The organism is Mycolicibacterium lacusdiani, assembly GCF_021916785.1.
Classification (GTDB): Bacteria; Actinomycetota; Actinomycetes; order Mycobacteriales; family Mycobacteriaceae; genus Mycobacterium; species Mycobacterium lacusdiani.
This window is the reverse complement of the sequence record NZ_JAKCFC010000003.1, coordinates 1-56396: the sequence shown is the minus strand read 5'-3', so window position 1 is coordinate 56396 and position 56396 is coordinate 1. Positions and strand designations below refer to the sequence as shown.

The following is a 56396-nucleotide window of genomic DNA, read 5'->3' as shown; positions in this document are numbered from 1 at the left end:
CACTGCACCTGCTGGGCGACGGCGAGAAGCAGGTCGCCGACCTGCTGGACATCCCGTTCGACAAGTACTCCCAGGGCGGGCTGTTCCCCGTCGCATACACCAAGGGCACCGACTTCAAGAAGGCCAAGCGTCTGCCCGCCGAGCAGCTGACGCACTGGGATACCTGGTAAGCCGCTCCATCTCCGCGGCGGCCGCCAACACGACGTCGTCGGCACCGTCCGGGGCGGACACCAACATGCCCGTCGACCCAAGCGTCGGCACCGTCACCCCGCACGCACCGAGGTAACTCAGCACCATCGTGGTGCGCAGGGTGCTCGCATTGCAGGCGTCGTAGACCTCGTCGGAACCGAGGAGGTCGTCGATGCGTGGTGGTTCGTGGCGCACGGTCGGGCACAGCAGCACGGCGCCCGCCAACTCGGCGGCGAACCGATCCCGCAACGGGCCCATCGCGCTGCGCACCGGTCGAACCGACTGTGGCGCATCGGCATTGCGGGCGAGCCGCCGCGCGGTCGTGGGCTCGACGTCCGCCGACGTCGACAGCAGCGCGCCGTAGGTGTCGTACGCGTCGGCGCCGACGATCGTGCCGTGGACGTCGAAGAGGTCCTGCGCGATCGCCATCGATTCGACGTGCTCGACGGTGACGTCCACGCCGCCCTCGCGCAGGGCCTCGACGGCCGACTCGAACGACGACCGGACCGCGGGCGTGCAGGCATCGAGCCATTCACCGGATGGGACGACGACGCGACGCACCGCGGGCGCTCGGCCGTCGCGTCCGATCAGCAGCCGGTCCAGCAGGCGGACGTCCTCCACCGAGCGCGCCAGCAGGCCGACGCTGTCGAGCGTGGGGGAGAGCGGCCGAAAGTCGTGTTCGCCGTATCGATGTCGGCTCGCACGGTAGCCGACACAGCCGCTGAACGCGGCGGGCACGCGCACCGAGCCGGAGGTGTCCGTCCCGATCGCGAAGGGCGCGATCCCGAGCGCGACGGCGACCGCCGACCCCGACGACGAGCCGCCCGGCACCAGTGCCGGATCTACCGGGTTGACCGGTGTGCCGAAGCGCCGGTTGACGCCGAGACCGGAGAACGCGAACTCGCTGAGGTTCGTCTTGCCGACGGTCACCATGCCGAGCGAGGCGCACCGTCGCACCAACGCACTGTCGGCGCGGGCTGGTGGATCGTCGGCGAGCGACGCCGCGCCACACGTGGTGACGGTGCCCGCGACGTCGAACAGGTCCTTCCACACCACCGGGATCCCGTCTAGCGGCCCGAGCAGGGCATCGTCGCGCCGTCGGTCGTCACTGCGGTCGGCTTCCCGGCGGGCGCGCTCATCGGTGACGGTGATCATCGTCGAGCGAGCCTCCGCGTCCGCGGTGCGAGTCAGAGCGCGCTCGGCCGCATCCCGGGCTGCGCCGTTGGGGGACTTCATCGCACCGAGGCTAGCCAGCCCCCAGACCACCGGCCATGGAGGAACGTACATCGAAGCGCACAGGCACTGAACGAAACGACATGAGCGCTCCACGCGAAGGCGACGTTGACTGTGGGCATGGAGTTGACGCACGACACCGCGACCATGGTGATCCCCGCCGGCCAGGGGCTGGCGTTCCGCATCCGCGCGGGTGACCGCTTCAGCCTCGTCGACCCCGAGGGCGGCCAGGTCGGCGACCTGTTCGCGTTCGCGGCCACCGACCCCGACGAATACCTGTCCGCCGCGCACACCCGAACGTCGGTCAGCAGGCTGTTCCCGCGCATCGGGGAGCACTTCCTGACCAACCGCCGACGGCCGATCCTCACGCTGACGGCCGACACGTCACCGGGCGCGCACGACATGCTCATCGCCGCCTGTGACCCCGCCCGCTACGACGCGCTCGGGGTAGCCGGGCACGCCTCGTGCGCGGACAACCTCCGAATCGCCCTGTCGCAGTTGAAAATGGCCGCGCCCGTCGTGCCGCAACCGGTCAACGTCTTCATGAACATCCCGGTCGGCGCCGATGGTGACCTGAGTTGGCTACCCGCGCCGAGCCGGCCCGGCGATGCCGTGACCTTCGAGGCGGACATGAATTGCGTGATCGTGGTCTCGGCCTGCCCGATGGACCTCAATCCCATCAACGGCGACCGACCCACCTCGCTTGCCATCGAATTCGTCGCACCCCGAACCTAGCCACCCGGCCCCATCAGGAGGACACCATGCAGTACGCACACCCCGCTCTGAGTCCCCATCGCATCGGCGCCCTGGCGCTGCGCAACCGGCTCGCCGTCGCCCCGATGACCCGCGTCTCGGCCATGCCGGACGGCACGGCCACCACCGAGATGGCCGACTACTACGCCGAATTCGCGCGCGGCGGCTTCGGGTTGATCGTCACCGAGGGCATCTACACCGACACCGCGCACAGTCAGGGATACCTGAACCAGCCCGGTCTGGCGACCGACGCGCACGTCGAGGCATGGCGTGGCGCCACCGAGGCCGTCCACGCCCACGGCGCCCCGTTCGTCGCCCAGTTGATGCACGCAGGCGCGCTGTCCCAGGGCAACTCCTTCGGTGCCGGGACCATCGCACCATCGGCCGTCGCCCCGATCGGACAGCCGCTCGGGGAGTACGGCGGGCACGACCACTGGCTGACGCCCCGGGCCGCGACCGGTGAAGACATCCGCAGCGTCATAGCCAGTTACGCCGATGCCGCCGTGCGGGCCGTGGCCGCGGGCTTCGACGGCGTGGAAGTCCATGCCGCCAACGGCTACCTGCTGGATCAGTTCCTCACCGTCTACACCAACCAGCGCGACGACGACTACGGCGGCGACATGGCCAACCGCATCCGGCTGACGGCCGAGGTCGTCGCGGCGATCCGCGACCGCGTCGGTGCCGACGTCCCGATCGGGGTGCGGTTGTCGCAGACCAAGGTCAACGACTTCACCTACCGCTGGCCGGGTGGTGCTGCCGACGCCGAGGTCATATTCGCTGCGCTGGCTCGAGCCGGTGTCGACTATCTGCACGTCGCCAGTGAGGGTCGAGACTTCATCGACACCGCCCGGCTCTCGGATGGCCGCACCATCACGGCGCTGGCCCGTGAGGTCAGTGGCGTACCGGTGATGGCCAACGGTGGAATGCACGATCCCCGACAGGCGGCCGACGTCCTCGCGGGAGAGCACGCCGACCTCTTGTCGGTCGCACGCGGCGCACTGGCCAACCCGGATCTGCCCGAGCGGCTCGCCGTAGGCGACGAGCTGAATCCGTTCGACCACGCGATGATTCAGCCAATGGCGACCATCGCCAACACGCGGGAGTGGGCAGCTGCGCGCAGCGTCCGATGAGACCCGCGGTGATCCTCAGCCCAGCGCGTCGGCCTCGATCGCGAGGAACAGGTCGACGCGGTCCTCGAGGCGGCTGACGTCCCGTCCGGTCAGTTCGCCGATCTTGGCGATGCGGTTGCGCAGCGTGTTCACGTGGACGTAGAGGGCGCCGGCGGTGGTCGACCACTGTCCGTCGTTGCTCAGGAACGTCCGCAGCGTGCGCTCGAGTTCGGTCCCGTGCTGCCCGTCGTGGTTGCGCAGCGGATCCAGAAGGTCATCGGCGAAGCGCCGCAACACCGTTCGGTCGTGCAAGCCGAGCAGCATACGGTGCGTCCCGATGTCGGCGAAGGTCCCCACCCGCGAGCCGGTACCGCGTCTGCGCAGCACTTGGCACACCTCCCGCGAACCGATCAGGGGTTCGCGTAGTGCTGCGGAATCGGTTGCCACCGAACCTATCCCGATGACGGTTCGGTCCTCGGGGAAGCGGGTGCCCATGGCGGTCACCAGTTCCTCGGCCAGTGTGACGATCGCCGCGGCGCCATCGTGCCACGGGAAGACGACGACGGTGTCCTGGCTGCCTGCGACGACCACCGCCGGAACGCCCCGCCGGGCGAAGAAGTCCTCGACCTCGTCGGTCGACCCAGCCGGTCGTCGTGGGCCGTCGCCGACGACGAGGGTGATGACGGCTAGCCGACCGGCGGGGTCGATGCCGAACGCCCGCAGCCTGTCCCGGACCTCGCCGGCCCGCGCAGCACCCGAGAGGATCATCTCGAGGAGTTCGCTGGAGAACCGCGACTCGATCGCCTGCAGGGCCTGCTGCTTGGTGACCTCCAGGCTCAGGAACCGTGCCGCCTGATCGACGGCTCCCTGCTCCTCGGGGGTGAGGTTGGACATGGGGCGCAGGCAGAACACGCCGGCGTCCACCTCGCCCATCGCGCCCTCGACCAGGAACACCGACGCGCGGCCGCCGTCGGGCAGGTCGACCTCCAGCGGCGGGGGCCTGCGTACGAGCGCGTGCGCCGCGGACTGATCGAAGTCGGGATGTACACCGGCGCCGGCGAGTCGTCGACCCATCCTGTCGACCACGACCAGCGGCAGATCGTGGTCGCGGCGCAGCACGTCGAGCACGCCCTGGGCGCCTCCACCACGCGAGATGGCCGTCGCCAGCGCGTTGCCACGCCGCACCAGCCCTGCAAGTGCCTCCTGGCGGGCTGCGCCCTGGATGCGAGCGGCCGCCTCCGTGATCGCCGTGAACGGCACGGCGATCGACACCGAAGCGAGCGGAAGACCAGCGTCGGTGCACGCGTCGAGCAGGTCGTGCGGCACCGTCGGCGTCGTCTCGGTGAGCCCGAAGATCAAGCCGGAGGCGCGAGCACGCCGGAGTGCATCCACGAAGGCGGCAGCACCGGCGACGTCGCGCCACAACCCGTTGGTGAGCACGAGTTCGGTGGCGCGGACGTACGGCGAGGGGTCGGGCAGCTCGGTGTTGTGCAGCCACAACACTTCCCGGTCGGTGTCACCCGGTTCGCCCGGCACCAGGAGGTCGAGTTCGAGCGCGGCGTCGTCGAGCAGGGCACGAAACGTGAGCACGTGTCTCATCATCCAGTCAACGAGGGCGACGGTGGACGTTTATCCACTCACTCGCCGTCTCCGCCGGTGTTTCGATGATCGTGCCAGCAACGACAGGAGTCCGCGATGTCGACCAGTCCGCTCGACGCACCGACCACGACCGACCCCACGGCAGATGCCGCGGTGCCCTTCGACGCCCACGGGATCGACCCGATCCCCGACGACAGTCGCGACTGTTCGCCGTGGGAGTTGTTCTGGATCTGGTCTGGCGCCAACATCGCGCCCATCAACTGGGTGCTGGGTGCACTCGGCATCACGCTGGGCCTCAGCCTGGTGGAGACGCTGCTGGTGGTGGTGCTCGGCAACGTCGTCGGGTGCGCCGTGTTCGGCGTGTTCAACGTCATCGGTCATCGCACGGCCGTCAACCAAATGGTGCTGGGCCGGGCGCCGTTCGGCACGAAGGGCGCGATCGTCCCGGGGCTCGCGCAGTTCGCGCTGACGATGGGCTGGGTCGGCGTCAACACCTGGGTGGTGCTCGACCTGGCTCTGGCGATGCTTGCCGAACTCGGCGTCACCGGCGGGGTGTGGCTCGAGGTCGCCGTAGCCGCCGGCATCATGGTCGTCCAGCTGGGCCTGGCCCTCTACGGGTTCTATGCCATCCGAAGCTTCGAGAAGTACACCGTGCCCGCCACCGTCGCGGTGATGGCGATCATGACCGTGATGGCCATGGCGACCACTGACGTGAACTGGAATCTGACCGGAACCCCGATGGACGGCGGCGACAAGGTCACCGCGGTGACGCAGCTGCTGACGGCCATCGGCATCGGCTGGGGTCTGACGTGGATCCCGTATGCGTCGGACTACAGCAGGTTCGTCCGGGTCACGGCCTCCACCCGCGCGGTGTTCTGGTCGTCCTCGCTCGGCATGTACCTGCCCACCGTCTGGCTCGCCGCGCTGGGGGCATGTCTGGCCAGCGCGGGCCATGGCAGCGACCCGTCCACCCTGGTGGTCAGCACCTTCGGCGTCATGGCCATCCCGGTGCTGCTGCTCCTCGTGCACGGGCCGATCGCGACGAACATCCTCAACCTGTACTCGTGCTCACTGGCTGCGCTGTCGATCGGCGTTCGGGCGGCACGCTGGAAGGTCACCCTGGTCGCGGGTCTGGTCGCCTCGGGTGTGCTGGCGGTGTTCGTCAACGCCGACAGCTTCGCCCATGCCTTCGATCAGTGGATGGTGTCGATCCTGGTGTGGATCAGCCCGTGGGCGGCGATCGTGCTCGTCGACTACTTCGTGGTCCGGCGCGGGTCACTGGACGTCGCGTCGCTCTACCCGGGTGACCGAGCACTGCCCGGCCGCGCGTTCAACGTCAGCGGACTGGTCAGCCTCGCGGCCGGCCTGATCGCAGGCTGGTCGTGGCAGTACGGATTGGTTCCGTTCATGCAGGGCCCGTTGGCCAAGGCGCTCGGCAACACCGACTTCTCCTGGCTGTCCGGCAGTCTCGTCGCCGGCGGCCTGTACTTCCTGCTGACGCGGCGGGAGGCGCGCTCGTGACCGACGACACCTCGCTGCCCACGGTGCTCAGCGCCACCACGCTGTCGAATGGCTTCCTGGGCAAGCTGATCGAGATCTGCTTCGTCACCACCGATCATCGTCGGACGATGGAGGGCCTGGTGCGGCTCGGCATCGGGCCGTGGCGGGTGTACACCTTCGACTCGGCCACGGTCACGGGCCGCACGTACCGCGGCGCCGACGCCGACTACGCGATCAAGGTCTGCTTCGCCGACGTCGGCGATCTGGCCGTCGAGATCATGGAGCCCCTGTACGGTCCGTCGATCTTCCAGGAGTTCCTCGACGCCCACGGCGAAGGCATCCAGCACGTCGCCTTCGATTGCGAGGAGAGGCCCTGGGAACAGCGCGCGGCCGAGTTCGAGCATCGGGGGTTCCCAGAAATCCAGTCGGGCCGGTTCATGGACGCCAACGCGTTCGCGTTCTTCGACACCGAGGCGGCCACCGGCACGACCTTCGAGACGTACTCGATCCCGCCGGGCTTCGTCTGGCCGGAGCCGCAGGAGTGGTACCCGGCTCCGCCGCCGGCCGGTCAGGCGCCCCCGGTGCGGGAACAGCGGCACTGATTCTCGTGCCGCGAAGTCACGTCGCGCCGGCGAAGCCGTTCTGTCGCCAGGCCTCGTACACCGCGACCGCGGCGGCATTCGACAGGTTGAGCGACCGCCGTCCCGCCAGCATGGGGATGCGCACGGTCGTGGTGACGTTCGGGTCGGCGAGTGTCTCGGCGTCCAACCCGGTCGGTTCGGGTCCGAAGAGCAGGACGTCCCCGGGGCGGTAGTCGACGGCGGCGAACGACGTCTCCGAGTGGGCGGTGAACGCGAAGACCCGCGCCGGCAGGACCGCTGCCCAGGCCGCGTCGAGGTCGGCGTGCACGGTCACCGACGCCAGGTCGTGGTAGTCGAGACCGGCGCGACGCAACTTGGGCTCCGACAGGTCGAAGCCCAACGGTTCGACGAGGTGCAGTTCGCATCCCGTGCCCGCGACCATGCGAATCGCATTGCCCGTGTTGGGCGCGATGCGCGGCGAGTAGAACATCACCTTGAACAATTGCCGCGCCTTCCCGATCATCAGTCCTGCCGACGCTACGTGTCTCCTCGTCGTTCGACGCCGCGAGAACGGCAATGGTCTCAGGCGTGCAACGACATTTGCTCGTATGGCACACGAAGTGGCAACGCCCTGGTCACGAACTCCGTTCGATCAGCAACAGTCATGGAAACCCCCGCTCATCGCTGTCATACTCGATCAATTGCCGGGCGATGACGCCTGCCCATCGATGGGCGAAGAGCTGCAGGAAGTCACATGAACGACGCGCGATCACGGAGATGCGGCCCACCGGCCCGAAAAGCGGCGCAGTCGCGATGACGGTCGCTGCGCAGCCACCATACGCGGGCACGGCAACCGAATTCGGCGACCATTCGACGCCGCCGGTGAAGCGGCCTTCGCGATGGTCGGTGAGCAATTGGCCCGTCGGCTGGAAAGTGTTCGCCATCGTATTGGTGCCGCTGTTGCTGGCAGGCGCATTCGGCGGGCTGCGCGTCTACTCCGGGTGGAATGAGGCAGCCGATTTGCGGGTGGCTGCCGATCGCGCGGAAATGGTGCCCGCCATCGAGCGCTACACGGCGGCCCTCGAGTCGGCCCTGTTGGCCAATTCGACCGGCGGTGACACCGCATCGGCGATCGCCGACTACGACGCAGCCAAGCAGGAACTGCAGCGCCGACTCGCCGCCACCGACGTCGTGCCCGACGTGGCCGCCGGCGTCGACTCGTTGCTCGACGACGGGCAGTCGCTGCTCGATCAGGTGACCGCCAACAGCATCGCCCTGCGCGACCGGATCACCGGGTACGCGCCGATCCTGCTCACCGCGGAGGACGCCGTGAACGGGTCGGTCCGCGTCGACGACGAACGCATCCGGGCCGACGCGCTGGGGCTGTCCAGGGCGATGGGCGCGCGCGGCCAGATGGTGATGCAGCAGCTGCTGGTCAACCTTGGCGCGCAGGTGCCCGAACCCGAACTGCGGACGTCGATGATCACGCTGGCGGGCACCGAGCCGTCCACGCTGTTCGGCATGGTGCAGGTGCTCGGAGTCGGTTCCCCCGACGCCGAGAAGCTGCAGGCCGAGATGGTGCGGCGGATGGCGCTGATGTCCGATCCAGCCGTGCCGCTGGTCAACAACCCCGAGATCTCCGAGTCGATCCGGACCACCGGTGACATCGCCCGCCAGGTCATCGACCGCACCACCGCGGACCTCTCCTCCGGCGTGGAGGATCAGGCAGCGGCCACGCGCAGCGAGGCCATTCGCGACTCGGTGATCGTCGGGATCGCACTGCTACTCGCGCTGCTACTGGTGGCGATCGTCTCGACCACGCTGATCCGGCCGTTGCGCAGGCTGCGCGACGGTGCGTTGCGGGTGGCGCACGAAGACTTGGCGCGCGAACTCGACCGGGTGCGCTCCGGCGGCGAGGTGCACCAGATCCAGCCGCTGCCGGTGTACACCACCGAGGAGATCGGGCAGGTCGCCCACGCGGTCGACGAACTGCACGAACAGGCCGTCCTGCTCGCCGGGGAACAGTCGCGGCTGCAGGTACAGCTCGGCGACATGTTCGAGACGCTGTCGCGCCGGAGCCGCTCGCTGGTGGACCAGCAGCTGTCGCTGATCGACCACCTCGAGCGCGACGAAGACGACCCCGAGCGGCTGCGGAGTCTGTTCCGCCTGGACCACCTGGCGGCCCGCATGCGACGCAACGGCGCCAACCTGCTGGTGCTCGCGGGATCGAAGGTGCCCCGCGAACACGCCGACCCGGTTCCGGTCGCGGCGCTGATCGACGCGGCGGCGTCCGAGGTGGAGGACTACACGCGGGTCGTCACGGCGACGGTCCCCGACAGCGAGGTGCTCGGCGTGGTCGCGGGCGACCTCGTGCACCTGCTGGCCGAGCTGCTCGACAACGCACTGCGCTATTCGCCGCCGGTCTCGCAGGTGCGGGTGTCCGCCGTGCACACCGGCAATGGCGGCCTCGTCGTGGAGATCAGTGACGTGGGCCTCGGCATGACCGACGCCGACCTCCGGGTCGCCAACGCCCGGCTGCAGTCCGGTGGCGAGGTCAACCCGTACACGGCGCGACACATGGGCCTGTTCGTCGTCGGACGCCTGGCCGCCCAGCACGGATTGGTAGTCCGGTTGCGCAACACCACTGCGGGCGAACGCAATTCGGGCACCACGGCGGGTGTCTACGTGCCCGCAGAGCTGCTGCTGCGAAACGGTGCGCCGATCCCTGCCGACGCGCAGGCGCCTGCCGAACCCTCCCTCGCCTTCGCGGCCGAGCCCGAACCCGCCCCCGCGGAATCCGCGGAGATGGAGTACGACGAATTCGCCGAGTACACCGAGGACGCCCCGGACACCGACGAGTTCGTCATTCAGGAACCCACAGAGGAGCCGGCAGCGGAGCCGGCAGCGGAACCGGCAGCCCGGAACGGCCGCGTCGAGGTGCCGGTGTCCTTCCTCCCGCAACGCAAGCCGGGTGCCAGCGGCATCGCCGACATCCCGCCGGGGCCACCGGAATTCACCGAGCTGACGCCGAGCGATGTTCAGGCGCCGACCGACACCTCCGCGTTCTTCGCATCACGCGCGCACGCGGCAGCCGAGGCGCAACCCGAGCCCGAACCCCTGCCGCCGAGCGCCCCGGCTGCCGAAGCCCGCACAGAGGGCAGCGGCGACGGCAGCATCTTCGACAAGATGCTGTCCGAGTGGCTCATCGACGACCCGCACGAACTCGCCCAGAGCACCGACCTCGACTGGCAGACGGTGTGGGACAAGGGTTGGTCGGCGGCCGCGGCGGCCGAAGACGCCCCCGTCGCAGAACACACCGACGACGGCCTACCCGTCCGGCAGCCCGGCGCACGGCTGGTTCCCGGCGCCGCCGATGACGACCACGACGACCGCAACGGCGTCGGAGCCCACGGCCGCAACGGTGCCCAGAACGGCACCGCCGACGAGTCACGTCCGATGCCTGCGCGCGACCCCGAAGCCGTGCGCGCCAGCATGAGCAGTCACTTCGGCGGCGTGCACGCCGGCCGCAACCACGTCCGCGAGAGCAGGGAGACCGACCGCGAATGACCCGTTCCGCCCAGCGCGACTCCCTTGACTGGCTGGTCGCAAGGTTCGCCGACGAGGTCGCCGGGGTGTCGCACGCCATCCTGGTGTCCGCCGACGGGCTGCTGATGGCGGCCAGTGCGCACATGCCGGTCGAACGGGCAGATCAGCTGGCGGCCGTGGCCTCGGGTTTGGCGAGTCTCTCCAGTGGTGCGGCCCAGCTGTTCGAGGGTGGTTACGTGCTGCAGTCGGTCGTCGAGATGGAGAACGGCTACCTGCTGTTGATGCGCGTCGGCGACGGGTCGCACCTCGCCACCCTGGCGACCAGGTCCTGCGACATTGGACAGATCGGCTACGAGATGGCGATCCTGGTCGAGCGGGTGGGCGCCGTGGTGCAATCCGGCCGCCGCTCCGCGCACCGGGGGTGAGCTGACGTGGATCAGGTGCGCGACGGCTGGCGCAACGGCGGTTCGCCCGCTGAGCCCAACCTGGTACGGCCCTACATCCTGACGGCTGGTCGCACCGCGCCGCGCATGGATCTGCCGGTCGAGGCGACGATCGCGACGGCCGAACCGAGCCCACCGGCACGCTGGCCGGGCAGTGACGTGCGGGCCAGAATCGTGGACCTTGGCGGTGGCAGCACGTCCGTCGCGGAGGTCGCGTCGCGGCTCGACTTGCCGCTCGGCGTTGCGCGCGTGCTGATCGGTGATCTCGTGGCGCAGGGGTATCTTCGGGTGAACGCCACGTTGTCGGAATCGGCGACGATAGAGGAACGGCGGGAACTCATAGGGAGGACGCTGCGTGGGCTACGGGCACTCTGAGCGCAAGCGCTCATCCGGCTCAGAGTCTTCGCGCAAGCGCTCATCCGCCTCCACGAAGATCGTCGTCTCCGGTGGTTTCGGAGCGGGCAAGACCACGTTCGTCGGTGCCGTCTCCGAGATCGTGCCGCTGCGCACCGAGGCCATCGTCACCAATGCCTCGTCGGGCCTCGACGGGCTCGACGCCACCCCGGACAAGAACACCACCACCGTCGCAATGGACTTCGGCCGCATCACCCTGGCCGACGACCTGATCCTGTACCTGTTCGGCACGCCCGGGCAGCGGCGCTTCTGGTTCATGTGGGACGACCTGGTGCGCGGGGCGATCGGCGCGATCATCCTGGTCGACGTGCGGCGCCTGCAGGACAGCTTCGCGGCCGTGGACTTCTTCGAGGCCCGCAAGATGCCATTCCTGATCGCGGTCAACGAGTTCGACGGCACGCGACGGTATTCGGCCGAGGCGGTGCGTACGGCGCTCGCTCTGCCCGACCACGTTCCGGTGGTGCTCGTCGACGCGCGCGACCGGCACTCGGCGCGTGCCTCGCTGATCGCTCTGACCGAGTACGCACTGATGAACGTCAGCTCGATGACCGGCTGACGTGGTCGATTCCGACGTTACCTGGATCGACCGGGAGTACGAGGGGCACGACTTTCGCGACCAGGACCTCAGCCGGCTGCGCACCGAGCGGGTGGTGTTCACCGAATGCAACTTCAGCGGTGTCGACATGACCGAGTCCGAGCATCTGGGCTCGGCGTTCCGCAACTGCGACTTCCGTCGGACGGCGCTGGCGCACAGCACGTTCCGCCAGTGCAGTTTGCTGGGGTCGGTGTTCACCGAGTGCCGCCTGCGCCCGATCACACTCCATGAGGTGGACCTGACGCTCACCGTGCTCGCCGGCTGCGACCTGCAGAAGGTGGACCTGTCGGACTGCCGCCTCCGTGAGGCGAGCCTGGTGGGCGCCAACCTACGCGAGGCGGTGCTGCGTCGTGCCGACCTCTCCGGCGCCCGCACCCAGAACGCGAAGTTCGGCAAGGCCGATCTGCGCGGCGCCCGCGTCGACGCGACGTTCTGGACCACCGTCGAGATGCGCGGCGCGAGGGTCGACGTCGACCAGGCAGTCGCCTACGCGGTGGCCCACGGCCTGGTGCTCGCCGACTGAGTCAGCGTCAGCCGGGTTGAATGGGCTGACTCCTCACGGGGCTCGTGCCTCGCCCCGAGTCGTCGTCAGCCGGGTTGAATGGGCTGACTCCTCACGGGGGCTCGTGCCTCGCCCCGAGTCGTCGTCAGCCGGCCTTGAGCCGAATCTTGAAGCGCACGAAGCACACGTAGAAGATCGACAGCACGCCCAGCATGGCCATGTCGAACAGCCACGCGTCCGACGTGTGCTTCCAGTGCGAATCGTCCGGCATGATCGGCGGCTTCACCATGTCGGTCACGCCCACCGTCGATGCCGTGGCGCCGAAGCCCCAGCGGGCAGGCGTGATCCACGACAGCTGATCGAGCCCGAGGCGGCCAGTGACCGGAATCAGACCGCCGGAGAACACCAGCTGCGACATGATCGCGACGACAAGTAGCGGCATGATCTGCTCGCTGGTCTTGGCCAACGCCGACAGCGCGAGGCCCACCGTCGCCGCGCATACGGTCGTGGCGGCCATGCCGATGAACAACTCGATCGAGGCGGCCACCTCACCGTCGCCCAGTACCACCGCGCCGTTCTGGGGCGCGCCGACGCCGATCAGCGTGATCCCGGTGACGATGGCGGACTGCACTATCGCGAACACCGAGTAGATGCAGACCTTCGCCAGCAGATAGGCCGACGTCGACAGACCCACCGCCTGTTCGCGAAGAAAAATCGCGCGTTCGCCGATCAGGTCGCGAACCGTCAGCGCGGTGCCCATGAAGATGGCGCCCACGTTCAGCAGCACCAGTACCTGGCCCGGCTGATTCGGCGCGTCACCGACGGGGGAGGGCTGACCAAAGCCGGTGGAGCCGGGCACGGACAGCGACAGCACACCCATGATGAACGGGAGGATCGCCAGGAAGATGAAGTAGCCGCGGTCGGAGACGATGAGCCGCATCTGGCGCCGGGCGATCGTCGAGAACTGGTGCATCACACTGGTGCTCGCCGGGCTACCGAGGTCTGCGGGTTGCTCCGCAGGCGGTGCCGGTGGGGGCGGACCGTTGAGGTCGAGGTAGCGCCTGCTGGCCGCGTCGGGATCGCCCGCGACCGTGCTGAAGATGTCGGCCCAGTTGGTGGTGCCCAGCTGCGTCCCGATCTGGTCGGGCGGCCCGCAGAACGCGGTCTTGCCGCCCGGGGCCAGTAGCAGCACCTGGTCGCACACGTCGAGGTAGGTCAGCGAGTGGGTCACGACCAACACCACGCGGCCCGCGTCGGCGAGTTGGCGCAGCATCGTCATGACCTGGCGGTCGAGTGCGGGGTCCAGGCCGGAGGTGGGCTCGTCGAGGATCAGCAGCGAGGGGCCGGTCAGCAGTTCGAGCGCCACCGATGCGCGCTTGCGCTGACCACCGGAGAGCTTGTCGACGCGGGTCTCGAGATGCTTGGTCATCTCGAGTTCTTCGAGGACCTGCATGACGACGTGCTCGCGGTCTTCCTTCGTCGTGTCGGGCGGCAGCCGGAGTTCCGCGGCGTACATAAGCGCCTGCTTCACGGTGAGCTGGCCGTGCACCACGTCGTCCTGGGGGACCATTCCGATACGCGATCGGAGCGAGGCGTACTCCGAGTGGATGTCGTGACCTTCGAAGGTCACGGTGCCGCTGGTGGGGTGGGTGTAGCCGGCGACGAGCTTGGCGAACGTCGACTTGCCTGCACCGGACGGGCCGATGATCGCGGTCAGCGTGCCGGTGCGCGCGGCCAGCGAGATGTTGTTCAGCAGCGTCTTGTTGTTCTCGATGGTCCACGTGACGCCGTTGACCTCGAGGCCGCCGGTGCGGGTGGCCGTCGCCTCGGTCTGAGTGCGCCGGGCGAGGCTGCCGCCGGCGAAGACGAGGTCGACGTTGCCGATGGTGACCACGTCGCCGTCGCGCAGCAGTGCGGCCTCGACGCGGGTGCCGTTGACGAACGTGCCGTTGATGCTGCGGTTGTCGACGATCTCGGTGCCGGCCGGAGTCATCACCAGGCTGGCGTGGTGGCGCCCGGCCAGCACGTCCGGGATGACGATGTCATTGTCGGTGGCGCGGCCGATCTTCACCGCGCCCACCGGGGTCTCCGGTGCCCCCCGCCCCGGGCGGAGGATCTTCATCATGCTGGTGGCGAGGTTGCCCTCGCTCTGTCGTGGCGCAGCGGTCGGTCCCAGCGTCGTGACGGGTTCGGCGGACGGCTGCGAAATCGGCTGGGCGTACCGCTGCTGCGGCGAACTGGGGTAGCTCGGCGCACTCGGGTAGCCGGTCTGCGGCCCCTGCGGGTAGGCCTGCCTGCTGCTTTGCGGCGCGGGCGCGGGACCGGACGGGTAGCGCGGCGGCTGACCCGGCGGGTAGGCCTGACGCGGCGGCGGCATCGTCTGCGGTGACATGGCGTGCGGCGCCTGCGTCGACCAGGAGGTGCTTGGGCGACCAGCGACCGGTACGGCGGCGGTGGGTGGGGGCGACCCCGCCGAACCCTGATGCCGGCCCACCTCGAACGTCAGCCGCGGCCCGTCGGGGTTGCCGATGTTGACGCCGAGGCCGTCGGTGATGTCGACGACGGGAACGCGCTGCCCGTTGACGTACACGCCGTTGAGCGAGCCGTTGTCGATGGCGAGCCAGCGACCCTGGTCGTACCGCAGGAGCAGGTGGGCGCGCGAGGTCAGGGGGTGGGCGATGCGGATGTCGGCGCGCAGATCGCGGCCGACGACGACGTCGCTGCCGGGTGCGAAGGTGCGCGACGATCCGTCGTGTCGGACGGTCAGCGCAGGCGGAGTCGGTCGCGTCATCGGCTACGACTCTAACGGCATGGGTGCGCCGCGAGGCCGGCCCACGAGGCGGTGTCGGCGGCGGGTTGCGGCCTCGGTGGGGCTCGTCGCACGACACGGTCGGCTGCCAACTGATTGCAAAGCAAACGATTCTCGGATCCTTGGCGTCGATCGTCACCGGTGGTGGGCGCGCGTTGGTTGCGACCGCGTGACGATTGGGTCTTGGTACGGCGCATAACCACCCATGTGCAGGTACGACGTGGTCTCGTTGATGCATGGCGAACCTCGCGGCCGCGACGCGTGCGGCGATTGTGGCGGTGCTCCTCGGAGCTGCCGGCTTCGGCTCCGTGGCTACGGGTGTGTCTTTGCCTGCTGCTCTGGGTGCGCCGGGTGACCGGCCGACCGACGCCAGGGGCTTCGTCGGCACCACGGCGCGCTGCGACGGACCGATGAAGACCGCCGTGCTGGGGCGCACGCCGCTGTCTCTGATCGTGATCTGCTCGCACCCGCGCGGCGGGTTCGAGTACCGGGGGATGCGGATCCGCGACCGCGCGCCGCTGCGACTGCCGGCCACCGAGCTGGCCAACGGGTGCTTCGGCGTGCGCGGTGACGGCGTGGACTACACCGTCTCGCCGAACAAGTTGCTGCTCACCGCGGGCATGCGGATCGTCCGCGACGAGACGATGCTGCAGTTCGAGGACCGTCGCTTGCCGGAATCGGCGCCGATCTCCAAGACGTCCGGCGGCGGTTAGCCCGGTGCTCCGGTGACGACGCAGTGGGTGCGGCTGTAGATCGTCGCCATGCACTTGTTGCAGTGCGTGCACGCCGACTTCACGGTGTGGGCGTCGCCGTCGGCCTCGATGCGGTTGATGAGGTCGGGCTCGGCGAGCAGAGCCCTGCCCATTGCGACGAAGTCGAAGCCCTCGGCCATCGCGAGATCCATCGTCTCGCGATTCGTGATGCCGCCCAGCAGGATCAGCGGCAGCTTCAGCTCGGCGCGGAACTGCTTGGCGTCGCGAAGCAGGAACGCCTCCCGGTAGGGGTATTCGCGCAGGAACTTCTTGCCCGTCATCCGGATGCCCCAGCGCAGCGGCGGCTTGAATGCGCCCGCGAACTCCTTGATCGGCGCGTCGCCCCGGAACAGGTACATCGGGTTGACCAGTGAGCTGCCAGCGGTCAGTTCGAGGGCGTCGAGGCCGCCGTCGTCCTCGAGCCACTTGGCGGTTTGGAGCGATTCCTCCAGCGGGATGCCGCCCCGCACGCCATCGGTCATGGTGAGTTTGGCGGTGATCGCGATCTGTCCGCCGACCGCGTCGCGTACCGCCCGCACCACGCCGCGCGCCACCTTGGCGCGGTTCTCGAGTGAGCCGCCGAACTCGTCGTCGCGGCGGTTGATCAGCGGGCTCAGGAACGAACTCGCGAAGTAGTTGTGTCCGAGGTGGACCTCGACGGCGTCGAAACCGGCGTCGACGGCGTACCGGGCGGCGTGCGCGTGCGCGGCGATGACGTCGGAGATGTCCTGCCGGCCGGCTGCCTTGGCGAAGCGCATCCCGATCGGGTTGAAGAAGCGCACCGGCGCGAGCGCCCTGGCCTTGTTCGACTTGGCGTTGGCGACGGGACCCGCGTGGCCGATCTGTGCGCTGATGGCCGCGCCCTCGGCGTGGATGGCGTCGGTGAGCCCTCGTAACCCAGCGATGGCCTCGGGGCGCCAGTAGATCTGCGCGCCATCGGTGCGGCCGCCGGGAGAAACGGCGAGGTAGGCGACGGTCGTCATGCCGATTCCGCCTGCGGCGGGCAGGCGGTGGTAGGTGATGAGGTCGTCGGTGACCAGCGCGTTGGGAGTGGCCGCCTCGAACGTCGCGGCCTTGATGATCCGGTTGCGCAGAGTGATCGGCCCCAGTCGGGCGGGGCTGAAGACGTCGGTGGACACATTGGGCTGACTGTCCATTCTCGGGAGCCTGCCACAATGAACACCGTGGGAGCGATCACTTTGGACGGCAAGGCCACGCGCGACGAGATCTTCACCGACCTGTTGGAGCGGGTGGCGGCTCTGAGCGCCGCCGGACGCACCCCGGGTCTGGGAACGGTACTGGTCGGCGACGACCCCGGCTCGCATGCCTACGTCCGGGGCAAGCATGCGGACTGCGCGAAGGTCGGCATCACGTCCATCCGTCGCGACCTGCCCGCCGACATCAGCCAGGCGACGCTCGAAGAGACCATCGACGAATTGAACGCCAACCCCGAGTGCACCGGCTACATCGTGCAGTTGCCGCTGCCGAAGCATCTCGACGAGAACGCCGCGCTGGAGCGCATCGATCCCGCCAAGGACGCCGATGGGCTGCACCCGACCAACCTCGGCCGCCTGGTGCTCAACGAGCCCGCCGCGCTGCCGTGCACGCCGCGGGGCATCGTGCACCTGCTGCGGCGCTACGAGGTCGAGATCGCCGGTGCGCACGTGGTCGTGATTGGGCGCGGCGTGACGGTGGGCAGGCCGATGGGTCTGTTGCTCACGCGTCGGTCGGAGAACGCGACGGTGACGTTGTGTCACACCGCAACTCGTCACCTTCCGCAGCTCACGCGGGAGGCCGACATCATCATTGCGGCCGCTGGGGTTCCGCACATGGTCACCGCCGAGATGGTCAAGCGCGGAGCCGCCGTCGTCGACGTCGGGGTCAGTCGCGACGATGCGGGCAAGCTCGTCGGTGACGTGGCGCCCGACGTGTGGGACGTCGCGGGCCACGTGTCGCCGAACCCAGGTGGCGTCGGACCGCTGACGCGGGCGTTCCTGCTGACGAACGTCGTTGAAGCCGACGAGGCGAAAGTGCGTTGACGCCCAGGGAGTTCGCCCGCAAGGTGTTCGCCGGCCAGTGGCCCATCCTGGTCGTCGGACTGTTCTTCGTCGCGGCGTTCGGTCTCGTCGTCGCAGGCTACTGGCGACGTGGAGCTCTCGTGATGGCGATCGGCGTCGGGGTGGCCGCGGTGATGCGCCTGGCGCTGTCGGAGGACCGGGCGGGGCTGCTGGTGGTGCGGTCGCGGATGATCGACTTCGCCACCACCGCGTCGGTCAGTGCGGCGATGCTCTACATCGCCTGGACCATCGACCCGTTGGGCACCAGCTAGTCTCAGGCGAGCGTCGCGCGCAGGCCCACCGTCACGTAGGGCAGCGCGAGACCGGTCGTGTTCACCAGCGCGGGATGGGTCGCCAGCAGTTCGCGGACGCGTCCCAGCGTGCGCGTGCGGACTTCGTCCGGCGAGGTGATGCAGTAGCTGCGCGAGGCCACCAGATCGATGAGTGCCTGCGGCGTCAGGTAACTCGTCCACTCGAAGTGGCGACGCTCCAGCCCGGTGAACAGTGGCGGCAGCGTCACGTCGTCCTTGGACGGGTCGTCGTGACCGATGATGCGGCCGAGGTCCTTGACCCATCCCAGTCGTTCGTCGCGGGTGTTCCACACCAGGCCCAGGGTCCCGCCGGGCCGCAGCACGCGGGCGATCTCGGCGCTGGCCCGGTCCCGGTCGAACCAGTGCCACGCTTGGGCCACCAGCACGGCGTCGACGCTGTCGTCGGGCAGTGGAATCTCCTCGGCCGTGCCCAGCAGCGCCGGCGTGTCCGGCAGCGACGAGCTGAGCACCTCGAGCATCTCCGGGATCGGGTCGACGGCCGTGACGTCGAGTCCACGCTCGACGAGTCGCACGGTCAGCTTGCCGGTGCCTGCGCCGAGGTCGAGTACGTGTCGCGCGGTGGACGGCAGCAGCCAGTCGATGGCCTCCGGTGGGTATGACGGCCTGCCCCGCTCGTATGCAGCGGCCGCCGACCCGAAGGACAGCGACCGTTCCTGGGACTCGGTCACTTCTGAGTCGTCCCGGATGCCAGCTCCAGCGTCCGCCGGATGAGCTTGCCTACCTGCTCGGTCTCGACCAGGAAGCCGTCGTGCCCGAACTCCGACTCGACGACGTTGAGTTCGACGCACCCAGGTAGCAGGTCGGCCAGTTCCCGTTGCAGGCGAATGGGATACAGCCGGTCGGTGGTGATGCCGCCGACGACGACGGGCACCTCGCACGTGGCGAGTGCAGCCTCGACCCCGCCTCGGCCGCGCCCGACGTCGTGACTGCTCAACGCATCCGACAGCGCGACGTAGGTGCCCGGGTCGAAGCGTGCGGCGAGCTTGCCGCCCTGGTACTCGAGGTAACTCTGCACGGCGTAACGCCCGCCCTCGGTGGGATTCTCGCCGACCTGCCCGTCGTTGCGGAACCGCTCGTCGAGTTCTTCCTCGCCGCGGTAGGTGAGATGCGCGAAGCGCCGGGCGATGTCCATGCCGGTGTAGGGCGCCCGGCCCGTGCCGTGATAGTCGCCGCCCTGCCAGTCGGGATCGGCCTTGATGGCCGAGACCTGGCTGCTCTGGGTGCCGATCTGGTCGGCGGTCGCACGTGCCCCGACGGCGAGGATCAGTGCGGCGCCCACGCTTTCAGTGCGACCGACGATCCATTCGAGGGCGCGGGCACCGCCCATCGACCCTCCTACCACCGCGGCCACGCGGGTGATGCCCAGCGCTGCCAACGCGGCGATGTCGGCCTGCACCTGGTCGCGCACGGTGATCGCGGGGAACCTCGACCCCCATGGCTTGCCGTCGGGGGCAATGGAACTCGGCCCGGTCGAGCCGCGGCAGCCGCCCAGCACGTTGGTCGAGACGGCGCACCACCGGTCGGTGTCGATCGGTGCGCCCGGCCCGGCGACGCCGTCCCACCAGCCCGGGGTGGGATGGTCCGGCCCCGCGGGCCCCGTCACGTGCGAGTCGCCGGTGAGCGCGTGCAGCACCATGACGACGTTGTCGCGTTCGGGCGACAACTCGCCCCACCGCTGCACGGCGATGGACACGTCGTCGAGGACGACGCCGCTCTCCAGGGTCAGCGCACCGATGTGGACCACGCCGATCTCGTCCTCTGCGGGCAGGTCGCCGGTCACGAGCGCCCGGCTGTCGTCGAGAACGGTCACACCGATGCCACCGTGCTCGACGTGCCCCCGAACACCTTGGCGGCGGCGAAGCCCTGCTCGAGGTCGGCGAGGATGTCGTCGATGCCCTCGATGCCGACGGCGAGCCGCACCAACCCGGGCGTCACGCCGGTCGCAATCTGCTCCTCGGGGGAGAGCTGCGCATGCGTGGTCGACGCGGGATGGATGACCAGCGAGCGCACGTCGCCGATGTTGGCGACGTGGCTGTGCAGGCTCAGTGCGTTGACGAACGCCTTGCCCGCCTCGACGCCGCCGCCCAGCTCGAAGGCGAGCACCGCACCGGTGCCGTTGGGTGCGATCTTGCGGCCCAGTTCGTACCACGGTGACGAGGGCAGCCCGGCGTAGTTCACCGACACGACGTCGTCGCGTTCGGCGAGGAACTCGGCGACCCGTTGCGCGTTGGCGACGTGCCGCTCCATCCGCAGGCTCAGCGTCTCGAGGCCCTGGGCGATCAGGAACGCGTTGAACGGCGCCGCCGACGAGCCGAAGTCGCGCAGCAGTTGCACGCGGGCCTTGAGCGCGTAGGCGGGCGGGCCGAGTTCGGCGAACACCACGCCGTGGTAGCTGGGGTCCGGCGTCGTGAAGCCGGGATGCCTGCCCTGGGTCCAGTCGAACGTGCCGCCGTCGACGATCACGCCTGCGATCGCCGAACCGTGGCCGCCGAGGTACTTGGTCGCCGAGTGCACGACGATGTCGGCGCCGAGCGCGAGCGGCTGGATGAGATACGGCGTGGCGATGGTGTTGTCGACGATCAGCGGTACGCCGCTGTCGTGCGCCACGCCTGCCACACCCGGGATGTCGAGCACGTCGATCTGCGGGTTCGAGATGGTCTCGGCGAAGAACGCCTTGGTGTTCGGCCGCACCGCGGCACGCCATGACTCGAGGTCGTCGGGATCCTCGACGAAGCTGACCTCGATGCCGAGCTTGGGCAGCGAGTAGTGGAACAGGTTGTACGTGCCGCCGTAGAGCCGCGGGCTGGACACGATGTGGTCGCCGGTGGCTGCGAGGTTCAGGATGGCGAAGGTCTCGGCGGCCTGGCCGGACGACAGGAACAGCGCTGCGACACCGCCTTCGAGTGCGGCGATGCGCTGCTCGACGACGTCGGTGGTCGGGTTGCCGATGCGGGTGTAGATGTTGCCGGGGACCTCGAGGCCGAACAGCGCCGCGGCGTGCGCGGTGTCGTCGAACGTGTACGACGTCGTCTGGTAGATCGGCAGGGCGCGGGCGTTGGTCGCGATGTCCGGGGTCTGGCCGGCGTGCACCTGCTTGGTCTCGAACGACCAGCTCGCAGTGGGGTCTTCTTCGGGTGTGGACATGTCGGTCTGCTCCTACGTGAGGGGAGTCGAATCAAGAGTCAGCGCAGCACGAAGCGCGCACGAGGGGTCTACGAATGACGACACATGATGGGCCTCCAGGTGTCCCTGTCTTCGGGGCCCGTGGATGCGGACCCGCGCTTGCCGTGTGGCCGACTGTCATGCTCTTCGCAGACGGCTACCCAACCTGGTCAATCACCCGGGGCACCCCACCGCGGTTGGAGGGTTGCCGGCCAGCGAGCCGGGGCTTGACGCTGGCACTCATGACCGCTGATAAGCGTAGCTCACGACCTCGCGGTGGTGCCAGCGGGTTCTCGGCCACCGGGGGAGCCTCTGACCCATCCGTGACGAACGCGTAGGTTCGTATTCGACGCGATTCCGAGGGTCGCGGACTGCACGAGACCACCGACTGGACGCCGGGAGAATGACCATGGGTGACAAGCAGCCGAGCATCATCTACACGCTCACCGACGAGGCGCCGTTGCTCGCGACGTATGCCTTCCTTCCGGTGATCCGAACCTTCGCCGAGGCCGCAGGCATCGACGTGAAGACCAGCGACATCTCGGTCGCCGCGCGCATACTCGCCGAATTCAGCGATCGCCTCCCCGAGGACCAGCGGGTGCCCAACAACCTGGCCGAACTCGGCGACCTGACGCAGGACTCCGAGACCAACATCATCAAGCTGCCGAACATCAGCGCCTCGGTGCCGCAGCTGCTCGCCGCCATCAAGGAACTCAAGGCCAAGGGTTACGACCTGCCGGACTACCCCGGCGAGCCGAAGACCGACGAAGAGAAGGCCATCAAGGAGCGCTACGCCTCCTGTCTCGGCAGCGCGGTGAATCCGGTGCTTCGCGAAGGCAACTCGGACCGTCGCGCTCCGAAGGCCGTCAAGGAGTTCGCCCGCAAGCACCCGCACAGCATGAGCGAGTGGTCGCAGGCTTCCCGCACCCACGTGGCGACCATGAAGCACGGCGACTTCTACCACGGCGAGAAGTCGATGACCATCGATAAGGACCGCAAGGTCAAGATGGTGCTCGAGACCAAGAGCGGCGAGACCGTGGTGCTCAAGCCCGAGGTGGCGCTGGGCGCCGGTGACGTCATCGACAGCATGTTCATGAGCAAGAAGGCCCTCTGCGACTTCTACGAGGAGCAGATGGAGGATGCCTACAAGACCGGCGTCATGTTCTCGCTGCACGTGAAGGCGACGATGATGAAGGTGTCGCATCCGATCGTCTTCGGGCACGCGGTGAAGGTGTTCTACAAGGACGCATTCGCCAAGCACCAGAAGCTGTTCGACGAGTTGGGCGTCAACGTCAACAACGGTCTGTCGGATCTCTACAGCAAGATCGAGACGCTGCCCGCGTCGCAACACGAGGAGATCATCCGCGATCTGCACGCCTGCCACGAGCACCGACCGGAGCTGGCGATGGTCGACTCGGCGAAGGGCATCTCGAACTTCCACTCGCCCAGCGACGTCATCGTCGACGCCTCGATGCCCGCGATGATCCGACTCGGCGGCAAGATGTACGGGGCCGACGGCCGCACCAAGGACACCAAGGCCGTCAACCCCGAGTCCACGTTCTCCCGCATCTACCAGGAGATCATCAACTTCTGCAAGACCCACGGTCAGTTCGACCCGACCACGATGGGCACCGTCCCCAACGTCGGGTTGATGGCGCAGAAGGCCGAGGAGTACGGCAGCCACGACAAGACGTTCGAGATCGCCGAGGACGGCGTGGCCAACATCGTCGACGTCGACACCGGTGAGGTGCTGCTGACCCAGAACGTCGAGGCAGGCGACATCTGGCGCATGCCGATCGTCAAGGACGCGCCGATCCAGGACTGGGTCAAGCTCGCCGTCACCCGTGCCCGCGAGTCCGGCATGCCCGTGGTGTTCTGGCTCGACACCGAGCGGCCGCACGAGGCGGAGCTGCGCACGAAGGTGAAGACGTACCTGAAGGACCACGACACCGAGGGTCTGACGATCCAGATCATGCCGCAGGTCTGGGCCATGCGGTACACGATCGAGCGCGTGATCCGCGGTCAGGACACCATCGCCGCGACCGGCAACATCCTGCGTGATTACCTCACCGACCTCTTCCCGATCCTGGAGCTGGGCACCAGCGCCAAGATGCTCTCGATCGTGCCGCTGATGGCGGGCGGCGGGCTGTACGAGACGGGTGCCGGCGGCTCGGCGCCCAAGCACGTGCACCAGCTGGTCGAGGAGAATCACCTGCGTTGGGATTCGCTTGGCGAGTTCCTCGCCCTCGCGGTCAGCCTCGAGGACCTGGGCAACAAGCACGACAACGAGCGGGCGCGGATTCTGGCCAAGACGCTGGACGCCGCAACCGGACGGCTGCTCGAGGAGAACAAGAGCCCGTCGCGCAAGACCGGCGAACTCGACAACCGGGGCAGCCAGTTCTACCTCGCGATGTACTGGGCCGAGGCGATCGCCGGGCAGTCCGACGACAAGGAACTGGCCGAGCACTTCTCCGCGCTCGCCAAGACCCTCGCCGAGAACGAGGAGGCGATCGTCGCCGAACTGAACGAGGTCCAGGGCGAGGCCGTCGACATCGGCGGCTACTACTACCCGGACCCCGAGAAGACGACGTCGGTGATGCGTCCCAGCAAGACGTTCAACGAGGCGCTGGCTGCCGCGCAGGGCTAACCCGCGGGCGGCACCGCCCGCTTGCGCTCGGTGTGCTCGTCGACGAACTCGCTGATCAGCTCGGTGATCTGACCGGGCGCCTCGAGCATCGGGATGTGCCCGAGGCCGGAAAGCTGGGTGACCCGGTGGTCGCCGGGCAGGTTTTCGAGGAAGTAGCGGTGACCGCGCGGGTGGGGGAACACCCTGTCCTTCTCGCACAGTACGAGGTGGGTCGGCGTCGCGACGTTGGCCAGTTCGAGCAGGCCGGGCAGCCGCAGCGTCTTGACCAGCAGCTGGACGTAGGCCGAGCAGTGGGTGGCGTCGTCGACGAGTGCCACCAGGTCGGAGTGGCTGGGGCCCTCGGCGGGACCGCTGACGGGCAGCGTCGCGATCCTGCGAACCCCGGGGTACTCGAGGATGCGTGGGCCGATCAACCGGGCCGCGACGAGCGCTGGGCCGCCGAGCAGGAACTTGAGCACCGTCTCGTACTTGGTGATGGCGTGCTTGCCCCAACCGCCCGCGGGCGCGATGCCGGTCAGCGTGCGGACGCGTCCGCGGCGCTCGAGTTCGAACGCCACCCAGCCGCCCAGTGAGTTGCCGACGACGTGCGCGGTGTCCCAGCCGAGCTGGTCCATTCGGCGTTCGACGTCGTCGACGAGGGCGGAGGTCTCCAAGAACCAGGTGCCCGAGCGCGCGCCGCCGTTGTGGCCGGGCATCGTCGGGGCGAAGACCTCGAAACGGCCGGTGTCGGCGAGCTGGTCGGCGACGGTCCGCCACACGTTCTGCGAGCAGAGGAAGGGGTGCAGCAGGACGATCGGCTCACCGGTTCCGACGTGGATGGGGTCGCGTTCAGGCATGCGGCGACACTAAAGGTGATACCGCCGGTACCGCAAGACGGCGGTGTCGGTGTGGGTCGGCATGCTCGCGGGATGCGGGTCATACGACCTGTCCCGCGCCAGGCACTGCACCGCCGCTATGGCGCTCTCGGTTAGTGTCTCGCGCTGATGTCTTCGATGATCGTGAGCACCGTCAACGTCAACGGCATTCGTGCCGCCGTCAAGGAGCGGTCGGCCGACAACCTCGGCATGCTGCCGTGGCTCGCCGCGACGCGCGCCGACGTCGTCTGCCTGCAGGAGACGCGTGCCGACGACGAGCAACTCGCCGAGGCGCTGGCTCCCGCCCTGAACGACGGCTGGCACCTGGCCTCGGCCGATCCGCACCTCAAGGGACGCAACGGCGTCGCGGTGCTGAGTCGGCAGCCGATCGCACGCACGAAGATCGGCCCCGGCGGTGACGTCGACGAATTCGCCTCGCACGGGCGCTATCTCGAGACCGACATCGCCACCCCGGAAGGTGACCTCACCGTCGTCAGCGTCTACTTCCCGACCGGGGAGGTGGAGACCGACCGGCAGCTCGAGAAGGAGCGCTTCATGGCGGCCGTCGCCACCCGGATGGCCCACCTATTGGAATCCGGTCGCGACGCCGTGGTGTGCGGCGACTGGAACATCGGCCACACCGAACTCGACATCAAGGCGTGGAAGGCCAACCGCAAGAAGGCGGGCTTCCTACCGGCCGAGCGGCAATGGATGACCGACCTGCTGACCACCGGTTGGGTCGACGTGGTGCGCGTGCTGCACCCAGAGGTGCCCGGGCCGTACAGCTGGTGGTCGTGGCGCGGCAAGGCGTTCGACAACGACGCGGGTTGGCGCATCGACTACCAGGTCGCCACGCCGGCGCTGGCCGGTCGCGCGACCGTGGCCCGCGTCGAACGAGCCGACGCCTACGCGCTGCGCTGGTCGGATCACGCCCCGGTGACCGTCGAATACGGCAAGGCCTGACCCGGGGTCCTCAGCCTGGCGGTGCGAAGAACTCGAGGGCGATGCCGTCCGGATCCCGGAAGCTCAGCCCGGAACCGTACGCGGCGTCGACGATCCCGCCATGCGCTACGCCCAGATCGTCGAGCCGAGCGGCCCATCGCTCCAGCGACGTCCTGTCCGGGCAACCGAAACCGACGTGGTCCAGCCCGACGCCGTACTCGCTGAACCGCCCGTCGGGCGCAGCCGTTCGGTGCTGGTGCAGACCCAGCAGCATGCCGTCTCCGATCGGGTACACCACATGGCGGAACCCGCCGTCGGTGTCCTCATCGAGTGCTGGCTCCGCGCCGATCAGCGCCTGGTACCAAGGCACGCTGACGGACAGGTCGCGGACGGTGAGCGCAACGTGGGCCAGCGGCGCGAAGCCGGGTGCTCCCTCGGTCGTTTCGGACATGATCGCTTCTCCTCGGTGCCCGGACGACGACGGCCGGACCGGCGCCTGGTACGCCACGAATCTCTGCATAGCCCCTTGAGTGGCGCGCGGCAGCGCTTTGCACGAGACGCTCTCGCCAGTGGTGATTCAGCGGCTCGCGTACGTCGTAGCCGTCCAGTCGGGTCGGCGGCCGAGATGCGTTAGCACGCGGGCGAAGTCGTCGTCATCCGCCGACTGCAGTGCGCGCGCGAACGGTGACCCCTCGGCGTCGCGGAAGTCGCCGTCCGGTACCGCCATGGCGACCGGCACCAACGCTGCGATCACGTCGTCGGGCAGGGCTAGCGGCGCCCCGATCGTGACCGCGACGTCCCATGCGTGCACCGCGTAGTCGACGAAGTGGAATCCGATCGCCTGCTCGCCGGGGATGACGACGTCGGGGCCGAATTCCGGCATGGCGAAGGGCTTCTCGTCAATGCCGTCAGCGTCGAAGGCGGCGAGGACGTCGTGCGCCGCCGCGGCGTAGGTGCCCGCGGGGTCGTCGGCGACGGCTCGTGCGAAGGGTTCGGTCCGCCAGGCGTCGGTGTCCGCGCCGTGGCCCCGCGCGGCTGCGGCGAAACCGTGGTGCTGCGCGGTCATGTGGGTGAGCAGGTCGGCGAGATTCCAGCCGGCGCATGGCGTGGGAAGCGTCAGCTGCTGTGGCGCGACGGCGTCGACGACCGCGACGGAGGCGAGGACGGCGGTGCGATGCTGCGATCTAAAAGTAGGCATTTGCATATCGTAAGCATATGCATACGATATGGCAACACTTACGCTCGCGCGGTGGCTGCAACACCTAGGCGTGCGGACCTCGCCGCGATGCTCGGTCCGCTGATCCGCGAACTGATGGCCGCGGAGGCTCCGGTGCTCAAGGCGCACGGCCTGACGATGTGGGGATACGTCGTCCTGCTCGCGCTGGACCGGGGGACCGTGCGCACCCAGGCGGCGCTCGCCGAGGCGATCGGCGCGGACAAGACCCGCATCATCGCCACCCTCGACGGACTGCAGGACGACGGCTACATCGAGCGGTATCCCGACCCCGACGACCGCCGTGTGCGAGTGCTGGCCATCACCGATGCCGGTCGCGCGGTCAAGGACGCGGCCCAGGCCGAGATCCAGCGTGCCGAGGAGCAATGGCTCGGCGTGCTGGACGCCGAGGAACGCCGAGTGTTCCTGCGCGCGTTGCAGCGAATGGCCCCTGGCTGACCGGGATGCCGACAGTGAGAGGATCGAGGTCATCATGAGTACTCAGCCCGTCGTCTTCTCCGGCGTCCAACCCACCTCCGATTCCCTACATCTGGGCAACGCCCTTGGCGCGATCAAGCAGTGGGTTGGCCTGCAGGACGACTACGACGCGTACTTCTGCGTCGTCGACCTCCACGCGATCACCATTCCCCAGGATCCGGCGACGCTGCGCCACCGCACGCTGGTGACCGCAGCGCAGTACCTGGCACTCGGCATCGACCCCGCCCGCGCCACGATCTTCGTCCAGAGCCAGGTGGCCGCACACACCCAATTGGCCTGGGCGCTCGGCTGTTTCACGGGGTTCGGCCAGGCTTCGCGGATGACGCAGTTCAAGGACAAGTCGCAGAAGGAGGGCGCGGACGCCACCACGGTCGGTCTGTTCACCTATCCGGTGCTGATGGCCGCCGACGTGCTGCTCTACGACACGAACCTCGTTCCGGTCGGCGAAGACCAGCGTCAGCACCTCGAACTCGCCCGCGACGTCGCCCAGCGGTTCAACGCCCGCTTCTGCGACGCGCTAGTCGTGCCCGAGGCGATGATCCCGAAGGCGACGGCCAAGATCTACGACCTGCAGGACCCCACGGCCAAGATGAGTAAGTCCGCGGCCACCGACGCCGGCCTGATCAGCCTGCTCGACGACCCGAAGAAGACCGCGAAGAAGATCCGCTCGGCCGTCACCGACAGCGAGCGCGAGGTCCGCTTCGACCGCGAGTCCAAGCCCGGCGTCTCCAACCTGCTGACCATCCAGTCGGCAGTCACGGACGTCGACATCGACACGCTGGTCCGTGGCTACGAGGGCCGCGGGTACGGGGATCTCAAGTCCGACACCGCCGACGCCGTCGTCGAGTTCGTTACGCCGATCAAGGCGCGGGTCGACGAGATGCTCGCCGACCCGGCCGATCTCGAGGCCGTGCTGGCCGCCGGCGCGCAGCGCGCCGGCGAGGTGTCCGCCAAGACTCTCGCGCGGGTCTACGACCGGTTAGGGTTCCTGCAGCACTCGCGCTAGGACACCCCGCCCGTAGCTTCGCTCGCCCCGATCAAGGAGGCCGGATGACGGAACCGGCCGAACCCGGTCTGCTCGACCGGCTCCGGTCCAGGTTCCGGTGGCTCGACCGCACGATGCGGGCGCAGGAGCGTTACCAGAGCCGCAAGGGTGACTTCTTCGCGGCGGGCATCACCTACTTCACGGTGTTCGCCATCTTCCCGCTGGCGATGGTGTCCTTCGCGGCCGCCGGTTTCGTGCTGGCCAACGACTCCGGACTGCTGCTGCAGGTCGAGAACCAGATCAGGTCCGCCGTGTCGGGCGACGTCGGCGAACAGCTCGTCGAGCTGATGAACTCCGCGATCGACTCCCGCACGTCGGTGGGTCTCATCGGGCTCGCGACCGCGGCGTGGGCCGGCCTCGGCTGGATGGCCAACCTGCGCGAGGCGCTGTCCGAGATGTGGGAGCAGCGCCGCGAACCCGCCAACCTGATCAAGACGAAGCTGTCCGACCTGCTGGCGCTGATCTCGACGTTCGGCGCGCTGGCCGTCACGATCGCGCTTACCGCGCTGGGCAACTCGCGCTTGCTGGAGACGATCCTCGAATGGCTCGGCCTGCAGGACGTGCCGGGCGCCGGGGTCGCCGTGTACCTGGCGTCGCTGGTGCTGTCCCTGCTGGTGTCATGGCTGCTGTTCGCGTGGATCATCGCGCGTCTCCCTAGGGAGAGGGTGTCGTTCCGCAGCTCGGTGCGGGCGGGACTGCTCGCCGCGGTCGCGTTCGAGATCTTCAAGCAGTTGGCGTCGGTGTATCTGAAGTCGGTCGTCACCGGTCCGGCAGGAGCGACGTTCGGTCCGGTGCTGGGCCTGATGGTGTTCGCGTACGTCACCGCGCGACTGATCCTGTTCGCGACCGCGTGGGCCGCGACGTCGGAGGAGAACCTCGCCGCGGCACCCGTCGACCCGCCCGGCCCGGCTCTGATCACCACGCGGGTGCAGGTGCGCAACGGGTCCGGTGTGGGCACCGTCGCGGCGGCGATGGTGGGCGCTATCGGAGCAATTGGCTTGTCGCGGTTGACCCGTCGACGGCGCTAGAGCGTGCGGCGCCGGTTGAGCGACCGCGCGGCCATGATGAGCGCGAACACGATCAGCGACCCGACGACTCCGACGCCGACGCGCACCGGGGTGGCGTCCTCTGGTGGGAGCAGTGCGGCGAGGTCCTGCGCGGCGTCGAGGGTCGAGAGGTCCTCGGCTTCCTTGGGGTTCAGCGACGGGTCGGGCTCGATCAGCGTGCCGACCTTGGTGCCGGGTTCGGTCGCGAAGCCGTAGTCGAGGAGACGTGCGGCCTGCTCCCATGGCGCGATTGGCTGTCGAGTGCCGCGCAGCAGGACGGCCACCAGCCTGCGGCCGTCGCGTTCGGCCGCCCCGACGAAGGTCTGGCCTGCGTCGTCGGTGTAGCCGGTCTTGCCGCCCATCGCTCCCGGGTAGTTGTCGAGCAGCTTGTTGTCGTTCTCGAGTTCGTACTCGGGCAGCTGGTAGGTCCGCGTGGCGACGATGTCGGTGAACACGTCGTTCTGCCAGGCGTACCGGTAGAACAGGCCCATGTCGTAGGCCGATGTGCTCATGCCCGGCCCGTCGAGACCCGATGGCGTGGCGGCCCTGGTGTCGCGGCCGCCGAGCTTGGACGCGAGGTCGTTGATCTTGCGCAGGGCGGCGTCCATGCCGCCGAGCTGTCCGGCGAGCGCGTGCGCGGCGTCGTTGCCGGAGTGCATCAGCAGGCCGTGCAGCAGGTCGTTGACGGTGTAGACGCTGCCGTCCTTGACGCCGATCTGGGTGCCTTCGGCCGCCGCGTCGTCGGCGGTGCCGACGACCTGCTTGTTCAGCGGCAGGTCCTTGATGGACTGCATCGCGACGAGCACCTTGACGATGCTGGCGGGCCGGTGCCTGCCGTGCGGGTCGCGCGCGGCGATGACGTCACCGGAGTCGAGATCGGCGACCAGCCAGGCCTCGGCCGAGACGTCGCCGGGCACCGGTGGCGTGCCCGGTGCGGTGACGATGCCACAGCCGGACAGGGCATCGCCGCCCAGTGGCGTGGCGGGCACCGGCAGCGGCGCGGGCGGCGGACCCGCCTTGGGCACCTCCGAGTCGTCGACCGCAGGCGGTGTGACCACCTTGTACGGGCACGGGTCGGGTTCCGCAGCGGCGGTCGGGACGCCGGCGAACACGGGGACCACGGCGAAGGTGAGCGCCGCCGCGAGGCACGCGATGCGGCGCGTGAGGGGTCCGGAGGTAGCCATGGTCCTTGCAGGCTAAGAGACCGGGGACGGATATCGGCGGAGGCACGCTGTGACTGGTGTGACTAGTGCGGCCACTGTTGCTGACCATCTCCCGCCGAGCAGACGCAAATGCCCCTGTTTCGGCTTAGATGAGGGGCTTTCGCGTCTGCTCGCCGAGGACGGCCTACAGCTCCACGTACCCCAGGGCGGCGAACTCGATCGTCGACATCCACAGCCTGCCGTCGTGTTCGACGACGCCCGTGACGCCGCCGAAACCGGGCTGGTCGGTCCGGACGCCGTCCACCGCGGTGCCCGCGTCGGCGTCGAAGCCGACGACCCACACCTCCGGCTGCACCTTTGGCTGCAACCGCGATGGCAGCCGCCAGATGATCTTGCGTAGCAACGGCATTCGCGGCATCAAGCCCTCCGCCGCGGGGTTGACCGGCGTGACGAGCGCGACCCAGATCCGGCCGTCGGAACCGGTCGAGATGTTGTCCGGCATGCCCGGCAGGTGCACCACCAGGGGCGTCACGGTGCCCGCCCGAGGTCCGCTCAGCCAGTACTTCGACAGCCGCCGGCCCATGGTCTCGGCGAACACCAGCGCCGAACCGTCCGCGGTCACCGTGACGCCGTTCGGGAAGTACAGCCCGCCGACGAGCGTGGTGACCGTTCCGTCGACGTCGAGCCGGAACAGGCTGCCGGTGCCGCGCGCCTCGAGGATCGCGCCGAGGAAGTGCTCGAAGTGGAAGTCGCTGGTGGACTCGGTGAAGTAGATCGTGCCGTCGGCCGTCTCGGTGACGTTGGAGCAGAACCGAAGCGGGCGCCCCTGTATGCGCTCGACGAGGACGTCGAGTTCCCCGGACGCCGGGTCCAGTGCGAGCAGGCCGCGGTGGCTGTCGCAGATCAGGACCCGACCGTCACGGGCGACGTGCATTCCGAGCGGCCTGCCGCCGGTGTTCGCGACCACGGACTGTTCGCCGCCCGGGGCGATGCGCACGATGCGCCCGTCGACCAGACCGGTCCACAGGTTCCCGTTGGCGTCGACGACGACGTCCTCGGGACCGTGGCCCGGCACCGGCACCACCGTCACCGGCCGTGCCGACTGCGCGGGCAGCGGCTCGACCGGTGGCGGCTGCCAGCGGACGGGGTGAATCGGCGGCTTGCGAGTGCGTGCCATCCGCCGACGATAACGCGGTGGGCTACATCATCTGGCTGGCTCGACCCAGGACATCGCTGAGGATGTCGTAGATCGCGTCGAACTCGGCCTGCCCGGAGATCAGCGGCGGCGCGAGCTGCACCACTGGGTCGCCACGGTCGTCGGCGCGGCAGTACAGCCCCGCCTCGAACAGCGCGGGCGTCAGGAAGCCGCGCAGCAGCCGCTCGCATTCGTCGTCGTCGAAGGTCTCCTTGGTGGCCTTGTCCTTGACGAGTTCGATCCCGTAGAAGTAGCCCTCGCCGCGGACGTCGCCGACGATCGGCAGGTCGAGCAGCTTCTCCAGCGTCGCGCGGAACGCCGGGGCGTTCTCCTTGACGCGGTCGTTGAGGCCCTCGCGCTCGAAGATGTCGAGGTTGGCCAGTGCCACGGCCGACGACACCGGGTGCCCGCCGAACGTGTAGCCGTGCCCGAACACCGTCTGCCCGTCGTTGAACGGCTCGAACAGCCGGTCGCTGGCGATCATCGCGCCGATCGGGGAGTACCCCGACGTCAGACCCTTGGCGCAGGTGATGATGTCGGGCGTGTAGCCGAAGTCGTTGCACGCGAACATCGATCCGATGCGGCCGTATGCGCAGATGACCTCGTCGGAGACGAGCAGCACGTCGTACTCGTCGCAGATCTCGCGGACCCGCTCGAAGTATCCGGGCGGCGGCGGGAAGCAGCCGCCTGCGTTCTGCACGGGCTCGAGGAACACCGCGGCGACGGTGTCGGGACCCTCGAACTCGATGGCCTCGGCGATCCGGTCGGCGCAGTACCGGCCGAACGCCTTCGGGTCCGAGCTGAACATCTCGGGGGCCCGGTAGAAGTTGGTGTTGGGCACGCGGAAACCCCCGGGGGTCGGCGGGTCGAACGGCGCCTTGAACGTCGGGATGCCGGTGATGGCCAGCGCTCCCTGCGGCGTGCCGTGGTACGCGATGGACCGCGACATCACCTTGTACTTGCCGGGCTTGCCGGTCAGCTTGAAGTACTGCTTGGCCAGCTTCCAGGCGCTCTCCACGGCCTCGCCGCCACCGGTCGTGAAGAACACCCGCTTCAGGTCACCCGGGGTGTATCCGGCGAGACGCTCGGCGAGTTCGATCGCAGGCGGCGTGGCGAAGGACCACAGCGGGAAGAAGGCGAGCGACTCGGCCTGCTTGGCTGCGGCTTCGGCCAGCTCGGCGCGGCCGTGGCCGGCCTGCACCACGAACAGCCCGGACAGGCCGTCGATGTACTTGTTGCCCTTGCTGTCCCAGATGTGGACACCCTCACCCCGGGTGATGACCGTCGGGGTGATGCCCTCGCCGTGGCGGGCGAAGTGGCCCCACAGGTGGCGGTTGGCCTTGGCGTCGAGGTCGGTGGTGGATGTTTCGGCGGTTTCAGAGATGATTGTCATCGTGTGCCCCAATTATATTGCTGTTTAACGAGTTTGAGGTAAACCAAGGTTTCGGTGGATATCACTCCCGGTACGGCGCGGATCTTGGTGTTGAGTAGGTCGAGGAGGTCGCCGTCGTCTTCGCAGACCACTTCGACGATGGCGTCGAACGAGCCCGCGGTGAGGACCACGTAGTCGACCGATTCGATGGCCGCCAGCTTCTCGGCGACCTTGGTGGTATCGCCGGTGCAGCGGATGCCGATCATCGCTTGACGGGCGAAGCCGAGTTGCATGGGATCGGTGACGGCGACGATCTGCATCACGCCCGCGTCGACCATGCGCTGCACCCGTTGCCGAACCGCCGCCTCGGACAACCCGACGGCCTTGCCGATGCCGGCGTAGGAGCGTCGACCGTCCTGCTGCAGCTTCTCGATGATGGCCTTGGACAGCTCGTCGAGCTGATACGCGGCACCTGGGCGGATTCGCAAGGAGACAGCGGGCAACCCGGTGTGGGCGTCGGGCGTGACCATGCTCACGATTGTGCACGGAATCCGTCACCGCAAGCAACCAGGCCGACGGAATCGCTCGTTTCCGATGCCCACAGCGTGGGAATGCGTCGTCAACTCGGTCGCGGTGTCCCGGTCGAACGCGATAGCGTGACGTCCATGTCTCACACGGTGGCAAGCAGCTATGTCGACGGTGCCGAGGTCAAGACGGGTGGCGATCAGTTCTCCATCGTCAGCCCCGCGGACGGGAGCGTGGTGGCCGAGTACGCCCTCGCCACGACGGCCGACGTCGACGCCGCGGTGTCCTCGGCGCGTGCCGCGCTTCGCGGGTGGTCGACGGCCACTCCGGTGGACCGCTCGACCGTGCTGGCCAAGCTGGCGAGGCTCGCCGACGAGGCGGCGGACGACCTGGTGGCCGAGGAGGTCAGCCAGACCGGCAAGCCCGTGCGCCTGGCCCGCGAGTTCGACGTCCCGGGCAGCATCGACAACATCGACTTCTTCGCCGGGGCCGCACGGCACCTGGAGGGCAAGGCGAGCGCCGAGTACTCGGGCGACCACACCTCCAGCATCCGCCGCGACGCGATCGGCGTCGTCGCCACCATCACGCCGTGGAACTACCCGTTGCAGATGGCGGTGTGGAAGGTGTTGCCCGCGTTGGCCGCCGGTTGCTCCGTGGTGATCAAGCCCGCCGAGATCACGCCGCTGACCACGCTGACGCTGGCGCGGCTCGCGACCGAGGCGGGCCTGCCAGACGGCGTGCTCAACGTCGTCACCGGTGCCGGACACGACGTCGGCACGGCGCTCGCCGGCCACGCCGACGTCGACCTGGTGACGTTCACCGGGTCGACCCCGGTCGGGCGCAAGGTGATGGCGGCCGCCGCGGCGCACGGCCATCGCACCCAGCTGGAACTCGGCGGAAAGGCGCCGTTCGTGGTGTTCGACGATGCCGACCTCGACGCCGCCATCCACGGCGCGGTCGCGGCGTCGCTGATCAATACCGGTCAGGACTGCACCGCGGCCACCCGCGCGATCGTCGCGCAACCCCTCTACGACGACTTCGTGGCGGGCGTCGCCGAACTCATGGGCAAGGTCGTCGTCGGCGACCCGCACGACCCGGACACCGACCTCGGCCCGCTGATCACGATGGCGCACCGCGACAAGGTGGCGGGCATCGTCTCGCGCGCACCCGGCGAGGGCGGCCGCGTCGTCACCGGCGGCAGCGCGCCCGACCTGCCCGGGTCGTTCTACCGCCCGACGCTGATCGCCGACGTCGACGAGCGCTCGGAGGCCTACCGCAACGAGATCTTCGGACCGGTGCTCGTCGCGCGGCCCTTCACCGACGACGACGACGCCATCCGGCAGGCCAACGACACCGAGTACGGACTGGCCGCTTCGGCGTGGACGCGCGACGTCTACCGCGCGCAGCGGGCGTCGCGCGAGATCCATGCGGGCTGCGTGTGGATCAACGACCACATCCCGATCATCAGCGAGATGCCGCACGGCGGTGTCGGCGCCTCGGGCTTCGGCAAGGACATGAGCGATTACTCCTTCGAGGAGTACCTGACGATCAAGCACGTGATGAGCGACATCACCGCGGTGGCCGAAAAGGATTGGCACCGGATCATATTCACGAAGCGCTAGCGGAGCTGAATCATGTGCGCGGTCACGAAGCGATGACCACCCTCGCCCCACGAGACATCACCGAGGCCCAGTGGCGCGACGTCCCGCTGCTGACGGCGACCAGCTTCGGCTCGACCTGGCATCCGGAGACCTTCACGGCGTGGCGGACGGCCATGCCGCCGCGCAGCTCCGTCGTCGTCGCCGACGGCGACGACCTGGTCGGGCAGGCGCATTACCTGGACTTCGAGCTGACGGTGCCCGGGGGAGCGGTGCTGCCGACAGCGGGCATCACGTGGGTCGGGGTGGCGCCGACGCACCGTCGCCGCGGTCTGCTGCGCGCGATGTACACCGAGCTGCACGACCGCTTCGCCGAGAACGGATACCCACTGGCGGCACTGACCGCGACCGAGGGCGGCATCTACGGCCGGTTCGGCTACGGCCCAGCCACGGTCGACACCGAGTTCAGTCTCGACCGCCGGTTCGCCCGGTTTCACCATGACGCGCCCGATCCCGGCGGTGTCCGGATCGTGCGGCCCGTCGAGCACCGCGACGACCTCGCCGCCATCTACGACCGGTACCGGCGCATCACGCCAGGCGGCCTGGCCCGGCCGACACCGCTGTGGGACGACCTGCTCGCCGACTGGGAGGACTCGCGAGGCGGTGGCACGGCCTGGTTCTGCCTCCTCCACGATGACGGCTACCTGCTCTACCGGATGTTCCGCGGATCGGCGAGAACCGTTCGGGTGGAGGAGTTCACGGCCGTCACGCCCGAGGCGCACGTCGCACTCTGGCGGGCGCTCATCGGCCTCGACCTCGTCGAGACCATCACGGTCGTCAGTCATCCCGGCGATCCGCTGCCCTACCTGCTCGACGATCCGCGGCTGGTGCGCACCACCGGGTCTGAGGACGGCCTGTGGCTGCGGCTGATGGACGTGCCCACCGCGCTGGCGGCGAGGACGTACGCGGCCGACCTCGACACGGTCCTGGATGTCGGTGACGGATTCCGTTCGGACGGAGGACGGTTCACGCTGTCCATCCGGGACGGTCGGGCGGAGTGTGCCCCGACCGATGCGCCCGCGGAGTTCACCCTCGACCTCGACGTGCTGGGCAGCCTGTACCTGGGCGGACACTCGGCCGCTCTGCTCGCGGCGGCCAATCGCATCCGCTGCAGCGACCGCGCGCAACTCGCGCGCCTCGATGCGGCCTTCCGCAGCGACGTGCCCGCGCGGTTGGGCTTCCACTTCTAGGTGCCGGCGTACGGCGCCGTCGACGATGGCGGCCGTGTGTCACAGTGGTCGGGTGAAGTACGGGCAGGGCTGGGAACCGAGGACCGTCGACTGGTCGTCCACGCGTGGCCGCATCCTGCTGTCGGCCTCGGTGCTGTTCGCTCAGCGCGGCTACTTCGGCACCTCGACGCGTGACATCGCCGAGGCCGTCGCAATCCGGCAGCCCTCGCTGTTCCACCACTTTCAGGCCAAGCACGAGATCTTCCGGACTCTCGTCGAACTCGACCTCGGGCCCTCGATCGACCGGATGAACCAACGGCTCGCCGAGGACTCCCCCTGGGCCGAGAAGTTGCACCTGGCGATCGCCTGCGACGTCCGGGAGATCCTCGTCCAGCCCTTCGACGCCCGCGGCCTCTACCAGGACGCAGTGCTCGCACTCGACGAGTTCGCGGCCGAGCGCGAGGGCATCGCGCTCTTCCACGACCAGATCGAGCGCGTGATCGACGGGGGTTGCCAGGCAGGCGAATTCGTGTCGTTCGAGTCGAGTTTCGTGCAGCGTGCCATGAACGGGGTGCTGTTCGAGACGTTGCGAGAACAGGGTGGCCCTTCGGGTTCGGTACGGCAGGAGCGGCCACTGCAGGCGGCGGACTTCGTCGTGCGCTCCCTGCTCGTCGACCAGGCCAGGTTGATGGACATCCGTGAGGTGACGCGTGCGCGTCTCGGCGACCTCGAGATGGCCACCGTCAACTAACGAGTTCAGCACCGTCACCTGCCCCATCGCCTGCAGTCGGTCGTGTGACGACTGCGTAAACCGTGTTACGAGTTCCGTCAAACCGTTCCTCCGCGGCCGACGGTGCCCTATCGTTCGATAGGTAACTCGCCATGACCTGCACGGCGTGCGACCGGACCGCTCTATCTTTCGGAGGAAAAGTTGAAGAAATCGTTGATCGCCGGCCTCGCCGGCGTTGCACTCTTCGGCCTCGTGGGTTGTTCGTCGTCGTCCGACGAGGCAGCGCCGAGCCCGGCCGGTCCCGCGAAGGTCTCACCGCCGGCGATCCTGGAGGCCGACACGCTGACGATCTGCGCGCCGAACGACGGCACTCCGCCGAACGTCTACCACGACGAGTCGGGCAAGCTGGTCGGCAGCGAGGTGGAACTGGGCGAGGCGCTCGCCGCCCAGATGGGTCTCAAGGCAAAGTTTCACGAATCCTCCTTCGCCACGGTCATTCCCACGTTGCAGGCCAAGCAGTGCGACGTGATCATGGCGCAGCTGTACATCAAGCCGGAGCGCGAGGCGGTCGTCGACTTCGTGCCGTACGTGTTGTCCGGCACCGGCATCGCAGTGTCCGAGGACGAGCCCGCCGACATCACCGGCATGGACGACAGCCTGTGCGGCAAGAAGGTCGTGCTGGCGGTCGCCACGACGGCCGAGTCGCTGGCGCAGGAGCAGTCGGAGAAGTGCACGGCCGCAGGGAAGGCGCCGGTCGACATCACCCGCAGCAACCAGGCCGACGTGTCGATTCAGCAGGTGCAGAACGGTCAGGCCGACGCATTCATGGACACCGCCGAGACGCTGGGCTACTACGCCACCAAGACCGGCGCGAAGATCACGCCGGTGGGTGACCCGTTCGGCACCATCGAGATCGGCGCCGCCACGCTGAAGGGCAACACCGCCCTGCACGACGCCATCGCTCAGGCGCTCGGTGAACTCGAGTCGAACGGGACGTACGAGAAGATCCTCGACGAGTGGGGCATGGGCGACCTCGCCATCTCCAGCTGATCGAAAGGCGAGATAGTGCAGTTCGATTGGGCCTTCTTCTGGAAGTCGCTGTTCGCACCGAGTGAGCCGTTCGTCGACGGGCTGATCCTCACGATCGTCGTCTCCGCGGTCGCCATGGTCCTTGCCACGCTCGTCGGCCTGGGAATCGCGCTGATGCGGCGCTCACGATTCGCCCTGGTGCGCTGGTGCGCCGGGTTCTACATCTGGGTGATACGCGGGACGCCGCTGCTCGTGCAGTTGGTCATCATCTACACGGGACTCGCGGCCATCGGGCTCTACCAGTTCCACGACGCGTCGATCCTCGGGCTGTCGGTCAAGGCCGCCGTCCAAGCCGCCATCATCGGGCTGATGATCAACGAGAGCGCCTACATCGCCGAGATCATCAGGGCCGGGCTGGATTCCGTACCCAAGGGCCAGTTCGAGGCCGCGGCGTCACTCGGCATGACACCCACCCGGCTGATGCGCTGGATCATCGTGCCGCAGTCGCTGCGCGTCATGGTGCCGCCGATGGGCAACTCGTTCAACGGGATGATGAAGACGACGTCGGTGCTGTCGGTGATCGGCGTGAGCGAGATGTTCCTCGTCACCCAGCAGATCAGTTCGGCGACGTTCCACACGTTCGAGATCTTCATCGTCGCCGCCATCTACTACCTGGCGCTGACCACGGTGTGGACGTTCATCCAGGCGGGCATCGAGAACCGGCTCACCCGCCAGCTCGGCATCGAGGTGCGCGTACCCATCACCGCGCGGCTGTTGGGCGCGCGTCGTGCGGGTCCGACCGCGACGGCCAACGCAACCCTGCAACCACACGGATGAGCACCGCACCCGAGGGAGATGCCATGAGCGCGAACGACGTACGCGAGACGACCGACGTACCCATCGTGTCGGTGCGCAACGCCTGCTGCACGCTTGGCGGACGCCGCGTCCTCAACGACGTGAACCTCGACGTGGAACGTGGGCAGGTGGTCGTACTCATCGGTCCCTCCGGGGCGGGCAAGACCACGCTCCTGCGGTCGGTGAACCACCTCGAGTCGTTGGACAGCGGCGAGGTGTTGGTGGGGGGCGTGTCGATCGCGCACCGCGAGGTGGGTTCCGAACGCAAGGTCGGCGTCGCCGAGTTGGCCCGCCGCCGGCGTGAGATCGGCTTCGTCTTCCAGCACTTCAACCTCTTCCCGCACATGACGGCGCTCGAGAACGTCTGGAACGGCCCGGTCCGGGTGCTCGGCCAACCAAAGGCCAAGGCACGCGAAGATGCCCGGGCCCTGCTGGAGCGGGTGGGGTTGGGCGACAAGGGCGAATCCCGTCCGAGTCAGCTGTCCGGCGGCCAGCAACAGCGGGTCGCGATCGCTCGCGCGCTGGCGATGCGGCCGAAGGTCATGCTGTTCGACGAACCGACCAGCGCCCTCGACGTCGAGATGGTCGGTGAAGTGCTCGAAGTGATGCGGGAACTGGCGCGCGAGGAGATGACGATGCTCGTGGTGACCCACGAGATGCGATTCGCCAGGGACGTCGCCGACCGCATCATCGTCATGGACGCAGGCCGCATCATCGAGGACTCGCCGCCCGGTGAGCTTTTCGCCAGCCCGAAGAGCGAGCGGACCAAGGCGTTCCTGTCGACGATCCACTGACCCGCCGCATCCACCCGTCGTCGATACGACCCCACGAGGGAGCAGTCCAACCGTGCCCACACCGCGCCACGGTGCCTTCACCGGCGCCATCGCCACACCGCATGCCGCCGCGACGGACGCCGCCGTCGCGGCCTACCGGGATGGCGGAACCGCCATCGACGCAGCCATCGCCGCCGCCGCCGTCCTCACCGTCGTCTATCCACACAACGTGGCACTGGGTGGTGATCTGATCGCGGTGGTGCGCACCCCCGATGGCACCGTGCGCCACGTCAACGCCTCGGGGTGGGCGGGTGCGGCCACCGACGTCGCCGCGATGCAGGCCGAGCACGGCGCCGCGCTCCCGGACCGTGGCGCGGACACCGTCACCGTCCCCGGTGGCGTCCGCGGCTGGGAAGCGCTGCGCGGCTTTGGAAGTCGACTACCGTGGGAGCGCCTGCTGCGGCCCGCCGAGAAGGCCGCGAGGGACGGAGTGCCGGTGCCGGCATCCCTGCACGCGCACCTCGTCGATCCGGAGAATGCGGATCTGCACGGATCCGCGGACTTCGAACGGGTGTTCCGTCCGGGTGGGCGGGAGCTGCGACTCGGCGATCGCCTTCGGCAGCCGGCGCTGGCAGAGACCTTCGCCGCGCTGGCCAAGGGCGGGCCCGACGAGTTCTACACCGGTGGCCTCGCCGCACGCACCGTCGAGTATCTGCGCTCGCGCGGATCAGTGCTCGACGCCGCGGACTTCGCCGAATTCCACCCGGAGGTCGGGGATCCCGTGTCGGTCGACTTCCGCGGTCTGACGGTATCCACCAGCCCGCCGAACACGCAGGGCTTCGTGATGCTGCGGGCGTTGCGGGCCATCGACGAACTCGGCATCGACGCTCCGCTCGCCGATGGACTGGGCACGCTGATGCGAATGTTCCACCACGGCAACCGGTTGAGGTCCGACCACCTCGCCGACCCGCGGTACGCCACGGTGGACGTCGCGGCACTGGTGAACGACGATCTGCGCGCGGCCACCTCGCTGGTGGACGCGGCCACCGCGCTTTCGGTACCGCGCGGCGACACCGTGGGAATCGCCGCTGCCGATGGCGACGGCATGGCGGTCTCGTTGATCCAGAGCGTGTTCCACGCGTTCGGCTCGGGACTCGTCGACCCGCGCACCGGCATCCTGTTCCACGATCGCGGCACCAGCTTCTCGCTTCGGCCCGGCTCGCCGAACCTGTTGGCGCCGAGGAAGCGACCGGTGCATACGCTGATGCCGATGATCGTGACTGAGCGTGGCGAGCTGCGGCAGGTGCTGGCAACGATGGGCGGGCAGGGGCAGCCACAGATCCTGACCCAGGTGTTCCTGCGCATGCTGGCCGGGGCTAGCGCCGCCGACGCCGTCGCCGCGCCTCGCGCCATCGTGGGGCGGCAGATGCTGGGCGGGACGGAGGACACCGTCGTCGTCGAGTCGGATGCCGACGGCGAAGCGCTGGCGGCGCTGCGCGCGTCGGGCCTCTCGGTCGACGAGGTACCGCCGCACACCGAGGGACTCGGCCAGGCCAACGCGGTCACCGCGGACTCGAGCGGGCAGCTCACCGCAGCGGCCGACCCACGTGCCGACGGATCGGCGATCGTCGCGCACTACGCCCGCCACCAGCGACCCCCGTTGGTCGGGCAGTGAGCCGCCATCTCCACCTGTGGCTGATGATGACGCTGACCGTGGTGACCGGGGCGCTCGACGCCGTCGGCTATCTCGGTCTGGATCGGGTGTTCACCGGCAACATGACCGGGAACGTGGTCATCCTCGGCATGGGCATCGCCGCCGACGAGGGACTCCCGGTGGCCGGGCCACTCATCGCGCTGCTCGGGTACGTGGTGGGAGCGGCGCTCGTCGGCGGCCTGATCCGTGGTCGCAAGCGCGCGTGGACCGCCGTGGTGACCGCCACCGTCGTCGCCAACTCCGTGGTGCTCGCCGCCGTGGCGACGGCACTGCTGTTCGTACCCGAACCGGGGGGTTCACCGGCCGGAATTGCCTGCGCTGCAACGATCGCCATCGTCATGGGAGCCCAGGCGTCCGTTGCGCGGTTCCTCGCGGTGACCGACATGACCACCGTGGTGGTGACGTCGACCATCACGTCATACGCGAGCGAGACGCTGTTCAAGGGCGGGTTGACGTGGTTCACTCACCGCCGGCTGTGGGCCGTCGTGGCCATCTTCGCCGGAGCGCTGGCTGGCGGCTTGATGATCAAGCTTCACATCAGTGTGCCGGTGTACGCCGCGGCCGCCGCGACGCTCGTCTGCGGAGTGCTCGGGCACGTCCTCTGGGAGCGCACGGCGGCCACGGTCACGTAACCGGTCCTCAGACGATGCGGATCAGCTTCTTGTTGACGAACTCGTCGATGCCGAACCGGCCGAGCTCACGCCCGAAGCCCGACCGCTTGACGCCGCCGAACGGTAGCTCGGCACCCTCGGCGCCCACGGCGTTGACGAACACCATGCCGGCGTCGATGCGATCGGCGACCCGCCGGGCCTGCTCGTCATCGGTGGTGAACACGTAGGAACCCAGTCCGAACGGGGTGTCGTTGGCGAGTTCGACGGCCTCGTCCTCGTTGGCGACCTTGTACACCGTGGCGACCGGCCCGAACAGCTCCTCGCGGTACGTCGCCGAATCGGGTGAGACCCCCGTCAGCACGCCCGGCGGGAAGAACGCACCCTTGCGCTCACCGTCGGTGATCAGGTTCGCACCGTCGTCGACGGCGCGCTTGACCTGATCGTCGAGCCGCTCGGCCGCGGCGACCGAGGACAGCGGGGCCAGACCGTCCGCCTTCTCGAGCACCTTCTTGGTGAACTTGTCGACGAACTCGTCGTAGACGTCCTCGGCCACGATGATCCGCTTGGCCGCGTTGCACGCCTGGCCGGTGTTCTCGAACCGACCGTCGATCGCCGCCTCGACGGTCGAGTCGAGGTCGTCGGTGCTCAGCAGGATGAACGGGTCGGAGCCGCCGAGTTCCAGCACGACCTTCTTGAGGTTGCGGCCGGCGATCTCGGCGACCGCTGCTCCCGCGCGCTCGGAGCCGGTGAGCGAAACGCCCTGCACGCGTGGGTCGGCGATCGCCTCGGCGATCTGCTCGTTGGTGGCGTAGACGTTGACGTAGGCACCCTCGGGGTAGCCGGCGTCGAGGAAGATCTGCTGCAGCGCGGCAGCCGATTCCGGGCACTGCGGGGCGTGCTTGAGCACGATCGTGTTGCCCAGCACCAGGTTCGGGCCTGCGAAGCGGGCCACCTGGTAGTACGGGTAGTTCCACGGCATGATGCCCAGCAGCACGCCGACCGAGCTGCGGCGGATCAGGGCCGAACCGTCGCCCTCGAGCAGCTCGATGGGCTCGTCGGCGAGGAACTTCTCGGCGTTGTCGGCGTAGTAGGTGTAGATCGCCGCGCTGAACTCGACCTCGCCGACCGACTGGTCGAGCGGCTTGCCCATCTCGCGCTGGATGATCTTGGCGAGGTCGTCCTTGCGTTCCTCGTGCAGCTCGGCGACCCGGCGGATCAGCGCTGCGCGGTCGGCGACGCTGGAGGTGCGCGACCACTCGCGGTGGGCCTTCGCCGCGGCGGAGATTGCCTGCTCGATCTGCTCGTCGGTGGCAGTCGGGTATTCCTTGACCAGCTCGCCCGTCGATGGATCGACGACGGCGTACAGGGACGTGCTCATGTGATGGTGCTCCTTCTGGGAAGCGGCATGTTCTCTTCGATCCTTCACGAATTCAGTCGCGGTCCGCAACGTTCGCGACGAAATCAGTATGCGGGGCGGTGTCCCCGCGGCGGGCTCACTCGGCGCGGGGCACGACCACCACGGGCACGTCCACCCCGGCCAGGATGCGTGCGGCGGTGGAGCCGAGGAAGATGCGCCGCGGCGCGGCGAAGCGGCTCGACCCCACGATCAGCAGTGCGCCGTCGGCCCAGTTGAGCTTCTTGAGGGCGGACTCCAGGGTCAGGCCGTCGGCCACCAGTGACTCGATCTCGGGGGAGTCCGGCAGGGTGCGGGCCGCGACGGCGAGGTTCTCCTCCGCCGCCTCGACCTGGATCTGGCGGACCTCCTTGACGCTGGCGGCCTCGGCGAGGTTCTCCGCCGAGACCAGCGACAGCATGCGGATGGGCAGTGTGCCTGCGCTGGCTAGCGTCAGCGCAAACGGCAGGGGGTTGTCGTCCCCGGGCCGGGTGGGGATGGCCGCGGTGATGGCCACGATGGCGTCGTCGGGGTCCTCGGCATAGCCGCGGGGTGCCAGCGCGACAGGGAGCGGTGAAGAATGCAGTAGGGCTTGGGTGACCGGTCCAATGGTGTGGCCGCCGAAGAATCCGTCGCGGGCGCCGCCGACCACGATGAGGTCGGAGTGCTTCTCGACGGCGAACCCGACCAGCGATTCGGCGAACGACTCACCGACCAGCACCGTCGACTCCGCGCGGACGCCATCTGCGCTCAGCGCCGATAGCGCCCGGCCGACCCACTGCTCGCCCTTGTTAACCAACAGCTGCTGGTACTCGGCGCGGCCGGGGTGCCCGTCGGGGAACTCCTCCCGGACCACCAACACGACGTCGACGGTCGCGTCGAACGTCCTGGCAAGCACGCTGGCCAGCGCGACGCCGTCGTCGCCCGTCGGAGTGGCCAGGTAGCCGACCGTCAAGTGCATGTTCTCTCCTTTGGGCGGCGTGCCCGTTCTCTCGAAGGATCAGAAGGTGTCAGGGACCTTGGCCTCGGTGGAGGCGTTGAGCGTCTCGCCACGGAAGAAGCGCTTGGTCCCGAACGCCCAGCACGCCAACATCAACGGGACGCCCAGCGCCAACATGCCGACGCCGAGCACGAAGACGCCGCCGATGGGGCCGAACGCCGTGTAGCCGTAGTCGGGCTGGATCATGTCGATCGCGCTCTTGACGAAGGCCAACGTGAGTGCGATGGCGCCCAGCAGTGGAAAGAGGCCGCGCATGAAGAAGTTGCGGGCGCTCTGGAACAGGGTCCTGCGGAAGTACCAGACACATGCGTACGCGGTGATGCCGTAGTAGAACGCGACCGCGAGGCCGAGCGAGGCAATCGAATCGGCCAGGGCGTTCTGGCTGACGAGCGTCAGCACCAGGTAGAAGGTGAGGGCCGAGATCCCCATGACGATGGTGCCGAACGCGGGTGTCATGTACTTGGGGTGCACGTTCGAGAAGCGCTTCGGGATGGCCTCGTAGACGGCCATTGACAGACTGCCGCGGGCGGTGGGAAGGATGGTCGTCTGCGTCGAGGACAGCGCGGAGATGGACACCGTCAGCAGTAGCAGCGAGGCGACGATGCTGCCGGCCACCGGTTCGCCGAGGATCGTGAGGGTGTCGCTGACGTTCTCTTCGTTGGTCAGTCCGATGCCGGTGTCGCCGAAGCCCGCGAACGACTGCACGGCATAGGCCACCAGCACGTAGGTGAACACCAGGATCAGCGTCGTGATGACGGCCGCTCGACCCGGTGTCTTCTCGGGATCCTTGGTCTCCTCGCCGACGGCCAGGCAGGAGTCCCAGCCCCAGTAGATGAAGATGCACAGGATGACGGCGGCGGCGATCGAGGACATGTCCAGTCCGCCCGGCCACAGCCAGCTCCACTCGGGCATGATCGCCTGGTCACCGGCCGTGCCGCTGAAGACTCGAATCAACGCGATGACGCTCACGGAGATGAGCACGCCGAACTGCACGGCGATCATGACGTATTGGATGCGTTCGGACACCACGATGCCGCGCGCACTGACCAGCGTCATCGCGATGATGAAGAACGACCCCAACAGGACCTTCGCGGTGAGCGACTCGGCCAACCCGTCCAAGCCGAGGAACCGGTAGAGGTAGATGGCAGCGACCTCGGCGACGTTCGCGAGGACGATGATCGCCGATACGGCGAGGCCCCAACCGCCGATCCAGCCGATCCAGGGCCCGAATGCCTTTGTGCCCCAGGTGAACGTGGTCCCGCAGTCCGGCGTGTCCTGCGACAGTTCCTTGTACGCGAACGCCACGAGGAGCATGGGGATGAACGCAAGAACGAACATCGACGGAGCCTTCTCGCCGACTGCGAGCACCACGAAGCCCAAGGTGGCGGCGAGGCTGTAGGCCGGAGCGACCGACGCGAGTCCGATGGTGACGTTGCCCAGCAGGCCGAGTGCGCCGGCTTGAAGGCCCTTGTCCACGACAGCGGGCGCGGTCCCCGGCTGTTCAGCGATTGCCATGGTGGCTGAATATACGGTTCCGCTGATTACGACGGGTCGATACCACGAATCGGTTCCGTTACGGGTGGGGCCACGACTGATTCCGTCGGACTGCGGGGTCCGAATCCCGCCAGCGCCTGGCGGTACTCGGTGCTGGACTGCTCCTGAGAACGACGGATCGGAGCATGCAGTGCCATTCACATTGAACCCGTTGCGGGCCCGCCGAGCAGATGCGGTGGTCGATCGATGGCCAGGGGTGGTCGCGGCGATGGCGGGCATCTTCGCGATCGTGACGAGCGAGATCCTGCCCATCGGTCTTCTCTTGCCGATCGCAGCGGAGTTCAGGCTGACCGCGGGGGTCTCGGGCGTGATGATGACCGTGCCCGGTCTCGTGGCGGCGGTGACCGCCCCGTTGGCCACCGCGTTCACTCGATCGACCGACCGCCGCACGATGTCGTTGGTGTGGATGGGATTGCTGGCGGCGTCGAACCTGATCTGCGCGCTCGCCACCGACTTCTGGATGATCCTCGGCGCGCGGATCCTGGTGGGGATCGTCATCGGCGGGTTCTGGTCCATCGGCCCCGGTCTCGCGGGCCGTCTGGTCCAGCGCAGCCGCGTAGGCCGGGCGACGTCGACGATCTTCCTGGCCGTTCCGCTGGGCTCGGTGCTCGGTGTCCCGCTCGGCACGTTCATCGCCGACGTCGCCGGTTGGCGGGCGGCGTTCGTCGGCTTGACCGTCGTCTCGCTGGCGGTGCTGGTCGCGCTGGCGTGCACTCTGCCGTCGCTTCCGGCCGGTGGTGGCACGCGGTTGTCCGCGATCGCTGGGTCACTGCGCCTGCGCGGCATCCGTACCGGTCTGCTGGTGACGTTCCTGGTCGTAATGGCGCACTTCGCCACCTATACGTACGTCTCGGCGTTCCTCGAGGGTGTCACCGCACTGGACCTCGGAGCCATCAGCGCAGTCCTCCTGGCGTACGGCGTCGCCGGACTGGCCGGCAATCTGTTGGCCGGAGCGACGATCGAGCGACACCTGCGTGCGACGTTCGCGGTCGCCGCCGCTTCGATCGCCTCGGGGACTCTGCTGCTGCCGGTCTTCGGCGCGCACCCGGCCGGTGCGCTGATCCTGTTGATGCTGTGGGGTTTTGGATACGGCGCCGTGCCCGTGTGCAGTCAGACGTGGCTGGCTCGAGCCTCGGGTGGCACCGGCGAGGTGGGTTCGGTGCTGTTCACCAGCTCGTTCCAGGCCACCATCTCGGTCGGCGCGCTGGTAGGTGGCGCCGTGCTCGACGGCGCGTCGACGGTGGCGCTGATGTTGATCGGCGGAACGGTTGCCGTCGTGGCGGCCACGTTGATCGTCCTGTCCCGGACCGGCGCGCGTCGATAGGCTCGTGGGGTGACCACACGGGTCGACGAGTTCGAGCGGCTGCGACCGCATCTGCTCGCCGTCGCCTACCGATTGACCGGCACGTTCGCCGACGCCGAGGATGCGGTGCAGGACGCCTGGCTGCGGTGGAACGGCCTGGGTGCCAAGCGTGACGGCATTGCCGATCCCAGGGCGTGGCTGACCACCGTGGTGAGCCGTATCGGCCTCGACCGGTTGCGGTCCGCGGCGCACCGCCGGGAGACGTACGTGGGGGAGTGGCTGCCCGAGCCGGTCGTCACGTCGTTGCAGGGCGCCGATCCGCTGGCCGCGGTCGTGGCGGGCGAGGACGCCCGGTTCGCCGCGATGGTCGTCCTCGAGCGGCTGACACCCGACCAGCGGGTGGCGTTCGTGCTGCACGACGGCTTCACGGTGCCGTTCGCGGAGATCGCCGACGTACTGGGCGTCAGCGAGGCATCGGCGCGTCAGTTGGCGTCGCGGGCCCGCCGCACCGTGGCAGGCGCGGCCCCGCCCCCACGCGACCCGAACCACGACGAGGTGGTCGGCAAGCTGATGGCCGCGATGGCCAGCGGTGACCTATCCGCCGTCGTCGCCCTGCTGCACCCCGAGGTCACGTTCACGGGCGACTCGAATCGCAGGGCGCCGACGGCCCCTCGCGTCATCCACGGCCCGGAGAAGGTGGCGCGGTTCTTCTTCGGTCTGGCCGCCAGGTATGGGCCGAACATGTTCTCCGGCGGGAGCTTTGCGCTCGTCAACGGCGAGTTGGGTTTCTATAGCGAGCGCACCCAGACCGGCGGCGACTGGCCGGAGCTGGCGCCGCGCATCCAGGCGCTCACGGTGCGCGACGGCCTGGTGTACGCCATCTGGGACGTCGCCAACCCGGACAAGTTCACCGCGTCGCCACTGGCCGGAGCCGAGTCCCCGAACTAGGTCGCCCAGGGCACCCGGCACGCGTCGCCGGAGCTGAAGCCCTGCTCGGTGATGCCCAGCGCGGTGTTCATCCTGGCCCGCATGTTCTCGACGCCGATCTGGTAGGTCAGCTCCATGACGCCCTTGTCGCCGAACCGGTTTCGCAGATCGGCGACCTGTTCGTCGGTGACGGCGTGGGGGTCGGTGGTGATCGCGTCGGCGTAGGCGATCGCGGCGCGTTCGTCGTCGGAGAAGTGCGGCGAGGTGGCGTATGCGTCGATCTGCTGGAGCCGGTCGAGGTCGAGGCCGTCCATCCGCATCAGCATCGAACCGAAGTCGACGCACCAAGAGCAGCCGACGGTGCGCGCGGTCCAGTAGACGGCGAGCTGGCGGACGCTGGCGGGCAGGGCTCCCGACGCCCGGTCCAGCATGCCCTCGTGCACGGCGCCGGCGAGCATCAGCCCGGGATGGTGGGCGTACACCGCGAAGGGTTTGGGGACCTCGCCGAAGCGACGCCGCGTGTAGCGCCACATCAGCCGGGTCATCAGCGATGCCTTGGTGGGGGACAGGGGTTCGAGTCGCGTGGTCATACGCGTCAGACGACGCAGCCCCGGGATGTGTGACAGGGGGCCTTTCTTCGGAAGGCACCTTCTCCCGGGGTCCCCTTCCCCGGCGAGCGTGCGTGTCTGCGGGCGACACGCCGCTCTAAAACCGGAGTTCGCGCACGCTCGATTGCATGCGACCGCCGTGAGCGTGCGTGAACTCGGGTCGAAACTCGGCGTGTCTTCCGCAGACACGCACGCTCGCGGAAGGGGGTAACCACCCCGGAGAGACAGGCAGGCGGGGGTCTAGCGCGCGAACATCAGTGCGCGCTTGACTTCCTGGATCGCCTTGGTGACCTCGATGCCGCGGGGGCAGGACTCCGTGCAGTTGAACGTGGTGCGGCAGCGCCACACGCCGTCCTTCTCGTTCAGGATGTCGAGACGCTCGGCGGCGGCCTCGTCACGGCTGTCGAAGATGAAGCGATGGGCGTTGACGATCGCGGCCGGGCCGAAGTAGGAGCCCTCGGTCCAGTACACCGGGCAACTGGTGGTGCAGCAGGCGCAGAGGATGCACTTGGTGGTGTCGTCGTAGCGCGCCCGGTCGGTCTGGCTCTGGATGCGTTCGCGCGTCGGCTCGTTGCCGCTGGTGATCAGGAACGGCTTCACTGCGCGGTACGCGTCGAAGAAGGGCTCCATGTCGACGATCAGGTCCTTCTCGACCGGTAGTCCGCGAATCGGCTCGATGGTGATCGTGAGCTGCTTGCCAGGCTTCTTCGGCAGCAGGTCCCGCATCAGCACCTTGCAGGCGAGACGGTTTACGCCGTTGATGCGCATCGCGTCGGAGCCGCACACACCGTGCGCGCAGGACCGGCGGAAGCTCAGCGTGCCGTCGAGGTACCACTTCGCGTAGTGCAGCAGATTCAGCAGCCGGTCGGTGGGCAGGCATGGCACGCGGAAGCTCTGGAAGCCTGCGCCGTCGGGATCGTCGGGGTTGAATCGCGCGATCTTCAACGTCACCATCACCGCGCCCTCGGGCACGGGCGGCTCCTGGGTATCGACCTTGTCGATGGCGGGTGCGCTCATCGTCAGTACTTCCGTTCCATCGGCTCGTAGCGCGTCTGGACCACGGGCTTGTAGTCCAGGCGGATGTCGGACAGCAGGTCGGTGGCCTTGGCCGAGCCCCCGGTCGCGTCGCTCTTGTCGTCGATCACCTTGTACGCCATGGTGTGGCGCATGTAGTTGGTGTCGTCGCGGTTCGGGTAGTCCTCGCGGGCGTGGCCGCCGCGGGACTCCTTGCGGTTCAGTGCGCCTGCGACGGTGACCTCGGCCAGTTCCAGCAGGAAGCCCAGCTCGATGGCCTCGAGCAGGTCGCTGTTGTAGCGCTTGCCCTTGTCCTGCACGGTAATTCGCGCGTACCGCTCCTTGAGGGAGTGGATGTCGGTCATCGCCTGCTTGAGCGTCTCCTCGGTGCGGAACACCGCGGCGTTGTTGTCCATCGACTGCTGCAGGGCGCCACGGATGTCGGCGACGCGCTCGTTGCCGTGCTCGGACAGGATGTCGCCCACCCAGCTCGTCACCATCCCCGCGGGCTGCTCGGGCATGTCGACGAAGTCGTGGTTCATCGCGTAGTCCGCGGCGGCGAGCCCGGCGCGGCGGCCGAACACGTTGATGTCGAGCAGCGAGTTCGTGCCGAGGCGGTTCGAGCCGTGCACCGACACGCATGCGCACTCGCCGGCGGCGTACAGGCCGGGCACGACGGAGTTGTTGTCGCGCAACACCTGTCCGTGCACGGTGGTCGGGATGCCGCCCATCACGTAGTGGCATGTCGGGTATACCGGCACCAGTTCGGTCACCGGGTCGACGCCGAGGTAGGTGCGGGCGAACTCGGTGATGTCTGGGAGCTTCGCCTCGAGGACGTCGGCGCCGAGGTGCCGCACGTCGATGTAGACGTAGTCCTTGTTTGGTCCGGCGCCACGTCCCTCGAGCACCTCGAGAACCATGGACCTGGCGACGATGTCACGCGGCGCGAGGTCGACGATCGTCGGCGCGTATCGCTCCATGAACCGTTCACCGTCGGCGTTGAGCAGGCGACCGCCCTCGCCGCGCACGGCTTCGGAGATCAGGATGCCGAGGCCGGCCAGACCCGTCGGGTGGAACTGGTGGAACTCCATGTCCTCCAGCGGAAGTCCCTTGCGGAACACGATGCCGAGGCCGTCGCCGGTCAGCGTGTGGGCGTTGGACGTGGTCTTGTACATCCGGCCCGACCCGCCGGTGGCGAACACGATCGCCTTGGCGTGGAAGACGTGGACGTCACCGGTGGCCAGCTCGTAGGCGACGATGCCGGTGGCGACCGGGCCGCCGGGCGTGTCCGACAGCACCAGGTCGAGTGCGTAGAACTCGTTGAAGAACTCCACGTCGTGCTTGACGCAGTTTTGGTAGAGGGTCTGCAGGATCATGTGGCCGGTGCGGTCGGCGGCGTAACACGCGCGACGGACGGGTGCCTTGCCGTGATCGCGAGTGTGACCGCCGAAGCGACGCTGGTCGATGCGGCCCTCGGGGGTGCGGTTGAACGGCATCCCCATCTTCTCGAGGTCGTAGACGGCGTCGATGGCCTCACGGCACATGATCTCGACGGCGTCTTGGTCGGCGAGGTAGTCGCCGCCCTTGACGGTGTCGAAGGTGTGCCACTCCCAGTTGTCGTCCTCGACGTTGGCGAGCGCGGCGCACATGCCGCCCTGCGCGGCGCCGGTGTGGCTGCGCGTCGGGTACAGCTTGGTGAGCACTGCCGTACGGGCGCGGGGGCCTGCCTCGACGGCGGCACGCATGCCTGCGCCGCCGGCACCCACGATCACGACGTCGTAGCGGTGTTCAGTAATCACTTCGAGATCACCTGACTTCTTCCAAGTATCGACATTGCACGTTCCGCGCGCCCCGTCACGAGATGTTCGGGTCGAATGTCAGCAGCACGTAAGTACCCAGCACCAGGGTGAAGACGATCGACACCAGCAGCACGGTGTTCAGCCAGAATTTCGTCGAGTCCTTGCGGGTGTAGTCGGCGATGATCGTCCGCATGCCGTTGCCGCCGTGCAGCTGGGCCAGCCAGAGCAGCGCCAAGTCCCAGGTCTGCCAGAACGGTGACGCCCAGCGCTGTGCGATGAAGTTGAAGTCGAGGCGGTACACGCCGTTCTCGACCATCAACATGATGTAGAGGTGACCGAGCGCCAGGAACACCAGCACCAGCCCGGAGAAGCGCATGAACAGCCACGCGTACTTCTCGAAGTTCGGCATCGCGCTGCGACGGCGCGGGGCGCGCGGGTTGTCCAGTCCGGCAGGCCGGTCGAACGCCCGCTGCATCACGGGTGCGGGGCCGCCACGCTCAGTGATGTGGTCGTAGGGGTTCTCCACTGCGGGGCTCATAGGAAACGCTCCACCATGTGCATGCCAATCACTCCGAGCGAGCCGACGAGGGCGGCGATGAAGACTCCGGCGACGACCCACAGCATCTGGCGCTGGTACCGGGGACCGTCCTTCCAGAAGTCGATGAGGATGATCCGGATGCCGTTGAGGGCGTGGTAGAGCACCGCTGCCACCAGGCCCATCTCCATGAGGCCGATGACCGGGGTCTTGTAGGTCTCCATGACCTGGTTTAGCGCCTCGGGGCTGACGCGCAGCAGTGCCATGTCGAGCACGTGCACGAAGAGGAAGAAGAAGATCGTCGCACCGGAGATGCGGTGCAGAACCCACGACCACATGCCCGGGTCGCCGCGGTAGAGAGTGCGGCGGCGCGGTGGGGACGATCGCGGGGCCGGTATGGCCGAATCCGCGGCTGTTGCTGTACTCAATTTCCGACCTCCAACGCCATCGGTGGACGTCCGGGCGAAAGATCCGCTCGATTGTTGCTCAATCGGCGGCGAACCTGCCCAAACCTCGGGTGGGACTCTAATCCCAATAGTCCTCTCCGAAGAACTAGCGTGTGGGCAGGGGGAGCCCTCTCAACGGCGAAGTTAGGGTGTCCTAGCTAGTGATTCGAGCCACCGACACATGTTTTCGGAATGCATTCAGAGCGCGAACTGCGGAGCTGACGTGACGACTGATATCGACTGGAATCTGTTGCGCGACAAGGCAATGGACGTCTCCAGGCATGCCTATGCGCCATACTCCCGGTTTCCGGTGGGTGCGGCCGCTCTGACCAGCGATGCGCGGATCGTGGCCGGTTGCAATGTGGAGAATGTCTCATATGGCCTGGGTCTCTGTGCCGAGTGCGCTGTGGTCTCGGCCCTACATTCCGGCGGCGGCGGACGCCTGATCGCACTGGTGTGCGTGGACGCCTCCGGGCACCTCCTCATGCCGTGCGGACGCTGCCGCCAATTGCTGCTGGAGCACGGCGGCCCCGACATGCTGATCGCCCACCCCGACGGCCCGCGACTGCTGCGCGAACTGCTGCCCGACGCGTTCGGCCCAGACGACATCGAACGCGTGCACGCGGGAGGGCAATCGCAGTGACCCAGTTCACTTCCGACGGGACTCGGGTCACACGAGCCCACCTCGACGCACCCACCGTCATCCGGATCAAGCGTGACGGTGGCGTGCTGTCGGATGCGGCCATCGACTGGGTGATCGACGGGTACACCCACGGTCGCGTGCACGACGAGCAGATGTCGGCGTTGTTGATGGCCATCTTCCTGCGCGGAATGGCCCCGGAGGAGATCGCGCGCTGGACGGCCGCCATGATCGGCTCCGGCGAGCGGTTCGACTTCACCGATCTACGGCGCGACGGGCGGCCGTTGGCGTTGGTTGACAAGCACTCCACGGGCGGGGTCGGAGACAAGATCACGATCCCGCTGGTGCCCGTCGTGATGGCGTGCGGCGCCGCGGTGCCGCAGGCCGCCGGGCGCGGACTCGGGCACACCGGAGGGACGCTCGACAAGCTCGAGTCGATAGCCGGCTTCACCGCCGAGATCTCCAAAAGCCAGATTCGCGAACAACTTCAGGGCATCGGCGCTGCCGTCTTCGCCGCGGGTGATCTCGCGCCCGCCGACCGCAAGATCTACGCCCTGCGCGACGTCACCGCCACGACGGAGTCGCTGCCGCTGATCGCCAGTTCGGTGATGAGCAAGAAGATCGCCGAGGGCGCCCGCGCGCTGGTGCTCGACTCGAAGGTCGGACGCGGCGCGTTCCTCAAGACCGAGGCCGAGTCGCGCGAACTGGCCCGCACGATGGTCGACCTCGGCACGGCGCATGGGGTCCCGACGCGCGCACTGCTCACCGACATGAACCGGCCGCTCGGCCGCGCCGTTGGAAACGCCGTGGAGGTCGCCGAGTCGCTCGACGTGCTGGCAGGCGGCGGCCCGGACGACGTCGTGGAGCTGACGCTGGCCCTCGCACGGGAGATGCTCGACGCCGCAGGGGTCGACGGCACTGACCCGGCACAGACGCTGGCCGACGGCACGGCCATGGACTGCTTCCGCGCGCTGGTCGGCGCGCAGGGCGGGGACCTGTCGCAGCCGTTGCCGGTCGGCGCCCGTTCCGAGACCATCACGGCGCCGCACGGTGGCACGATGGGTGACATCGACGCGATGGCGGTGGGACTTGCGGTGTGGCGGCTCGGGGCGGGCCGTTCGACCCCCGGCGAGCAGGTGCAGTTCGGCGCGGGCGTCGTCATGCACCGGCGACCGGGTGAGCCCGTTGCGGCGGGCGAGGCGCTGTTCACCCTCTACACCGACACCGAGGAACGGTTCGCCGGAGCGATGGCCGAACTCGACGGCGGATGGCGGGTGCTCTCGGCGGACGACCCGAGGCCCGAGATCGGCCCACTCATCATCGATCGGATCACCTAGGAGCTGCGATGACGACGCCGTTGACACTGGAGAACATCCAGCAGGCACCCAAGGCGCTACTGCACGACCACCTCGACGGTGGATTGCGGCCGGCGACCGTGGTGGAGTTGGCCGCCGAATGCGGGTACGACGACCTGCCCGAGACCGACGTCGACGAACTCGCCACGTGGTTCCGCACCCGGGCACACAGTGGGTCGCTGGTCCGCTACCTCGAGCCGTTCGCGCACACCGTCGGCGTCATGCAGACCCCCGAGGCGTTGCACCGGGTCGCCAAGGAGTGCGCCGAGGACCTGGCAGCCGACGCCGTGGTCTACGCCGAGGTGCGGTTCGCGCCCGAGTTGCACATCGAGGGCGGGCTCTCGCTCGACGCGGTCGTCGACGCGGTGCTCGCCGGGTTCGCCGACGGTGAGAAGGCCGCAGCCGCGGAGGGTCGGCCCATCACGGTGCGCTGCCTGGTGACCGCGATGCGGCACGCCGCCCGGTCGCGCGAGATCGCGGAGCTGGCGATCAGATTCCGTGACAAGGGCGTCGTCGGCTTCGACATCGCGGGCGCCGAGGCCGGCTACCCGCCCAGCCGCCACCTCGACGCGTTCGAATACATGCGAGGCAACAACGCGCGCTTCACGATTCACGCCGGAGAGGCATTCGGTCTGCCGTCGATCCACGAGGCCATCGCGTTCTGCGGAGCCGATCGCCTGGGGCACGGTGTCCGCATCGTCGACGACATCGAGCGCATGCCGGACGGCGCGGTGCGCCTCGGGCGACTCGCGTCGCTGTTGCGTGACAAGCGCATTCCGCTGGAGATGTGCCCCAGCAGCAACGTGCAGACCGGCGCCGCGCCGAGCATCGAGGGGCATCCGTTCGACCTCCTGGCGCGGCTGCGGTTCCGCGTCACCGTCAACACCGACAACCGGTTGATGAGCGACACCACGATGAGCCACGAAATGCGGCTGCTGGTCGACGCTTTCGGCTACGGCTGGACCGATCTGCAGCGGTTCACGATCAACGCGATGAAGTCGGCGTTCATCCCGTTCGACGAACGTCTGTCGATCATCGACGACGTCATCAAGCCGCGCTACGCGGTACTCGTCGGCTAGCTGTACTGACCTGAGAGGTTAGGTACGCGGCTGGCGGGTGGTTGACCCCCGAGTGCTGTGTGGCCGCGGTGGTAATTGTAGGTGTGCAGCCATCGTGGGTATTCGGCGCAGCGTTCGGCGTCGCTGGT

55 protein-coding genes, 1 pseudogene and 1 riboswitch (1 of these 57 running past the window's edge) are annotated in these 56396 nt (G+C 68.4%); of the genes and pseudogenes, 31 read left to right on the top strand and 25 right to left on the bottom strand.

Annotated elements, in window-relative coordinates; all coding sequences use genetic code 11:
* Nucleotides 1-170: the end of a nitroreductase family protein gene (locus LOK44_RS09975; protein WP_237569858.1), read on the top strand. It extends 484 nt beyond the left edge of the window; 170 of the gene's 654 nt are visible here — the last part of the coding sequence; its start codon lies off the left edge, out of view; it ends in the stop codon at nt 168-170.
* Here LOK44_RS09975 and LOK44_RS09970 read toward each other — a convergent pair.
* Nucleotides 115-1425, bottom strand: a complete 1311-nt coding sequence (locus tag LOK44_RS09970) for an amidase family protein (RefSeq protein WP_237569857.1) — start codon at nt 1423-1425, stop codon at nt 115-117. The genes LOK44_RS09975 and LOK44_RS09970 overlap by 56 nt on opposite strands.
* 117 nt (nt 1426-1542) lie before the next feature.
* On the opposite strand from LOK44_RS09970, the gene LOK44_RS09965 reads away from it, so the two are divergent.
* Together LOK44_RS09965 and LOK44_RS09960 are read left to right on the top strand one after the other, a co-directional pair.
* Nucleotides 1543-2157 carry a DUF1989 domain-containing protein gene (locus tag LOK44_RS09965; protein ID WP_237569856.1) on the top strand — a complete coding sequence of 205 codons (615 nt, stop codon included), beginning with the start codon at nt 1543-1545 and terminating at the stop codon, nt 2155-2157.
* Nucleotides 2158-2183: 26 nt separating this feature from the next.
* On the top strand, nt 2184-3305 hold the full coding sequence (locus LOK44_RS09960) for an oxidoreductase (RefSeq protein WP_237569855.1): 1122 nt from the start codon (nt 2184-2186) through the stop codon (nt 3303-3305).
* Nucleotides 3306-3320: 15 nt separating this feature from the next.
* Here the strand turns inward: LOK44_RS09960 and LOK44_RS09955 are convergent, their stop codons facing one another.
* Nucleotides 3321-4883 carry a PucR family transcriptional regulator gene (locus LOK44_RS09955; protein WP_237570566.1) on the bottom strand — a complete coding sequence of 521 codons (1563 nt, stop codon included), beginning with the start codon at nt 4881-4883 and terminating at the stop codon, nt 3321-3323.
* Between the two features lie 96 nt (nt 4884-4979).
* Between LOK44_RS09955 and LOK44_RS09950 the strand changes: the two genes are divergently transcribed.
* Together LOK44_RS09950 and LOK44_RS09945 are read left to right on the top strand one after the other, a co-directional pair.
* Nucleotides 4980-6404: a cytosine permease gene (locus LOK44_RS09950; protein WP_237569854.1), complete on the top strand. Its 1425-nt coding sequence runs from the start codon at nt 4980-4982 to the stop codon at nt 6402-6404.
* Nucleotides 6401-6985, top strand: a complete 585-nt coding sequence (locus LOK44_RS09945) for a VOC family protein (protein WP_237569853.1) — start codon at nt 6401-6403, stop codon at nt 6983-6985. The genes LOK44_RS09950 and LOK44_RS09945 overlap by 4 nt, the downstream gene beginning before the upstream one ends.
* Nucleotides 6986-7001: 16 nt before the next feature.
* Here LOK44_RS09945 and LOK44_RS09940 read toward each other — a convergent pair whose 3' ends face one another.
* Together LOK44_RS09940 and LOK44_RS29920 are read right to left on the bottom strand one after the other, a co-directional pair.
* Complete coding sequence (locus LOK44_RS09940; protein ID WP_237570565.1) at nt 7002-7466, bottom strand: tRNA (cytidine(34)-2'-O)-methyltransferase; 465 nt, start codon at nt 7464-7466, stop codon at nt 7002-7004.
* Between the two features lie 160 nt (nt 7467-7626).
* The gene (locus LOK44_RS29920; RefSeq protein WP_237569852.1) at nt 7627-7908 is read right to left on the bottom strand and encodes a hypothetical protein; all 282 of its coding nucleotides are present in this window, start codon (nt 7906-7908) and stop codon (nt 7627-7629) included.
* Here LOK44_RS29920 and LOK44_RS09930 point away from each other — a divergent pair.
* The 5 genes from LOK44_RS09930 (at nt 7898) to LOK44_RS09910 (ending at nt 12485) form a co-directional block, all read left to right on the top strand.
* Nucleotides 7898-10531 (top strand): HAMP domain-containing sensor histidine kinase, encoded by a 2634-nt coding sequence (locus LOK44_RS09930; protein ID WP_237569851.1) that lies wholly within the window; start codon nt 7898-7900, stop codon nt 10529-10531. The two genes, LOK44_RS29920 and LOK44_RS09930, sit on opposite strands and share 11 nt — an antisense overlap.
* Nucleotides 10528-10935, top strand: coding sequence for a roadblock/LC7 domain-containing protein (locus LOK44_RS09925; RefSeq protein ID WP_163918838.1), 408 nt, complete (start codon nt 10528-10530; stop codon nt 10933-10935). Before LOK44_RS09930 ends, LOK44_RS09925 begins: the two co-directional genes overlap by 4 nt.
* A gap of 105 nt (nt 10936-11040) precedes the next feature.
* On the top strand, nt 11041-11328 hold the full coding sequence (locus LOK44_RS09920) for a DUF742 domain-containing protein (RefSeq protein WP_237570564.1): 288 nt from the start codon (nt 11041-11043) through the stop codon (nt 11326-11328).
* Entirely contained in the window at nt 11309-11923 is a 615-nt protein-coding gene (locus LOK44_RS09915; protein WP_237569850.1) for a GTP-binding protein, read from the top strand. Before LOK44_RS09920 ends, LOK44_RS09915 begins: the two co-directional genes overlap by 20 nt.
* A gap of 1 nt (nt 11924) precedes the next feature.
* Nucleotides 11925-12485, top strand: a complete 561-nt coding sequence (locus LOK44_RS09910) for a pentapeptide repeat-containing protein (RefSeq protein ID WP_237569849.1) — start codon at nt 11925-11927, stop codon at nt 12483-12485.
* 124 nt (nt 12486-12609) lie between these two features.
* Here the strand turns inward: LOK44_RS09910 and LOK44_RS09905 are convergent, their stop codons facing one another.
* A complete protein-coding gene (locus LOK44_RS09905; RefSeq protein WP_237569848.1) occupies nt 12610-15255 on the bottom strand; it encodes an ATP-binding cassette domain-containing protein in 2646 nt (881 codons plus the stop codon).
* Between the two features lie 254 nt (nt 15256-15509).
* Between LOK44_RS09905 and LOK44_RS09900 the strand changes: the two genes are divergently transcribed.
* Entirely contained in the window at nt 15510-15986 is a 477-nt protein-coding gene (locus LOK44_RS09900) for a hypothetical protein (RefSeq protein WP_237569847.1), read from the top strand.
* Here the strand turns inward: LOK44_RS09900 and LOK44_RS09895 are convergent.
* On the bottom strand, nt 15983-17182 hold the full coding sequence (locus tag LOK44_RS09895; protein WP_237569846.1) for an NADH:flavin oxidoreductase: 1200 nt from the start codon (nt 17180-17182) through the stop codon (nt 15983-15985). The two genes, LOK44_RS09900 and LOK44_RS09895, sit on opposite strands and share 4 nt — an antisense overlap.
* Before the next feature lie 27 nt (nt 17183-17209).
* Here LOK44_RS09895 and LOK44_RS09890 point away from each other — a divergent pair, with 27 nt between their 5' ends.
* Both LOK44_RS09890 and LOK44_RS09885 read left to right on the top strand, forming a co-directional pair.
* Nucleotides 17210-18064: a bifunctional methylenetetrahydrofolate dehydrogenase/methenyltetrahydrofolate cyclohydrolase gene (locus LOK44_RS09890; RefSeq protein WP_237570563.1), complete on the top strand. Its 855-nt coding sequence runs from the start codon at nt 17210-17212 to the stop codon at nt 18062-18064.
* Complete coding sequence (locus tag LOK44_RS09885; RefSeq protein WP_237569845.1) at nt 18061-18354, top strand: DUF3017 domain-containing protein; 294 nt, start codon at nt 18061-18063, stop codon at nt 18352-18354. Before LOK44_RS09890 ends, LOK44_RS09885 begins: the two co-directional genes overlap by 4 nt.
* A gap of 2 nt (nt 18355-18356) precedes the next feature.
* Here LOK44_RS09885 and LOK44_RS09880 read toward each other — a convergent pair whose 3' ends face one another.
* From LOK44_RS09880 to LOK44_RS09870, 3 genes are read right to left on the bottom strand one after another with little or no spacing between them, the layout of a single operon-like run.
* A complete protein-coding gene (locus LOK44_RS09880; protein ID WP_237569844.1) occupies nt 18357-19082 on the bottom strand; it encodes a class I SAM-dependent methyltransferase in 726 nt (241 codons plus the stop codon).
* The gene (gene metX, locus LOK44_RS09875; RefSeq protein ID WP_237569843.1) at nt 19079-20224 is read right to left on the bottom strand and encodes a homoserine O-acetyltransferase MetX; all 1146 of its coding nucleotides are present in this window, start codon (nt 20222-20224) and stop codon (nt 19079-19081) included. The genes LOK44_RS09880 and metX overlap by 4 nt, the downstream gene beginning before the upstream one ends.
* Entirely contained in the window at nt 20221-21558 is a 1338-nt protein-coding gene (locus LOK44_RS09870; protein ID WP_237569842.1) for a bifunctional o-acetylhomoserine/o-acetylserine sulfhydrylase, read from the bottom strand. The genes metX and LOK44_RS09870 overlap by 4 nt, the downstream gene beginning before the upstream one ends.
* A gap of 129 nt (nt 21559-21687) precedes the next feature.
* A riboswitch (SAM riboswitch) is annotated at nt 21688-21824 on the bottom strand.
* A gap of 161 nt (nt 21825-21985) precedes the next feature.
* On the opposite strand from LOK44_RS09870, the gene LOK44_RS09865 reads away from it, so the two are divergent.
* Nucleotides 21986-24223, top strand: a complete 2238-nt coding sequence (locus tag LOK44_RS09865) for an NADP-dependent isocitrate dehydrogenase (protein WP_237569841.1) — start codon at nt 21986-21988, stop codon at nt 24221-24223.
* On the opposite strand, the gene ephH is transcribed toward LOK44_RS09865, so the two are convergent.
* A complete protein-coding gene (gene ephH, locus LOK44_RS09860; RefSeq protein ID WP_237569840.1) occupies nt 24220-25059 on the bottom strand; it encodes an epoxide hydrolase EphH in 840 nt (279 codons plus the stop codon). The genes LOK44_RS09865 and ephH overlap by 4 nt on opposite strands.
* Before the next feature lie 156 nt (nt 25060-25215).
* On the opposite strand from ephH, the gene LOK44_RS09855 reads away from it, so the two are divergent.
* Nucleotides 25216-26040, top strand: a complete 825-nt coding sequence (locus tag LOK44_RS09855) for an exodeoxyribonuclease III (RefSeq protein WP_237570562.1) — start codon at nt 25216-25218, stop codon at nt 26038-26040.
* Between the two features lie 10 nt (nt 26041-26050).
* Here LOK44_RS09855 and LOK44_RS09850 read toward each other — a convergent pair whose 3' ends face one another.
* Nucleotides 26051-26470 carry a VOC family protein gene (locus tag LOK44_RS09850; RefSeq protein WP_237569839.1) on the bottom strand — a complete coding sequence of 140 codons (420 nt, stop codon included), beginning with the start codon at nt 26468-26470 and terminating at the stop codon, nt 26051-26053.
* Nucleotides 26471-26596: 126 nt separating this feature from the next.
* Nucleotides 26597-27217 carry a TIGR03086 family metal-binding protein gene (locus tag LOK44_RS09845; protein WP_372481212.1) on the bottom strand — a complete coding sequence of 207 codons (621 nt, stop codon included), beginning with the start codon at nt 27215-27217 and terminating at the stop codon, nt 26597-26599.
* Nucleotides 27218-27304: 87 nt separating this feature from the next.
* On the opposite strand from LOK44_RS09845, the gene LOK44_RS09840 reads away from it, so the two are divergent.
* The 3 genes from LOK44_RS09840 to yhjD are packed head-to-tail and all read left to right on the top strand — an operon-like array spanning nt 27305 to nt 29803.
* Entirely contained in the window at nt 27305-27691 is a 387-nt protein-coding gene (locus LOK44_RS09840) for a MarR family winged helix-turn-helix transcriptional regulator (RefSeq protein WP_249783350.1), read from the top strand.
* A 34-nt stretch (nt 27692-27725) separates the two neighbouring features.
* A complete protein-coding gene (gene trpS / locus LOK44_RS09835; protein WP_237569836.1) occupies nt 27726-28736 on the top strand; it encodes a tryptophan--tRNA ligase in 1011 nt (336 codons plus the stop codon).
* A 44-nt stretch (nt 28737-28780) separates the two neighbouring features.
* The gene (gene yhjD, locus LOK44_RS09830) at nt 28781-29803 is read left to right on the top strand and encodes an inner membrane protein YhjD (protein ID WP_237569835.1); all 1023 of its coding nucleotides are present in this window, start codon (nt 28781-28783) and stop codon (nt 29801-29803) included.
* On the opposite strand, the gene LOK44_RS09825 is transcribed toward yhjD, so the two are convergent.
* The 4 genes from LOK44_RS09825 to LOK44_RS09810 all read right to left on the bottom strand — a co-directional run bounded on the left by LOK44_RS09825 (nt 29800) and on the right by LOK44_RS09810 (nt 34081).
* Nucleotides 29800-31005: a D-alanyl-D-alanine carboxypeptidase family protein gene (locus LOK44_RS09825; protein ID WP_237569834.1), complete on the bottom strand. Its 1206-nt coding sequence runs from the start codon at nt 31003-31005 to the stop codon at nt 29800-29802. The two genes, yhjD and LOK44_RS09825, sit on opposite strands and share 4 nt — an antisense overlap.
* Before the next feature lie 163 nt (nt 31006-31168).
* Nucleotides 31169-32161, bottom strand: coding sequence for an SMP-30/gluconolactonase/LRE family protein (locus LOK44_RS09820; RefSeq protein WP_237569833.1), 993 nt, complete (start codon nt 32159-32161; stop codon nt 31169-31171).
* Nucleotides 32162-32183: 22 nt separating this feature from the next.
* Entirely contained in the window at nt 32184-33572 is a 1389-nt protein-coding gene (locus LOK44_RS09815) for an aspartate aminotransferase family protein (RefSeq protein WP_237569832.1), read from the bottom strand.
* Entirely contained in the window at nt 33569-34081 is a 513-nt protein-coding gene (locus tag LOK44_RS09810; RefSeq protein WP_237569831.1) for an Lrp/AsnC family transcriptional regulator, read from the bottom strand. The genes LOK44_RS09815 and LOK44_RS09810 overlap by 4 nt, the downstream gene beginning before the upstream one ends.
* 135 nt (nt 34082-34216) lie before the next feature.
* Here LOK44_RS09810 and LOK44_RS09805 point away from each other — a divergent pair, with 135 nt between their 5' ends.
* The 8 genes from LOK44_RS09805 (at nt 34217) to LOK44_RS09770 (ending at nt 42636) form a co-directional block, all read left to right on the top strand.
* Nucleotides 34217-35698 carry a gamma-aminobutyraldehyde dehydrogenase gene (locus LOK44_RS09805; RefSeq protein WP_237569830.1) on the top strand — a complete coding sequence of 494 codons (1482 nt, stop codon included), beginning with the start codon at nt 34217-34219 and terminating at the stop codon, nt 35696-35698.
* A gap of 32 nt (nt 35699-35730) precedes the next feature.
* Entirely contained in the window at nt 35731-36924 is a 1194-nt protein-coding gene (locus tag LOK44_RS09800) for an enhanced intracellular survival protein Eis (protein WP_237569829.1), read from the top strand.
* Between the two features lie 52 nt (nt 36925-36976).
* A complete protein-coding gene (locus LOK44_RS09795; RefSeq protein ID WP_237569828.1) occupies nt 36977-37654 on the top strand; it encodes a TetR/AcrR family transcriptional regulator in 678 nt (225 codons plus the stop codon).
* Nucleotides 37655-37834: 180 nt separating this feature from the next.
* Nucleotides 37835-38683 (top strand): ABC transporter substrate-binding protein, encoded by an 849-nt coding sequence (locus tag LOK44_RS09790; protein ID WP_237569827.1) that lies wholly within the window; start codon nt 37835-37837, stop codon nt 38681-38683.
* Between the two features lie 15 nt (nt 38684-38698).
* Entirely contained in the window at nt 38699-39499 is an 801-nt protein-coding gene (locus tag LOK44_RS09785) for an amino acid ABC transporter permease (RefSeq protein WP_237569826.1), read from the top strand.
* A gap of 23 nt (nt 39500-39522) precedes the next feature.
* On the top strand, nt 39523-40311 hold the full coding sequence (locus tag LOK44_RS09780; RefSeq protein WP_249783315.1) for an amino acid ABC transporter ATP-binding protein: 789 nt from the start codon (nt 39523-39525) through the stop codon (nt 40309-40311).
* Nucleotides 40312-40363: 52 nt separating this feature from the next.
* Nucleotides 40364-41965: a gamma-glutamyltransferase family protein gene (locus LOK44_RS09775; RefSeq protein WP_237569825.1), complete on the top strand. Its 1602-nt coding sequence runs from the start codon at nt 40364-40366 to the stop codon at nt 41963-41965.
* On the top strand, nt 41962-42636 hold the full coding sequence (locus tag LOK44_RS09770; protein ID WP_237569824.1) for a YoaK family protein: 675 nt from the start codon (nt 41962-41964) through the stop codon (nt 42634-42636). The genes LOK44_RS09775 and LOK44_RS09770 overlap by 4 nt, the downstream gene beginning before the upstream one ends.
* Before the next feature lie 7 nt (nt 42637-42643).
* Here LOK44_RS09770 and LOK44_RS09765 read toward each other — a convergent pair whose 3' ends face one another.
* The 3 genes from LOK44_RS09765 to LOK44_RS09755 form a co-directional block, all read right to left on the bottom strand.
* Entirely contained in the window at nt 42644-43993 is a 1350-nt protein-coding gene (locus tag LOK44_RS09765) for an NAD-dependent succinate-semialdehyde dehydrogenase (RefSeq protein ID WP_237569823.1), read from the bottom strand.
* A 115-nt stretch (nt 43994-44108) separates the two neighbouring features.
* Nucleotides 44109-44969, bottom strand: coding sequence for a universal stress protein (locus LOK44_RS09760; protein ID WP_237569822.1), 861 nt, complete (start codon nt 44967-44969; stop codon nt 44109-44111).
* A gap of 39 nt (nt 44970-45008) precedes the next feature.
* A complete protein-coding gene (locus LOK44_RS09755; RefSeq protein WP_237569821.1) occupies nt 45009-46523 on the bottom strand; it encodes an APC family permease in 1515 nt (504 codons plus the stop codon).
* A gap of 169 nt (nt 46524-46692) precedes the next feature.
* Between LOK44_RS09755 and LOK44_RS09750 the strand changes: the two genes are divergently transcribed.
* Nucleotides 46693-47886 (top strand): MFS transporter, encoded by a 1194-nt coding sequence (locus LOK44_RS09750; RefSeq protein WP_237569820.1) that lies wholly within the window; start codon nt 46693-46695, stop codon nt 47884-47886.
* Nucleotides 47887-47895: 9 nt separating this feature from the next.
* Nucleotides 47896-48813 carry a sigma-70 family RNA polymerase sigma factor gene (locus LOK44_RS09745; RefSeq protein WP_237569819.1) on the top strand — a complete coding sequence of 306 codons (918 nt, stop codon included), beginning with the start codon at nt 47896-47898 and terminating at the stop codon, nt 48811-48813.
* Here the strand turns inward: LOK44_RS09745 and LOK44_RS09740 are convergent.
* The 5 genes from LOK44_RS09740 to sdhC all read right to left on the bottom strand — a co-directional run bounded on the left by LOK44_RS09740 (nt 48810) and on the right by sdhC (nt 53176).
* Nucleotides 48810-49382, bottom strand: coding sequence for a carboxymuconolactone decarboxylase family protein (locus LOK44_RS09740; RefSeq protein ID WP_237569818.1), 573 nt, complete (start codon nt 49380-49382; stop codon nt 48810-48812). The genes LOK44_RS09745 and LOK44_RS09740 overlap by 4 nt on opposite strands.
* A 258-nt stretch (nt 49383-49640) precedes the next feature.
* Nucleotides 49641-50417, bottom strand: a complete 777-nt coding sequence (locus LOK44_RS09735) for a succinate dehydrogenase iron-sulfur subunit (RefSeq protein WP_237569817.1) — start codon at nt 50415-50417, stop codon at nt 49641-49643.
* 2 nt (nt 50418-50419) lie between these two features.
* On the bottom strand, nt 50420-52213 hold the full coding sequence (gene sdhA / locus LOK44_RS09730) for a succinate dehydrogenase flavoprotein subunit (RefSeq protein WP_237569816.1): 1794 nt from the start codon (nt 52211-52213) through the stop codon (nt 50420-50422).
* 55 nt (nt 52214-52268) lie between these two features.
* Nucleotides 52269-52751: a succinate dehydrogenase hydrophobic membrane anchor subunit gene (locus tag LOK44_RS09725; RefSeq protein WP_237569815.1), complete on the bottom strand. Its 483-nt coding sequence runs from the start codon at nt 52749-52751 to the stop codon at nt 52269-52271.
* A complete protein-coding gene (gene sdhC, locus LOK44_RS09720; RefSeq protein ID WP_163918800.1) occupies nt 52748-53176 on the bottom strand; it encodes a succinate dehydrogenase, cytochrome b556 subunit in 429 nt (142 codons plus the stop codon). Before sdhC ends, LOK44_RS09725 begins: the two co-directional genes overlap by 4 nt.
* 241 nt (nt 53177-53417) lie before the next feature.
* Between sdhC and LOK44_RS09715 the strand changes: the two genes are divergently transcribed.
* Genes LOK44_RS09715 through LOK44_RS09705 form a run of 3 tightly spaced genes read left to right on the top strand, consistent with a single transcriptional unit; the run spans nt 53418 to nt 56268 of the window.
* Nucleotides 53418-53837, top strand: coding sequence for a cytidine deaminase (locus LOK44_RS09715; protein ID WP_308192725.1), 420 nt, complete (start codon nt 53418-53420; stop codon nt 53835-53837).
* Entirely contained in the window at nt 53834-55171 is a 1338-nt protein-coding gene (locus LOK44_RS09710) for a thymidine phosphorylase (RefSeq protein WP_237569814.1), read from the top strand. Before LOK44_RS09715 ends, LOK44_RS09710 begins: the two co-directional genes overlap by 4 nt.
* Nucleotides 55172-55179: 8 nt before the next feature.
* The gene (locus tag LOK44_RS09705) at nt 55180-56268 is read left to right on the top strand and encodes an adenosine deaminase (RefSeq protein WP_237569813.1); all 1089 of its coding nucleotides are present in this window, start codon (nt 55180-55182) and stop codon (nt 56266-56268) included.
* Here the strand turns inward: LOK44_RS09705 and LOK44_RS09700 are convergent.
* A pseudogene (locus tag LOK44_RS09700) lies at nt 56265-56396 on the bottom strand (IS481 family transposase); the annotation flags it as partial. The gene LOK44_RS09705 and the pseudogene LOK44_RS09700 sit on opposite strands and share 4 nt — an antisense overlap.

Excerpts from the sequence above, each read along its gene's own strand:
- LOK44_RS09725 (WP_237569815.1), bottom strand. The coding sequence starts at position 52,751 with ATGAGCCCCGCAGTGGAGAACCCCTACGACCACATCACTGAGCGTGGC.
- LOK44_RS09960 (WP_237569855.1), top strand. The coding sequence starts at position 2,184 with ATGCAGTACGCACACCCCGCTCTGAGTCCCCATCGCATCGGCGCCCTG.
- LOK44_RS09820 (WP_237569833.1), bottom strand. The coding sequence starts at position 32,161 with ATGGCACGCACTCGCAAGCCGCCGATTCACCCCGTCCGCTGGCAGCCG.
- yhjD (WP_237569835.1), top strand. The coding sequence starts at position 28,781 with ATGACGGAACCGGCCGAACCCGGTCTGCTCGACCGGCTCCGGTCCAGG.
- LOK44_RS09865 (WP_237569841.1), top strand. The coding sequence starts at position 21,986 with ATGGGTGACAAGCAGCCGAGCATCATCTACACGCTCACCGACGAGGCG.
- LOK44_RS09800 (WP_237569829.1), top strand. The coding sequence starts at position 35,731 with ATGACCACCCTCGCCCCACGAGACATCACCGAGGCCCAGTGGCGCGAC.
- LOK44_RS09780 (WP_249783315.1), top strand. The coding sequence starts at position 39,523 with ATGAGCGCGAACGACGTACGCGAGACGACCGACGTACCCATCGTGTCG.
- LOK44_RS09970 (WP_237569857.1), bottom strand. The coding sequence starts at position 1,425 with ATGAAGTCCCCCAACGGCGCAGCCCGGGATGCGGCCGAGCGCGCTCTG.
- LOK44_RS09900 (WP_237569847.1), top strand. The coding sequence starts at position 15,510 with ATGGCGAACCTCGCGGCCGCGACGCGTGCGGCGATTGTGGCGGTGCTC.
- LOK44_RS29920 (WP_237569852.1), bottom strand. The coding sequence starts at position 7,908 with ATGGCGAACACTTTCCAGCCGACGGGCCAATTGCTCACCGACCATCGC.
- LOK44_RS09815 (WP_237569832.1), bottom strand. The coding sequence starts at position 33,572 with ATGACAATCATCTCTGAAACCGCCGAAACATCCACCACCGACCTCGAC.
- LOK44_RS09840 (WP_249783350.1), top strand. The coding sequence starts at position 27,305 with ATGCTCGGTCCGCTGATCCGCGAACTGATGGCCGCGGAGGCTCCGGTG.
- LOK44_RS09895 (WP_237569846.1), bottom strand. The coding sequence starts at position 17,182 with ATGGACAGTCAGCCCAATGTGTCCACCGACGTCTTCAGCCCCGCCCGA.
- LOK44_RS09760 (WP_237569822.1), bottom strand. The coding sequence starts at position 44,969 with ATGCACTTGACGGTCGGCTACCTGGCCACTCCGACGGGCGACGACGGC.
- ephH (WP_237569840.1), bottom strand. The coding sequence starts at position 25,059 with ATGCCTGAACGCGACCCCATCCACGTCGGAACCGGTGAGCCGATCGTC.
- LOK44_RS09805 (WP_237569830.1), top strand. The coding sequence starts at position 34,217 with ATGTCTCACACGGTGGCAAGCAGCTATGTCGACGGTGCCGAGGTCAAG.
- LOK44_RS09850 (WP_237569839.1), bottom strand. The coding sequence starts at position 26,470 with ATGTCCGAAACGACCGAGGGAGCACCCGGCTTCGCGCCGCTGGCCCAC.
- LOK44_RS09810 (WP_237569831.1), bottom strand. The coding sequence starts at position 34,081 with ATGGTCACGCCCGACGCCCACACCGGGTTGCCCGCTGTCTCCTTGCGA.
- LOK44_RS09705 (WP_237569813.1), top strand. The coding sequence starts at position 55,180 with ATGACGACGCCGTTGACACTGGAGAACATCCAGCAGGCACCCAAGGCG.
- trpS (WP_237569836.1), top strand. The coding sequence starts at position 27,726 with ATGAGTACTCAGCCCGTCGTCTTCTCCGGCGTCCAACCCACCTCCGAT.
- LOK44_RS09950 (WP_237569854.1), top strand. The coding sequence starts at position 4,980 with ATGTCGACCAGTCCGCTCGACGCACCGACCACGACCGACCCCACGGCA.
- LOK44_RS09925 (WP_163918838.1), top strand. The coding sequence starts at position 10,528 with ATGACCCGTTCCGCCCAGCGCGACTCCCTTGACTGGCTGGTCGCAAGG.
- LOK44_RS09740 (WP_237569818.1), bottom strand. The coding sequence starts at position 49,382 with ATGACCACGCGACTCGAACCCCTGTCCCCCACCAAGGCATCGCTGATG.
- LOK44_RS09825 (WP_237569834.1), bottom strand. The coding sequence starts at position 31,005 with ATGGCTACCTCCGGACCCCTCACGCGCCGCATCGCGTGCCTCGCGGCG.
- LOK44_RS09955 (WP_237570566.1), bottom strand. The coding sequence starts at position 4,883 with ATGAGACACGTGCTCACGTTTCGTGCCCTGCTCGACGACGCCGCGCTC.
- LOK44_RS09735 (WP_237569817.1), bottom strand. The coding sequence starts at position 50,417 with ATGAGCGCACCCGCCATCGACAAGGTCGATACCCAGGAGCCGCCCGTG.
- LOK44_RS09905 (WP_237569848.1), bottom strand. The coding sequence starts at position 15,255 with ATGACGCGACCGACTCCGCCTGCGCTGACCGTCCGACACGACGGATCG.
- LOK44_RS09755 (WP_237569821.1), bottom strand. The coding sequence starts at position 46,523 with ATGGCAATCGCTGAACAGCCGGGGACCGCGCCCGCTGTCGTGGACAAG.
- LOK44_RS09845 (WP_372481212.1), bottom strand. The coding sequence starts at position 27,217 with ATGCCTACTTTTAGATCGCAGCATCGCACCGCCGTCCTCGCCTCCGTC.
- LOK44_RS09965 (WP_237569856.1), top strand. The coding sequence starts at position 1,543 with ATGGAGTTGACGCACGACACCGCGACCATGGTGATCCCCGCCGGCCAG.
- LOK44_RS09870 (WP_237569842.1), bottom strand. The coding sequence starts at position 21,558 with ATGTCCACACCCGAAGAAGACCCCACTGCGAGCTGGTCGTTCGAGACC.
- LOK44_RS09765 (WP_237569823.1), bottom strand. The coding sequence starts at position 43,993 with ATGAGCACGTCCCTGTACGCCGTCGTCGATCCATCGACGGGCGAGCTG.
- LOK44_RS09855 (WP_237570562.1), top strand. The coding sequence starts at position 25,216 with ATGATCGTGAGCACCGTCAACGTCAACGGCATTCGTGCCGCCGTCAAG.
- LOK44_RS09920 (WP_237570564.1), top strand. The coding sequence starts at position 11,041 with ATGGATCTGCCGGTCGAGGCGACGATCGCGACGGCCGAACCGAGCCCA.